Origin of the sequence: Streptomyces sp. NPDC018045 (genome assembly GCF_044327445.1) — a bacterium.
Classification (GTDB): Bacteria; Actinomycetota; Actinomycetes; order Streptomycetales; family Streptomycetaceae; genus Streptomyces.
In genome coordinates this window covers 287,906-345,576 of sequence record NZ_JBIRFL010000008.1, presented here as the reverse complement: position 1 = coordinate 345,576, position 57,671 = coordinate 287,906, and the positions used below count along the sequence as shown (strand labels likewise).

The 57,671-nt window shown below is 73.2% G+C and carries 37 protein-coding genes (1 of these 37 cut by a window edge); 18 read left to right on the top strand and 19 right to left on the bottom strand.

Features of this window, described 5'->3' with window-relative positions; genetic code table 11:
- The 3 genes in view from ACH4EB_RS21425 to ACH4EB_RS21415 are tightly spaced (at most 28 nt apart) and all read right to left on the bottom strand, a layout consistent with a single transcriptional unit that may run on beyond the window.
- Positions 1-38 carry the start of a DUF4350 domain-containing protein gene (locus ACH4EB_RS21425; RefSeq protein ID WP_398349122.1) on the bottom strand. It extends 1,174 nt beyond the left edge of the window, so only the first 38 of its 1,212 coding nucleotides appear in the window; the start codon lies at positions 36-38; its stop codon lies off the left edge, out of view.
- Positions 35-706 carry a DUF4129 domain-containing protein gene (locus tag ACH4EB_RS21420; RefSeq protein WP_398349121.1) on the bottom strand — a complete coding sequence of 224 codons (672 nt, stop codon included), beginning with the start codon at positions 704-706 and terminating at the stop codon, positions 35-37. Before ACH4EB_RS21420 ends, ACH4EB_RS21425 begins: the two co-directional genes overlap by 4 nt.
- Before the next feature lie 28 nt (positions 707-734).
- Complete coding sequence (locus ACH4EB_RS21415; protein ID WP_398349120.1) at positions 735-2,162, bottom strand: hypothetical protein; 1,428 nt, start codon at positions 2,160-2,162, stop codon at positions 735-737.
- A gap of 170 nt (positions 2,163-2,332) precedes the next feature.
- Here ACH4EB_RS21415 and mtnA point away from each other — a divergent pair, with 170 nt between their 5' ends.
- The 7 genes from mtnA to ACH4EB_RS21380 all read left to right on the top strand — a co-directional run bounded on the left by mtnA (position 2,333) and on the right by ACH4EB_RS21380 (position 12,214).
- Entirely contained in the window at positions 2,333-3,505 is a 1,173-nt protein-coding gene (gene mtnA / locus ACH4EB_RS21410) for an S-methyl-5-thioribose-1-phosphate isomerase (protein ID WP_398349119.1), read from the top strand.
- Positions 3,502-4,179, top strand: a complete 678-nt coding sequence (mtrA, locus tag ACH4EB_RS21405; RefSeq protein WP_398349118.1) for a two-component system response regulator MtrA — start codon at positions 3,502-3,504, stop codon at positions 4,177-4,179. Before mtnA ends, mtrA begins: the two co-directional genes overlap by 4 nt.
- Before the next feature lie 331 nt (positions 4,180-4,510).
- The gene (mtrB, locus tag ACH4EB_RS21400) at positions 4,511-6,616 is read left to right on the top strand and encodes an MtrAB system histidine kinase MtrB (RefSeq protein WP_398349117.1); all 2,106 of its coding nucleotides are present in this window, start codon (positions 4,511-4,513) and stop codon (positions 6,614-6,616) included.
- 241 nt (positions 6,617-6,857) lie between these two features.
- Positions 6,858-8,639, top strand: a complete 1,782-nt coding sequence (locus tag ACH4EB_RS21395; protein ID WP_398349116.1) for an LpqB family beta-propeller domain-containing protein — start codon at positions 6,858-6,860, stop codon at positions 8,637-8,639.
- A gap of 1,291 nt (positions 8,640-9,930) precedes the next feature.
- On the top strand, positions 9,931-10,215 hold the full coding sequence (locus ACH4EB_RS21390; protein ID WP_398349115.1) for a ComF family protein: 285 nt from the start codon (positions 9,931-9,933) through the stop codon (positions 10,213-10,215).
- Positions 10,216-10,535: 320 nt separating this feature from the next.
- Positions 10,536-11,228 (top strand): ribosome hibernation-promoting factor, HPF/YfiA family, encoded by a 693-nt coding sequence (gene hpf / locus ACH4EB_RS21385; protein WP_398349114.1) that lies wholly within the window; start codon positions 10,536-10,538, stop codon positions 11,226-11,228.
- A gap of 236 nt (positions 11,229-11,464) precedes the next feature.
- Positions 11,465-12,214: a response regulator gene (locus tag ACH4EB_RS21380; protein ID WP_398349113.1), complete on the top strand. Its 750-nt coding sequence runs from the start codon at positions 11,465-11,467 to the stop codon at positions 12,212-12,214.
- A 130-nt stretch (positions 12,215-12,344) separates the two neighbouring features.
- On the opposite strand, the gene ACH4EB_RS21375 is transcribed toward ACH4EB_RS21380, so the two are convergent.
- Together ACH4EB_RS21375 and ACH4EB_RS21370 are read right to left on the bottom strand one after the other, a co-directional pair.
- Positions 12,345-13,547, bottom strand: a complete 1,203-nt coding sequence (locus ACH4EB_RS21375; protein WP_398349112.1) for a winged helix-turn-helix domain-containing protein — start codon at positions 13,545-13,547, stop codon at positions 12,345-12,347.
- 71 nt (positions 13,548-13,618) lie between these two features.
- Positions 13,619-14,200 (bottom strand): GNAT family N-acetyltransferase, encoded by a 582-nt coding sequence (locus ACH4EB_RS21370; protein WP_398349111.1) that lies wholly within the window; start codon positions 14,198-14,200, stop codon positions 13,619-13,621.
- Positions 14,201-14,582: 382 nt separating this feature from the next.
- On the opposite strand from ACH4EB_RS21370, the gene secA reads away from it, so the two are divergent.
- The gene (gene secA, locus ACH4EB_RS21365) at positions 14,583-17,426 is read left to right on the top strand and encodes a preprotein translocase subunit SecA (RefSeq protein ID WP_398349110.1); all 2,844 of its coding nucleotides are present in this window, start codon (positions 14,583-14,585) and stop codon (positions 17,424-17,426) included.
- 153 nt (positions 17,427-17,579) lie between these two features.
- Here secA and ACH4EB_RS21360 read toward each other — a convergent pair whose 3' ends face one another.
- Positions 17,580-18,095 (bottom strand): Rv3235 family protein, encoded by a 516-nt coding sequence (locus ACH4EB_RS21360; protein WP_398349109.1) that lies wholly within the window; start codon positions 18,093-18,095, stop codon positions 17,580-17,582.
- A 309-nt stretch (positions 18,096-18,404) separates the two neighbouring features.
- On the opposite strand from ACH4EB_RS21360, the gene ACH4EB_RS21355 reads away from it, so the two are divergent.
- Together ACH4EB_RS21355 and ACH4EB_RS21350 are read left to right on the top strand one after the other, a co-directional pair.
- Positions 18,405-18,911 (top strand): DUF6912 family protein, encoded by a 507-nt coding sequence (locus ACH4EB_RS21355; RefSeq protein ID WP_398349108.1) that lies wholly within the window; start codon positions 18,405-18,407, stop codon positions 18,909-18,911.
- A 69-nt stretch (positions 18,912-18,980) separates the two neighbouring features.
- Positions 18,981-19,673: an HAD family hydrolase gene (locus tag ACH4EB_RS21350; RefSeq protein ID WP_398349107.1), complete on the top strand. Its 693-nt coding sequence runs from the start codon at positions 18,981-18,983 to the stop codon at positions 19,671-19,673.
- A gap of 285 nt (positions 19,674-19,958) precedes the next feature.
- Here ACH4EB_RS21350 and ACH4EB_RS21345 read toward each other — a convergent pair whose 3' ends face one another.
- Positions 19,959-20,525 carry a DJ-1/PfpI family protein gene (locus ACH4EB_RS21345; RefSeq protein ID WP_398349106.1) on the bottom strand — a complete coding sequence of 189 codons (567 nt, stop codon included), beginning with the start codon at positions 20,523-20,525 and terminating at the stop codon, positions 19,959-19,961.
- A 543-nt stretch (positions 20,526-21,068) separates the two neighbouring features.
- Here ACH4EB_RS21345 and ACH4EB_RS21340 point away from each other — a divergent pair.
- Positions 21,069-26,042, top strand: coding sequence for an NAD-glutamate dehydrogenase (locus ACH4EB_RS21340; RefSeq protein WP_398349105.1), 4,974 nt, complete (start codon positions 21,069-21,071; stop codon positions 26,040-26,042).
- Positions 26,043-26,151: 109 nt separating this feature from the next.
- On the opposite strand, the gene ACH4EB_RS21335 is transcribed toward ACH4EB_RS21340, so the two are convergent.
- Both ACH4EB_RS21335 and ACH4EB_RS21330 read right to left on the bottom strand, forming a co-directional pair.
- Complete coding sequence (locus tag ACH4EB_RS21335) at positions 26,152-26,976, bottom strand: ABC transporter ATP-binding protein (RefSeq protein WP_398349104.1); 825 nt, start codon at positions 26,974-26,976, stop codon at positions 26,152-26,154.
- On the bottom strand, positions 26,969-27,901 hold the full coding sequence (locus ACH4EB_RS21330) for an ABC transporter permease (protein WP_398349102.1): 933 nt from the start codon (positions 27,899-27,901) through the stop codon (positions 26,969-26,971). Before ACH4EB_RS21330 ends, ACH4EB_RS21335 begins: the two co-directional genes overlap by 8 nt.
- 175 nt (positions 27,902-28,076) lie before the next feature.
- On the opposite strand from ACH4EB_RS21330, the gene ACH4EB_RS21325 reads away from it, so the two are divergent.
- Together ACH4EB_RS21325 and ACH4EB_RS21320 are read left to right on the top strand one after the other, a co-directional pair.
- A complete protein-coding gene (locus ACH4EB_RS21325; protein ID WP_398349101.1) occupies positions 28,077-28,700 on the top strand; it encodes a TetR/AcrR family transcriptional regulator in 624 nt (207 codons plus the stop codon).
- A gap of 481 nt (positions 28,701-29,181) precedes the next feature.
- The gene (locus ACH4EB_RS21320; RefSeq protein ID WP_398349100.1) at positions 29,182-31,416 is read left to right on the top strand and encodes a PIG-L family deacetylase; all 2,235 of its coding nucleotides are present in this window, start codon (positions 29,182-29,184) and stop codon (positions 31,414-31,416) included.
- Here ACH4EB_RS21320 and ACH4EB_RS21315 read toward each other — a convergent pair.
- The 3 genes from ACH4EB_RS21315 to ACH4EB_RS21305 form a co-directional block, all read right to left on the bottom strand.
- Positions 31,386-32,054 carry a GtrA family protein gene (locus tag ACH4EB_RS21315; RefSeq protein WP_398349099.1) on the bottom strand — a complete coding sequence of 223 codons (669 nt, stop codon included), beginning with the start codon at positions 32,052-32,054 and terminating at the stop codon, positions 31,386-31,388. The genes ACH4EB_RS21320 and ACH4EB_RS21315 overlap by 31 nt on opposite strands.
- Positions 32,051-33,022, bottom strand: coding sequence for a glycosyltransferase family 2 protein (locus ACH4EB_RS21310; RefSeq protein WP_398349097.1), 972 nt, complete (start codon positions 33,020-33,022; stop codon positions 32,051-32,053). Before ACH4EB_RS21310 ends, ACH4EB_RS21315 begins: the two co-directional genes overlap by 4 nt.
- Before the next feature lie 67 nt (positions 33,023-33,089).
- On the bottom strand, positions 33,090-35,915 hold the full coding sequence (locus ACH4EB_RS21305; protein WP_398349096.1) for a YfhO family protein: 2,826 nt from the start codon (positions 35,913-35,915) through the stop codon (positions 33,090-33,092).
- Between the two features lie 208 nt (positions 35,916-36,123).
- Between ACH4EB_RS21305 and ACH4EB_RS21300 the strand changes: the two genes are divergently transcribed.
- The 3 genes from ACH4EB_RS21300 to ACH4EB_RS21290 all read left to right on the top strand — a co-directional run bounded on the left by ACH4EB_RS21300 (position 36,124) and on the right by ACH4EB_RS21290 (position 41,535).
- Entirely contained in the window at positions 36,124-39,105 is a 2,982-nt protein-coding gene (locus ACH4EB_RS21300; RefSeq protein ID WP_398349095.1) for a CDP-glycerol glycerophosphotransferase family protein, read from the top strand.
- Positions 39,092-40,246, top strand: coding sequence for a glycosyltransferase (locus ACH4EB_RS21295; protein WP_398349093.1), 1,155 nt, complete (start codon positions 39,092-39,094; stop codon positions 40,244-40,246). Before ACH4EB_RS21300 ends, ACH4EB_RS21295 begins: the two co-directional genes overlap by 14 nt.
- A 65-nt stretch (positions 40,247-40,311) precedes the next feature.
- Complete coding sequence (locus tag ACH4EB_RS21290) at positions 40,312-41,535, top strand: glycosyltransferase family 2 protein (RefSeq protein ID WP_398349092.1); 1,224 nt, start codon at positions 40,312-40,314, stop codon at positions 41,533-41,535.
- Positions 41,536-41,584: 49 nt separating this feature from the next.
- On the opposite strand, the gene galE is transcribed toward ACH4EB_RS21290, so the two are convergent.
- Positions 41,585-42,562, bottom strand: a complete 978-nt coding sequence (gene galE / locus ACH4EB_RS21285; protein WP_398349091.1) for a UDP-glucose 4-epimerase GalE — start codon at positions 42,560-42,562, stop codon at positions 41,585-41,587.
- 165 nt (positions 42,563-42,727) lie between these two features.
- Positions 42,728-44,377, bottom strand: a complete 1,650-nt coding sequence (locus tag ACH4EB_RS21280) for a glycosyltransferase family 2 protein (protein WP_398349139.1) — start codon at positions 44,375-44,377, stop codon at positions 42,728-42,730.
- A gap of 324 nt (positions 44,378-44,701) precedes the next feature.
- Here ACH4EB_RS21280 and ACH4EB_RS21275 point away from each other — a divergent pair, with 324 nt between their 5' ends.
- Positions 44,702-47,014: a CDP-glycerol glycerophosphotransferase family protein gene (locus ACH4EB_RS21275; protein WP_398349090.1), complete on the top strand. Its 2,313-nt coding sequence runs from the start codon at positions 44,702-44,704 to the stop codon at positions 47,012-47,014.
- Between the two features lie 37 nt (positions 47,015-47,051).
- Here the strand turns inward: ACH4EB_RS21275 and ACH4EB_RS21270 are convergent, their stop codons facing one another.
- From ACH4EB_RS21270 to ACH4EB_RS21250, 5 genes are all read right to left on the bottom strand, one after another.
- The gene (locus ACH4EB_RS21270; RefSeq protein ID WP_398349089.1) at positions 47,052-48,029 is read right to left on the bottom strand and encodes a class I SAM-dependent methyltransferase; all 978 of its coding nucleotides are present in this window, start codon (positions 48,027-48,029) and stop codon (positions 47,052-47,054) included.
- 276 nt (positions 48,030-48,305) lie between these two features.
- Entirely contained in the window at positions 48,306-49,187 is an 882-nt protein-coding gene (locus tag ACH4EB_RS21265; RefSeq protein WP_398349087.1) for a carbohydrate ABC transporter permease, read from the bottom strand.
- Entirely contained in the window at positions 49,184-50,536 is a 1,353-nt protein-coding gene (locus ACH4EB_RS21260; protein ID WP_398349086.1) for a carbohydrate ABC transporter permease, read from the bottom strand. Before ACH4EB_RS21260 ends, ACH4EB_RS21265 begins: the two co-directional genes overlap by 4 nt.
- Positions 50,537-50,635: 99 nt before the next feature.
- A complete protein-coding gene (locus tag ACH4EB_RS21255; protein ID WP_398349085.1) occupies positions 50,636-52,078 on the bottom strand; it encodes an ABC transporter substrate-binding protein in 1,443 nt (480 codons plus the stop codon).
- 350 nt (positions 52,079-52,428) lie between these two features.
- Positions 52,429-55,875: an FtsK/SpoIIIE domain-containing protein gene (locus ACH4EB_RS21250; RefSeq protein WP_398349084.1), complete on the bottom strand. Its 3,447-nt coding sequence runs from the start codon at positions 55,873-55,875 to the stop codon at positions 52,429-52,431.
- 477 nt (positions 55,876-56,352) lie between these two features.
- Between ACH4EB_RS21250 and ACH4EB_RS21245 the strand changes: the two genes are divergently transcribed.
- The coding region (locus tag ACH4EB_RS21245) for a serine/threonine-protein kinase (RefSeq protein ID WP_398349083.1) at positions 56,353-57,671 on the top strand (1,319 nt) is incomplete at its 3' end.

The window sequence follows — 57,671 nt, the reverse complement described above, 5'->3', positions numbered from 1 at the left end:
GGTGTGAGCGAAGTGGTGCCGGTCGTGGTGGCGCTCATGTGCCGCTCCTGTGGGGAGCGGTGACCAGGTGGGGTTTGCTGTGCCGCAGGTTGGTGTCGAGGGCGCTCAGAGCGGCGTACTCCTGTGCGGTGCCCGGGCGGCCGCCGTATGTGACGTCGTCGAAGGTGCGGGCGGCGGCATGCAGGCGCTCGGAGTGGGCGGGCAGGACCCGGCCCGCTTCCGAGGCGGCTTCGTCGGCGGTGCGGCCCGGGCCCGGCGTGAGCAGCGCGCGTTCCTCCAGGGCGAGGACGATGGCCCGCATCCGTTCCTGGACGGCTTCGGTCCAGCGGTTTTCGGTCGCGTGCCGTTCGGCGGCGACGCGGTGTTCGGCGGCCGTACAGGGGCGGCCGCCGAAGAGCGCGCCGCCCCCGGAAGCAGGCGTGCGGCGCAGGGCGCCCAGCCGGAGCCGGAGGGCGACGGCGAGGAGGAGGACCACGAGGACGATGGCGAGGAGGCCGGTCCAGCCGCCCGGCGTGGCACCGGCAGCGGCTTCGAAGAGATCACCGATGCGGTCCCAGAACCAGTCCAGGGCACGCTGGAGCAGATTCGGGTCGTTCTGGTGGTACCGCGGATCGGCGAGTTCGCGCTCGGCCGCCTCACGGGCGGGCACCCGCGGAACCCGCACCGGTCCGTCGTCGCCGGAGCCCGACAGCAGATGCGCGAGCACGGCAGTCCTCCCCGCCACCGTCACCGCATCAGCTTCCCGGGGTGCTGCCGGACGGTCCCTGGCCGGTGGTGTCCGGGCCGGGGCCGTGCGGACCGGGAGCCTGCGGCCCGGGGGCGTCCGCGCCGTACCCGGGCAGTCCGGCGGCGCGGGCGAGTTCGAGGTCGAGGGCCTCGCGGCGGATCCGCTGGTCCATGTAGAGGAGCGCCGTGACGCCCGCGCTGATGGGGTACGTGACCGCGGAAGAGATCACGGTGCCGACGGCCAGCACGATCAGGAACGTCCAACTGGTCTCGGTACCACCGTTGGTCCAGGCCGTGAAGCTCTCGCCGCCGAGGAGGACGGCGACGAGGGTGGCCGGCACCTGGACGATCATCTGTACGACGGCGATCAGCAGGTACGTGAGGAGCTGGATGCCCAGGACCCGCCACCACGCACCGCGCACCAGTTTGGCGGAGCGCCGCATGGAGGCGATGACGCCCTGCTTCTCCAGCATCAGCGCCGGGGCGGCGAGGCTGAAGCGGATCCACAGCCAGACGCCCACGACGGCGGCGCCCACACCGCCGAGCAGCACGAGCAGCGCGCCGGGGGCGGCCTGGCCGGTGGCCGCGACGATGATGCCGGGCACCGTGCCCACACAGATGACGGCCGAGACCATGAGGGGCAGCAGGATCAGCAGGCCGAGCAGTCGCGGCAGTCGGCCCCGGGCGTCCCGCCAGGCCTCGCCGGCCGTCACCGAGCGTCCCAGGACGGCCCGGCTGACGACGATGGTGAGCATCGCGGTGATGACGATCGTGCTGAGCAGCCCGACCAGCGAGCTGATGGCACTGCCCGCGAGAGTGGTGCCGACCGCGTCCATCGCTTCGCTCAGGGTGGCGTCGGGATTGTTCTCCAACGCGGACAGGTCACCGGCGTTGCGGAACCACAGCCCGGTGGCGATCGTGTTCGCGGTCTGCGCGACGACCGCCACGATCAGGGAGATGCCGAGGACGGTGCGCCAGTGGGCGCGCATCGTGGACACCGCGCCGTCGAGGATCTCGCCGACGCCGAGCGGGCGGAGCGGGATCACGCCCGGCTTGGCCGCGGGCGGCGGTGCCCAGGGGGCGCTCCAGCCCGGTTGTCCTCCCCACCCCGGCTGTCCGCCCCGGCCAGGCTGCTGACCGCGCCATCCGCCTTGACCGCCGGTGCCGCCGTGCGGACCGGTCCCGCCGCGGCCGGAGCCGCCGGTGGGCGCGGACCACTGTCCGGCGGGGGGCTGTTCCTTGGACCACTGCGGGGGGACCGAGGAGTCACCGGTCGGCGCGGTGCCGGCCGGGCCCGTGGGTTCCGTGGGGCCGGCCGCGTCGGCAGGAGCGTCCGAGTCGGCGGGTCCCGTGGCGTCGGGCTGGTCCTGCGCGGCGCGGTCCGGCTCGTCGGAAGGGGAGGATCCGGGCGAGGCCCAGCCCGGAGAGTTGTTCATCGTCGCTCCTTCATGCTTCCCGCCCGTTCGAACGGCCGGGGTGCGGCGTCCGCAGTGCCTGTCATCGTGTCATGGCGCGGGGTCCTACGTCCCCGGGCCCTTGTCCGGGTGAGCGCCCTTGCACGAGGGAACCCTTCTGCTCGGCCCGCTGTCGACGGCAGACTGGGCGGATGGCCGATCGCTACGAGAAGTCCGAGGCGGGCGCCGACGCTCCCGTGGTTCCGTCACTGCGTTGGGAGGAGCTTCCCGAGGGGCCCGTACTGGTTCTCCTCGATCAGACACGGCTGCCGTCCGAAGAAGTCGAACTGGTGTGCACGGACGTTCCGGCTCTGGTGCAGGCGATTCGAACGCTGGCTGTGCGCGGCGCTCCGCTGCTGGGCATCGCCGGGGCGTACGGAGTCGCCCTGGCCGCCTCGCGGGGGTTCGACGTGGCCGACGCAGCCGACACTCTGGCGCACGCCCGCCCGACGGCGGTCAATCTTGAGTACGGCGTCCGGAGGGCGGCCGGCGCCTACCGTGACGCGGTCGAGCGCGGGGCCGACCCTGAGCGGGCCGCCGCCGCGGCGCTGGCCGAGGCCCGCGCGGTCCACGAGGAGGACGCCGCAGCCAGTTCCCGGATGGCCGCGCACGGGCTGGCGCTGCTGGGCGAGCTGGCGCCCGGCGGAGGGCACCGCATCCTCACCCACTGCAACACCGGCGCGCTGGTCTCCGGGGGCGAGGGCACCGCCCTGGCGGTGGCGCTGGCGGCGCACCGGGCCGGTGAGCTGCGGCGGCTGTGGGTCGACGAGACGCGGCCGCTGCTGCAGGGCGCCCGGCTGACCGCGTACGAGGCAGCGCGTACGGGCATGCCGTACACGGTGCTCGCGGACGGGGCGGCCGGGTCGCTCTTCGCGGCGGGCGAGGTGGACGCCGTACTGATCGGCGCGGACCGGATCACGGCGGACGGCTCGGTCGCCAACAAGGTGGGCAGCTACCCGCTGGCCGTACTGGCCCGGTACCACCACGTGCCGTTCGTAGTGGTGGCGCCGACCAGCACGGTGGACCTGGACACGGCGGACGGCGCGCTCATAGAGGTGGAGCAGCGGCCCGGGCACGAGGTGACGGAAATCGCGTTGCCGTTCGTGCCCGGTGCCGGGGCGGAGGCCGGCACCGGCGTGCCGGTGGCTCCGCTGGGTGCGCTGGCCTACAACCCCGCCTTCGACGTGACGCCGGCGGAGCTGGTGACGGCCGTCGTCACGGAGGCCGGAGTGATCTCGCCGGTCACTCCGGGCGGCCTGGCGGAACTGTGTTCCACATCACGATTGGGTAAGTCACGATCAGGTAATGGGATGATGGCCGAATGAAGGGACGCGTCCTGGTCGTCGACGACGACACCGCACTGGCAGAGATGCTCGGTATCGTGCTGCGCGGCGAAGGCTTTGAACCGTCGTTCGTCTCGGACGGGGACAAGGCGCTCGCCGCCTTCCGGGAGACCAAGCCGGACCTCGTGCTGCTCGACCTCATGCTGCCCGGGAGGGACGGCATAGAGGTGTGCCGGCTCATCCGTGCCGAGTCCGGTGTGCCGATCGTCATGCTGACCGCGAAGAGTGACACGGTCGACGTGGTGGTCGGCCTGGAGTCGGGGGCGGACGACTACATCGTCAAGCCGTTCAAGCCCAAGGAGCTGGTGGCCCGTATCCGGGCACGGCTGCGCCGCTCGGAGGAGCCGACGCCCGAGCAACTGGCCATCGGTGACCTGGTCATCGACGTGGCCGGGCACTCGGTCAAGCGCAGTGGCCAGTCGATAGCGCTGACACCGCTGGAGTTCGACCTGCTGGTGGCGCTGGCCCGCAAGCCGTGGCAGGTGTTCACGCGCGAGGTGCTGCTCGAACAGGTCTGGGGCTACCGGCACGCCGCCGACACCCGGCTGGTCAACGTCCATGTGCAGCGGCTGCGCTCCAAGGTCGAGAAGGACCCGGAGCGCCCGGAGATCGTGGTGACCGTGCGTGGCGTCGGCTATAAGGCCGGGCCCAACTGACATGTCCCGGGACGGTTCGACCCCGGAGAGCGAGCGGGGGCGGGCCGTCCGCCCGGTGGGTGATATGTCCCTTTCTGGTCGATTGTTGGGTCGGCTGACCAGGCGGGCGGCCGACCGGTCGCCCGACCGCCCGGCGACCGGCCGGGACAGCGGCCCCGAAGGCCCCGCCCAGGACGAGCACACCGCGCGCGCCGATAGCACCCAGGCCGGCAGCGGCGATGCCGGCGCCCGTGACCGCGGCGCGAGTGCCGCCGAACGGCCCGTCGGCGAAACAGCACGCCCCCTTACCCGCCCCGTGCGGGCCGACCGGCCGGGAGACCGGCTCCGGGGCATGCCCGCGCGCCTGCTGCCCGACGGGGCCACGGCCGGCCCCGTCCACCCGATGCTGCGGCTCTTCGGCCGCTGGATACGCCGCCCACTGCTGCCCGCGCTGCGCCTGTGGCGCCGCAACATCCAGCTCCGCGTGGTCGCCACGACCCTGCTGATGTCGCTGGGTGTGGTGCTGCTGCTCGGCGTCGTCGTCATCGGGCAGGTCCGCAACGGGCTGCTGGAGGCCAAACGGCAGGCGGCGCAGAGCCAGGCGGCCGGCGGATTCGCGGTGGCCCAGAAACTGGCCGACGGCACCACCGACAGCCGCGGTGACGACCCCGTACGCTCCGGCAGCCGCAGCTCGCAGGACTCCGCGACCTGGCTGACCAGCCTGGTCGAACAGCTCGCCAGCGGCGGGCAGGGCGTCTTCTCCGTGGTGGCGCTCAGCTCGGGATCGGCCGTCGAGGAACCGTTCGGGGACAGCAGCCCGGACACCCGCGGACCGCGCGCCTCCGGGGACATCGATCCCGAGCGGAGCGTGCCCGCCGAGATGCGCGAGATGCTCGACACCAAGACCGGCACCTTCCGCCAGTCCACGCAGATCAAGCGCGTCGGGTCGGAAGAGAGCGAGCCGGCGATCATCATCGGCAAGCGGCTCAACGACGTCAACAGCAACCCGTACCAGCTCTACTACCTCTTCCCGTTCAGCCAGGAGGAGAAGTCGCTGAGCCTGGTGAAGGGCACCCTGGCGACGGCCGGCGTGTTCGTGGTCGTGCTGCTCGGCGCCATCGCCTGGCTCGTGGTGCGGCAGGTCGTCACGCCCGTACGCATGGCGGCGGGCATCTCCGAACGGCTGGCCGCCGGGCTCCTCCAGGAACGCATGAAGGTCACCGGCGAGGACGACATCGCCCGCCTCGGGGAATCCTTCAACAAGATGGCGCAGAACCTCCAGGTCAAGATTCAGCAACTGGAGGAGCTGTCCCGGATGCAGCGGCGGTTCGTCTCCGACGTGTCGCACGAACTGCGCACACCGCTGACGACCGTACGGATGGCCGCCGACGTCATTCACGACGCGCGCGAGGACTTCGATCCGGTGACGGCGCGCTCCGCCGAACTGCTGCGCGGACAGCTCGACCGCTTCGAGTCGCTGCTCGCCGAACTGCTGGAGATCAGCCGTTTCGACGCGGGCGCGGCCGCCCTGGAGGCCGAGCCGATCGACCTGCGGGACGTGGTGCACCGGGTCATCGAGGGCGCCGAGCCGCTGGCGGAGCGCAAGGGCAGCCGGATCGTGGTGCGCGGCGCCGAACAGCCGGTGATCGCCGAGGCGGACACCCGCCGGGTGGAGCGGGTGCTGCGCAACCTCGTCGTCAACGCGGTGGAGCACGGCGAGGGCCGGGACGTCGTGGTGCGGCTGGCCGCGGCCGGCGGCCGCAACGGCGGCGCGGTCGCCGTCGCCGTACGCGACTACGGCGTCGGCCTCAAGCCGGGCGAGGCGGCCCGGGTATTCAACCGCTTCTGGCGCGCGGACCCGGCACGGGCCCGGACGACCGGCGGTACGGGGCTGGGCCTGTCGATCGCGGTCGAGGACGCGCGGCTGCACGGCGGCTGGCTCCAGGCGTGGGGCGAGCCGGGCGGCGGATCGCAGTTCCGGCTGACGCTGCCGCGTACGGCGGGAGAGGCGCTGCGCGGCTCGCCGATCCCGCTCGAACCGGAGGATTCCCGGCGCAACCGGGAGGCGGCCGGCTCGGCGCTGCCGAGCGGCGCGGCGGCGGTGCGGCAGACGGCTGCCATTCCGGCCCGGCAGCGGCTGGCGGAACCGTGGCCCCTGGAGCCGTCCTCCCCGGAACGTACGCCGGCGCGTACTCCTGCGCAGCGGCCGCCGGAGGGGCGTACGGAGGCGCGGACGGATGTCCGTACGGCTGTTCGCGCGGATGGTGTTGGAGCGGTGGAGGACGGCGCGGGCCGGAACGGGGGCGCCGACGGGGGCGCGCGCGGGAACGGCGTACGCGGTGAAGCAGCGCGCGGGCACGATGGCGCGACGTCGGACCACAGGAGCGGGGGCGGCCCGAAGCGGAAGGACGCGGGCAGCGAGGGCGCTGAGCGGGAGGACGAGGTTCGTGGGCGCTGAGACGGGTGCTGAAACGAGCGCTGATACGGGTGCTGGAGCCGGCGTGCGCGCGGGCGCTGAGACGGGCGCGAGCGCGGGTTCTGAGGCGAGTGCCGGGGCCCGGGACGGTGCGCGGCCGGGGGCTGACGTGCATACTGCCGGGCATGGCGGGCGGCGCGCCGGAGCGGTGAGCGCCGGCGTACGCGTCGGTGGTGGGGCGCGGGTGCGGCCGAGGACGCGTGGCGGGGCCGTCCGTACCGGCGTGGTGCTCGGGTGCGGCGCGTTGCTGCTGGCCGGCTGCGCGACGATGCCGGACAGCGGGGACATGCAGGCGGTCGACCAGTCGCCGCGGGCGGAGGCCGACTCGCAGGTACGGGTCTACGGCGTGCCGCCGCAGGACGGCGCGCAGCCGACGGAGATCGTCAGCGGCTTCCTCGACGCGACGACGAGCGACGAGGTGGACTTCAGTACGGCCGTGCAGTATCTGGCGGCTTCGGCGAAGAAGACGTGGCAGCCGTTCTCGGCGACGAAGGTGCTCCAGCAGCGCCCGAAGGCCGAGCCCGTGGGACAGGCCAACCGCGAGGACCCGAACGGCTACACGATCACGCTGTCCGGCAGCCAGGTCGCCACCGTCGACCGCAACCACGCCTATACGCCGGAGGAGAGCGCGTATCAGCAGACCATCCACCTGACCAAGGAGGACGGGCAGTGGCGCATCGACCGGCTGCCCAACGGCCTGGTGCTCGGGCAGTCCGACTTCCAGCGGATCTACCGTTCCGTCAACAAGTACTACTTCGCCGACTACAAGTCGGAGGCACAGTCGGCCAAGGCGGGCCACAACGTGCTGGTCGCCGACCCCGTCTACCTGCGGCAGCGGATAGACCCGGTCACCGCGAGCGTGACCGCGCTGCTGGAGGGGCCCACGAACTGGCTGAACCAGGTCACCGCCTCGGCGTTCCCGACGGGCACCGCGCTCAAGAGCACCGGTCTGTCCCTCGACGACTCCAACGCGCTGCGGGTGAAGCTGAGCAAGCGGGCGGCGGCCGCCGGGCCGGGGCAGTGCCGGCGGATGGCGGCCCAGTTGTTCTTCACCGTCCAGGACATCACCCGGGCGTCGAAGATCAGCGAGGTGGAACTGCTGGACGAGGGCGGCAACCGGCTGTGCGTCCTGTCGCAGGACCGCGCCAACAACGAGTTCGCACCGCGCAAGCACGTCGGGCGGCCCGCCCAGGAGTACTTCATCGACGCTGATCAGAAGGTGGTCAGCATGCCGGACACGACCACGGAGCCGCGTCCGGTGCCGGGGCCGTTCGGCTCCGGCAAGACCCCGCTGAGCTCGATCGCGATCTCGCGTGGGGAGGACACCGCGGCGGGTGTCTCGGCCGACGGCCGGTCGCTGTACGTGGCGCCCCTGGAGTACGGCACCGAACGCGGCCCGGCACTGCTGCACAGCACCGCCAAGGACGGACTCTCGGCACCCAGTTGGGACGGCCTGGGCGACCTGTGGATAGCGGACCGCAGCGACAAGGGCTCGCGGCTGCTGCGCCTGCGTGGGGGCAAGGGCACGCCGGACGTGGTGATGGTGCCCGGCCTCGGCGACCGGCGGATCAGTGCGATCAAGGTGGCGTCCGACGGCATCCGGATCGCGGTGCTCGTCGAGGACAAGGGACGTACGACGCTGCAGCTCGGCCGGGTGGAACGCGGCGGCACGGCGCAGCACCCGGTGCTGTCGGTGGAGGAATTGCGTCCGATCGCGCCTCAGTTGGAGGACGTGGTGGCGGCTTCGTGGGCGGGCGGCAGTCGGCTCGTGGTCGTCGGCCGGCAGTCCGGCGGGGTGCAGCAGATGCAGTACATGGAGACGGACGGCTCGGCGTCGAGCGCGCAGACGCTGCCCGGCGTCAATGGCGTCAAGGCGGTGACGGCTTCGGAGGACGAGACGAGGCCGCTGATCGCGGACGGGGCCGAGGGGATAGTGCGGCTGCCGCAGGACGCGAACTGGAAGACCGTGGCGAAGGATGGGAAGGCGCCGGTTTATCCGGGGTAGGGGCGGGGCGGTGCGGTTGAGGCCGATGGGGGTGCTTGCCGTTGCCGTTGCTGTGGTCCTGGTCGTGGTTGAGGGCTGGTAGCCGCCACCGATGTGACCACGTCCGATTCGGTAGGGACGGGCTGGGCGAGGCCGGGGCTGGACCGGGGATTCAACCCGTCACCCGAGTTATCCACAGGGGGTGGTGCCCCACCTCACCCCGCGGGACAGTAGATCCATGCAGGGCGTATGGCGGGAAATCACCGGTCTGGTACTACCGGTGGACTGCGCGGGGTGCGGCCGACCTCGTACGGAACTGTGCGAGGACTGCCACAAGGCGCTGATCCGGGGGGCGAGGGGGAGTGGGGGCGGGGGTGGGGGAGGCCCCCAGGGCCCCCGGAAGGTGCGCCCGCGCCCCGCCCCGCCCGGTCTTCCGCCGACCTATGCCGCTGCTCCGTACGCCGATGAGGTGCGGGCGGTGCTGCTCGCGCACAAGGAGCGGGGTGCGCTGCGGCTGGCCGGTCCGCTGGGGCAGGCGCTGGCGGGGGCTGTGCGGGGGCTGTGGGCGCGTGGTGGCCCGCTGAGTTCTTACGGCGATGCGCTTCGGCCTGGTGAGGGGCTGGGGCTGGGGCTGGGGGCGAGTGGTGCGCGTCCGCTCGGGGGTGAGGTTCGACCCGGGGAGCCGTCGGGGGCGGGGGCCGGGCGCGAGTGTCCGGGCTCCGGGCAGCCCGGGGCTGAGCCTCTCGGGGGCCGTTCCGCCGGTGGTCCGGCTGCGGTGACGAGGCCTCCTGGGCCCCTTGGGTCCCCTGGGCCCCTTGGGTCCCCTTCGGCCCCTGAGGCCTCAGGGGCCGAAGGAGTGCAGCGCCCTCGCCGGCGGCTGGAAGACCGCACCGGCTCCGGGCTACCCCGGCCGTTCGCTGGGCCGCCCGGGTCCCTCGGGCCGCCCGGCTTCCCTGGACGGCCCGGATCCCCTGAGCCGCCCACCCTTGCCACCCCCGTGACCTCCCGCACCCCCATGGCCTCCCCAGCCCCTGAAACCTCCCCCGCCCCCACGACCTCTGCCTCCACCACCTCTCCCGACCCCACACCCCCCACCTCCCCCATCACTCCCCCTGCTTCCACAGCGCCCCCTGCTCCCACCTCGAACCCCACCACCCCCTCCGACCCCCTCGCCCCCACCTCGACCGCCCCCACCACCCCCACCCTCCTCCTCATCCCCGTCCCCTCAGCTCGGCGGGCGGTGGCGGGGCGGGGGCATGATCCGGTGCGGCGGATTGCCTGGGCGGCGGCTCGGGACCTTCGGCGGGGCGGGGTGCCCGTTCGGGTCCTCACCGCGCTGCGGCAGCGGCGTACGGTGGCTGATCAGGCGGGCCTCAGTGCCCGCCAACGCCTGGCCAACGTCTCCGGGGCCCTGACAGTCGCTCCCGGAGCCGGACGGCTGCTGGCAGCGGCCCCGGTGGTGCTGGTGGACGATCTGATGACCACCGGGGCTTCGCTGGCGGAGGCGGCGCGGGCGGTGCGGGCGGCCGGGGGGAGGGTGGTGGGGGCGGGTGTGGTGGCGGCACCGCGGAGTGCTTTCGAAATCAACTGGAACTGACCGCGGAAATTCATCGTTGCAGGTAACGAGGGCGAAAAAGCACCCAAACGGAGCTAGTGCCAGCCAGGGGGTGCCGTCACCCGTCCGGGAGAGCTATGTTCGGTTGTGAGGACTTGGCTGACGCTTTGCCTCGGATGCCGGGATAGGTGCGTTTGTGGGTCTTTGCGGGGACCCTGAAATGAACGGGAGTGGGGACCCTGCCGACGGGGGAGGAGGAGGTGAAAGTCGCCAAGTCCGAGGCTTCGGCACTCACCGGAGCCTGGTGCAAGAAGGAATCGCTCCGCGCGTAGTAGCGGGGCGATCCGGGAACGGAGTTCTGCGTGGACATCGTCGTCAAGGGCCGCAAGACCGAGGTGCCCGAGCGGTTCCGCAAGCACGTGGCCGAGAAGCTGAAGCTGGACAAGGTCCAGAAGCTCGACGGCAAGGTGATCAGCCTGGACGTCGAGGTGTCCAAGGAGCCCAACCCCCGGCAGGCCGACCGTTCCGACCGAGTGGAGATCACCCTCCGCTCCCGAGGCCCGGTGGTACGGGCCGAGGCGGCCGCCGCCGACCCCTATGCCGCGCTCGACCTGGCCACGGCCAAGCTGGAAGCGCGGCTGCGCAAGCAGCACGACAAGCGCCACTCGCGGCGCGGCAACGGACGCATCCCTGCGAGTGACGTCGCGGTGAGCGTCCCGGACGCGGCGAAGCTCGACGAGACCGGTCACCTCGCTGTGGACGGCGCGCCGCAGGAGCAGGTGCCGACGACGAAGATGGGTTCGCTGGAGGTTCAGGGCGAAGGACCCCTGATCGTCCGCGAGAAGACCCACTCCGCGGCGCCGATGACCCTCAACCAGGCGCTTTACGAGATGGAGTTGGTCGGACACGACTTCTACCTCTTCGTCGACGCCGAGACCAAGCAGCCGAGTGTCGTCTACCGGCGGCACGCCTACGACTACGGCGTCATCCATCTGAACCCTGACTCGTTCGGGGGAGAGGAGCCCGGTGGCGCCGGTGGGGCGCTCGGCGGCTGACGGCCGCTGAAGTGGTGCCCCCGGCGTACGCCCGGGGGCACCATTGCGCCTGCGGGGGGCAGGAGTTGAGGCCGTATAGTGTCTGTGCCAGCCAGGGAGCTTGTGAGCGCGAAATGGCGACATGCCGGGGAGACGGTTGTATGGCGTTGTTCGGGCTGGCCGCAGCGGGCTGTAGTCAACCAGCCTTAAATCCAAACTCTGGCCTTCACCGGCCGAGTAGTTGACGGGGAGGAACGATGGGGGACAGCTTCGGTCCCGTGCGCGGCGGAGCCGACGACGACGGCGTCGGTGACGGTTCGGGCACGGACGTGGGCGTGTCGCGCAAGGAGCCGATCCGGGTCCTGGTCGTCGACGACCACGCGCTCTTCCGCCGGGGCCTGGAGATCGTGCTCGCCCACGAAGAGGACATCGAGGTCGTCGGCGAGGCCGGGGACGGCGCCGAGGCGGTGGACAAGGCCGCCGACCTGCTGCCCGACATCGTGCTGATGGACGTACGGATGCCCCGGCGCGGCGGCATCGAGGCGTGCACCTCCATCAAGGAGGTGGCCCCCAGCGCGAAGATCATCATGCTGACGATCAGCGACGAGGAGGCGGACCTCTACGACGCGATCAAGGCCGGGGCCACCGGCTACCTCCTCAAGGAGATCTCCACGGACGAGGTGGCGACGGCGATCCGCGCGGTGGCGGACGGTCAGTCCCAGATCAGCCCGTCCATGGCGTCCAAGCTGCTGACCGAGTTCAAGTCGATGATCCAGCGGACGGACGAGCGCCGCCTGGTGCCGGCCCCCCGGCTCACCGACCGTGAGCTGGAGGTCCTCAAGCTGGTCGCGACGGGCATGAACAACCGCGACATCGCCAAGGAACTGTTCATCTCCGAGAACACCGTCAAGAACCACGTCCGGAACATCCTGGAGAAGCTGCAACTGCACTCCCGGATGGAGGCGGTGGTGTACGCGATGCGGGAGAAGATCCTGGAGATCCGCTGAGCGGATCGGCGAGTGCCCGGCCGGGGCGGCCGGCGGGCGGCCGGGCGGGCCGACCGCTGGGCGGCAGGGCAGACGGCCCGCACCGGACGGGCGAATGGGCCCGCGGCGGCCCCACCGCTTCCCCTGGCCGTTACGACAGCCCCGCCTCCACCTCCGCGATCAGCGCCGCCCGCAGCGTGGCGTCATCGCAGCGTTCGACACGTACGGAGTCGCAGCCGACCCACTGCGCGGCCTCCGCCAGCGCCTGGGCCATCGGCCGTACGGCCTTGGCGTCGCGCATCGACACCTGGCGGGCGACGAGCGTGCCGCCCTCGCGGGCCGGGTCCACCCGCCCGGCGAGCCGGCCGCCGGTCAGCAGGGGCATCGTGAAATAGCCGTGTATCCGCTTGGGGCGCGGGACGTATGCCTCCAGGCGGTGGGTGAAGTCGAAGATGCGGGCCGTACGCGGGCGGTCCCAGATGAGGGAGTCGAAGGGCGAGAGCAGGGTCGTACGGTGCCGGCCGCGCGGCGCTTCGGCCAGGGCGGCGGGGTCCGCCCAGGCGGGCTTCTCCCAGCCCTCGACCTCGACCGGGACCAGGCCCGACGCCTCGATGACGGAGTCGACCTGGTCGTTCTTGAGGCGGTGGTAGTCGGCGAGGTCCGCGCGGGTGGCCACGCCCATCGCGGCGCCGGCCTGGGCGACCAGGCGCCGTATGCACTCCGCGTCGTCCAGGTCGTCGTGCAGCAGGTGGTCGGGGACGGCGCGCTCGGCGAGGTCGTACACCCGCTTCCAGGCGCGGCGCTCCGTGCACACCACCTCGCCGGTGTCCAGCAGCCACTCCACCGCGATCTTCGTCTCGGACCAGTCCCACCACTCGCCGCCCTTGCGGCCGCCGCCCAGGTCGGAGGTGGTCAGCGGACCGTCGGCCTTCAGCCGGTCCAGTACGGCGGCGCAGGAGCCCTCGCGGTCCTCCATATGGTGCCAACGGCGCCCCCGCGCGCGCATCGCCCGGCGCCGGAAGGCGAAGTGCGGCCACTCCTCGACCGGCAGGATGCAGGCGGCGTGCGACCAGTACTCGAAGCTGTGGCCGCCCGACCAGTAGGCGGACTCGACCGCGGGGCGACCGACGGCACCGAGCCGGGCGTACGGGATCAGCTCGTGGGAGCGGGCCAGCACCGAGATCGTGTCGAGCTGCACCGCGCCCAGCCGCCGCAGGACGCCCCGCACCCCCGCGCGGCGGTCCGGCGCGCCGAGGAAGCCCTGCGCCCGCAGCGCCATGCGCCGGGCGTCGGCGGCGGACAGGGTGGTCACGGGCTTCGGCTTCACGGGCCTCGCGGGCTTCGCAGCTTTCATGGAACACAGCGTAGGAGCGACCACTGACAATGCCGGGGACCGCGCCCGGCGGACCGCTCCGCCCGAACTCGTCAGGCCGGGAACGGGAGATGAGGCGTCTCGGAGGACAGCCCCAGGTCGGCGGGGAGCAGCGCGCCGATCCAGGCGTCCCGCCGGACGCCCCGGTGCGCGATCTTGGCGCGCAGGGTGCCCTCCATCCGGAAGCCGGCTCTGAGCGCGACCCCGCGTGACGCGGCGTTGCCGACTTCCGCGAGCCACTCCAGCCGCTCGGCCCCGAGGTCGGTGAAGGCCCAGCGGGCGACCTCGCGTACGGCCTCGGAGGTGTGGCCCTTGCCGCGGTGCTCCGGCGCCGTCCAGTAGCCGACCCCGGCCTGTCGCTCCTCGGACAGCAGCGTCATGCCGAACAGGCTCACGGCACCGGTCAGCGTGCCGTCGGCCTTGCTGGTCACCGCGAAGTGGTACTGGGTGTCCGTGCGCCACTCCTGCCGGCTGCGGGCGACGAAATCGTGCGCCTGCGCCAGGGAGAAGGGGGCCGGTACGGGGGTCCAGCGCGGTATGGCCGGGTCCTGGCAGGCGGCGTGCACCGCCGGGGCGTCGTCGGGTGCGAAGGGGCGCAGGAGGAGGCGCCCGGTGGTCAGCGTGACGGGTTCCATAGGGGGAGTGTGGGGAGGGCGGGAGGGGCGGGGCGAGCAGTTTTCCCGGGCCCGTTCCCCGTTCCGGTCCCGGCCTTCCCCGGCCCGTCTTCCGTCGGCCCCCGGCCCGTCCTCCTCGCCGGCACCACGTCTCCCGGCCACTTCTCGCCCCCCTCCCGGCACCTTCTCGCGGCGTCGCGCGTTCTCGTGTAGAGAGAGGTGTGCACCGGGGAGCGGTGCGCTTCGCGGCGGTGGACCTCCCGGCCGGATGGGGTCCTCCTTTACGATGGCCGTTGCGGCGGGGCCTGCCCCTTGGAAAAATGCCGCGCCCGCGCACCCTCCCCCTGCCTGCGGCGGGGGGTACCCCCAGCGCCAGGCCCGACCGGCAAGGAGACCAGCCCAAGTGTCCGTCTTCAACAAGCTCATGCGTGCAGGCGAAGGAAAGATCCTGCGCAAACTGCACCGCATCGCGGGCCAGGTCAACTCCATCGAGGAGGACTTCGCGGCCCTCTCCGACGCCGAGCTGCGGGCGCTGACCGATGAGTACAAGGAGCGGTTCGCGGACGGCGAAACGCTCGACGACCTGCTGCCGGAGGCGTTCGCGACCGTCCGCGAGGCCGCCAAGCGCGTGCTCGGCCAGCGCCACTACGACGTTCAGATGATGGGCGGCGCGGCCCTTCACCTGGGGTATGTCGCCGAGATGAAGACCGGTGAGGGCAAGACCCTGGTCGGTACGCTCCCGGCGTATCTGAACGCGCTGTCCGGCAAGGGCGTCCACCTGATCACGGTCAACGACTACCTGGCCGAGCGCGACTCCGAGATGATGGGCCGGGTCCATAAGTTCCTGGGGCTCTCGGTCGGTTGCATTCTCGCCAACATGACGCCCGCCGAACGGCGCGAACAGTACAACTGCGACATCACGTACGGCACGAACAACGAGTTCGGTTTCGATTACCTGCGCGACAACATGGCGTGGTCGAAGGACGAGCTGGTCCAGCGCGGCCACAACTTCGCCATCGTCGACGAGGTCGACTCGATCCTGGTCGACGAGGCCCGTACGCCGCTGATCATCTCGGGTCCGGCGGACTCCGCCACCAAGTGGTACGGCGACTTCGCGAAGTTGGTCAAGCGCCTGAAGAAGGGCGAGCCCGCCAACCCGCAGCGCGGTATCGAGGAGACCGGCGACTACGACGTCGACGAGAAGAAGCGCACGGTCGGCATCCACGAGTCCGGCGTCAGCAAGGTCGAGGACTGGCTCGGCATCGACAATCTGTACGAGTCGGTCAATACGCCGCTGGTCGGGTACCTGAACAACGCGATCAAGGCCAAGGAGCTGTTCAAGCTCGACAAGGACTACGTCGTCATCGACGGCGAGGTCATGATCGTCGACGAGCACACCGGCCGTATCCTCGCCGGCCGCCGCTACAACGAGGGCATGCACCAGGCCATCGAGGCGAAGGAAGGGGTGGAGATCAAGGACGAGAACCAGACCCTCGCCACGATCACCCTCCAGAACTTCTTCCGCCTCTACGACAAGCTCTCCGGTATGACCGGTACGGCCATGACCGAGGCCGCGGAGTTCCACCAGATCTACAAGCTGGGCGTCGTCCCGATCCCGACGAACCGCCCGATGGTCCGCAAGGACCAGGCCGACCTGATCTACCGCACCGAGGTCGCCAAGTTCGCCGCGGTCGTCGAGGACATCGTCGAAAAGCACGAGAAGGGCCAGCCGATCCTGGTCGGCACGACCTCCGTGGAGAAGTCCGAGTACCTCTCCCAGCAGCTCAACAAGCGCGGCGTGCGCCACGAGGTGCTCAACGCCAAGCAGCACGACCGGGAGGCGTCGATCGTCGCCCAGGCCGGCCGCAAGGGCTCCGTCACGGTCGCCACGAACATGGCCGGCCGCGGTACGGACATCAAGCTGGGCGGCAATCCGGACGACCTCGCCGAGGCCGAGCTGCGCAACCAGGGCCTGGACCCGGTCGAGCACGCCGAGGAGTGGGCGGCCGCGCTGCCCGCCGCCCTGGAGAAGGCCGAGGCCGCGGTCGAGGCGGAGTTCGAAGAGGTCAAGAGCCTCGGCGGGCTGTATGTGCTCGGCACCGAGCGGCACGAGTCGCGCCGTATCGACAACCAGCTCCGCGGCCGCTCGGGCCGGCAGGGCGACCCCGGCGAGTCCCGCTTCTACCTCTCCCTCGGTGACGACCTGATGCGCCTGTTCAAGGCCCAGATGGTCGAGCGCGTCATGGCGATGGCCAACGTCCCCGACGACGTGCCGATCGAGAACAAGATGGTGACGCGCGCCATCGCGTCCGCGCAGTCGCAGGTCGAGCAGCAGAACTTCGAGACCCGTAAGAACGTCCTGAAGTACGACGAGGTCCTCAACCGCCAGCGCGAGGTCATCTACGGCGAGCGCCGCCGGGTCCTGGAGGGCGAGGACCTTCAGGAGCAGATCAAGCACTTCATGGACGACACCATCGACGCCTACATCCAGGCGGAGACGGTCGAGGGCTTCGCGGAGGAGTGGGACCTGGACCGCCTGTGGGGCGCGTTCAAGCAGCTCTACCCGGTCAAGGTGACGGTCGAGGAGCTGGAGGAGGAGGCCGGTGACCGTGCCGGCATCACCTCCGACTTCATCGCGGAGGCCGTCAAGGAGGACATCCACCAGCAGTACGCGGCCCGTGAGGAGCAGCTCGGCTCCGACATCATGCGTGAGCTGGAGCGCCGTGTGGTGCTGTCCGTCCTGGACCGCAAGTGGCGCGAGCACCTCTACGAGATGGACTACCTTCAGGAGGGCATCGGCCTGCGCGCGATGGCCCAGAAGGACCCGCTGGTCGAGTACCAGCGCGAGGGCTTCGACATGTTCACCGCGATGATGGACGGCATCAAGGAGGAGTCCGTCGGCTACCTGTTCAACCTGGAGGTCCAGGTCGAGCAGCAGGTCGAGGAGGTCCCGGTGGCGGACGCCGAGGAGAAGACCTTGCCGGCCAAGGACACCCAGGACGCCGTGCCCGCCGGGGCCGGCGCCGGGCGGCCGGAGATCCACGCGAAGGGCCTGGAGGCGCCGCAGCGCCCGGACCGGCTGCACTTCTCCGCGCCGACCGTGGACGGCGAGGGCGGTGTCGTCGAGGGTGACTTCACCAGCGAGGCCGGCCAGGACACGGCCCCGGCCCGTTCGGAGTCGGACGGCCTGACGCGCGCGGAGCGCCGCAAGGCCCAGAAGAGCGGCGGGCGCCGCCGCAAGAAGTGACACCGGGCGGGCGGTGACTGACATCGCTCGCCGGGCCGGGTGAGGCCGGGGCGCCGCAGCGGAAGCTGCGGCGCCCCGGCTCTTTTCGTACGCGCCATGGCGCCCACGGGCTCGGGCCGTGGCGCCCACGGGCTCGTGCGCCGACCGTCCCGGTCACCAGATCCGGGTGGCCGGGCCGATGTCGAGGGCGGCGCAGCGCCACCGGGCGTCCCTGCCCCGCTCCAGCCGGAAGGCGAGGGCGCGCAGCCGCTCGCCGGAGGCGATGCGGGCGAACGCCTCGATGACGTCGGGGCGGGGCCGGCAGAGGCCGCAGTGGGCCACCGAGGGGGCCGGTGCGTAGCGGCCCGCGCCGGCGCTCGTGGGTCGCAGGGGCGCCTGCGGGGCCAGCTCCACGAGGCGGTCGTACGCGGCGGGCAGCGCGTGCCCCAGGAGGGCGTGCACGGGACGCCGCCCGCTGAGGGTGAGCAGGAGCTGTTCGGCGAACCAGTCGTGCGGCAGGGGGCGGGGAGCGCGGCGCGGGACGGCCGGGGCCGTACGGGGCGCTCCTGGACGCCGGGTGTCACGGCGTCCCGGCGGACCGGTGCGGGGGCGGCCCGGCCCCGCACCGGGCGAGATCCTGGGGGAGCGGGTGCGGGCGGGTGGCAGGGCGTCGGTCTGGGTGGTGAGCATGGTGGGCCCCCGTTCGGCCGGTCCGGTGGGTACCGGTGAGTAGCTTCGGTGGGGTTCTTCTACCGGCGGGGAATCGGCGGCGGCAAGGCCCTGCGGCGGGGCCGTGGGGGCGCCCGGAAGTTCACCCATCTGGGTGAGGGTGGGCGGACGTGCGGGTGCACGGTGGCGCGGGCCCGGCAGAGGGCGCCGCCGGGGAGGCGGAACGGAGCACGAAGGGGGACTCCGGCCCGTATCTCACGCCGTACCCCACGCCCGTATGCTGGCCGGACAGATTTTCCAGACCCAGCGATGTGAGCGGAAGCGGCAGCCATGCGCGTGTATGTCCCCCTGACCCTGCCCGGACTCGCGGCGGCGCACGAGGCCGGGGAGTTGGGCCCCGGCCCGCTGGACGCCTACGCCGTCACGCCCGCGCTGCGCGAGTGGTACGTCTCCGACGACATCGAGGAACTTGAGTACGCGGCGCTGAACCGGGCCGCGCAGGGCTCGCTGCGCCGGCTCGCGGCCGACCCGCGGGCGCCGCGGCGCCGGGTCGTGGTGGCGGTGGACGTACCGGACGGCACGGCCGCCGCCGACCCCGACCGGAGCCTGGACCAGGCGGCGCTGGGCGAGGTCCGGATCGCCGGACCGGTGCCGATGGCGAAGGCCGCGGCGGTGCACGTCGACTCCGACGACGCGGCCGAGGACATCGCGGCGGCCGCCGACGCGCTGGGCGCCGCGGACCACGGCGACGACGACGCGCGGTTCACGGTGGACGGCGCGGAGGACCACGAGCTGATGTGGTTCGGCGTGCAGGAGATCCCGAACCTGATCGCCTGACGGCCCGCGGGCCCCGTGGTACCGCCGTCCGTGACTGGGCTGTCAGTGGTCATGGGTACGGTCTTGGGCATGGGGACGCACGCGACGCACATCGTCTGGGACTGGAACGGCACGCTCTTTCACGACACCGACGCGGTGATGGGCGCGACCAACGCCGCCTTCGCCGAGCTGAACCTGCCCCCGATCACCCTCGAACGCTACCGGGAGCTGTACTGCGTACCGGTCCCACGGTTCTACGAGCGGCTGCTGGGGCGGCTGCCGACGGACGCGGAGTGGCTGGTCATGGACGAGGCGTTCCACCGCCACTACGCCGCCCACCGGCCCGCGTGCCGCCTCGCGGAGGGCGCGGAGCGGCTGCTGGAGAGCTGGCAGCAGGCGGGCCGCAGCCAGTCGATCCTGAGTCTGTACGGCCACGACGAGCTGATACCGCTGGTGCGGGGCTTCGGCATCGAGGCGCGCTTCGTGCGCGTGGACGGCCGTACGGGGCCTTCCGGCGGGAGCAAGAGCGAGCACATGGTGCGCCACCTCGCGGCCCTGGCCGCCGGTCCGTCCGGGAACGGCGGGGCGGCACGTGTGGACCCGGGACGTACGGTCGTGATCGGTGACGCGGTGGACGACGCGCTGGCCGCGCGGCACGCGGGCGCTCACGCGGTGCTCTACACGGGCGGGTCGCACAGCCGGGCCAGCCTGGCGGCCGCGGGGGTGCCGGTGGTGGACACGCTGGCGGAGGCCGTGGAGGTGGCGGAGGAGATCGCCGCGTAGGGCGCCTCCTCGCCGCGTGGGGCGTGCTCTACGGGTCGTTGCGGACCGGTCCGGCTGGTCCGGCCGGGCCTGCGGGCCCTCCCGGTCGGGTCTGCCGGTCCGGCCAGTCCCGCCGGTCCTCCCGGTCCGCCCGCCCCGGTCCGCCCGACCCGACCCAGCCCGGCGCCGCCCGCGGCCACCCCCCCCGGCGCGGACGCCCCCGACGGGCCGGGGCGGCCAGCCCCGGACGGGCCGAAGCCATCGCCCCCGACGGGCCGGGCCCGCTCCGCCCGGCCCGCGGGGAGATCACGTCACCGGCGCCTTGGCCCGGAGCACCGCGATGAACTCGCGCATCCATCCGGCGAGGTCCGGCCAGGCGCGGGAGGAGACCAGGGTGCCGTCGACGACGACCTCGGCGTCCCGGAAGGAGGCGCCAGCGGCCTGCATGTCCATTTCAAGCGCGGGGTAGGCGGTGACCCGGCGTCCGTTGAGGCCGCCGATGGCGGCGGTCAGCAGTGGCCCGTGGCAGATCTGGGCGACGGGCTTGTCCGCGTCGAAGAAGGACTTCACGAGCTTGCGGAGCTCGGGGTCGTTGCGCAGGTACTCGGGCGCCCGCCCGCCGGGCACCACGAGCGCGGCGTACTGCCCCGGGTCGACCTCGGAGAAGGCCAGGTCGGCGGGCCAGGTGTAGCCGGGCTGCTCGGTGTAGGTGTCGAATCCAGGTTCGAAGTCGTGCACGACCAGGCGCAGGGTCTTCCGGGCGGGGGCGGCGACGTGCACGTCGTAGCCCTCCTCGCGCAGCCGCTGGTAGGGGTAGAGGACCTCCAGGGACTCCGCCGCGTCGCCGGTCACGATCAGGATCTTGGCGGCCATGCCGTCCACCTCCGCTCGGGGCGCGCACCGCGCGCGGACGTGCCGTTCGTCACATCCGTGCGCCGTGGTCCGTTCCTCGGTGTCCCGCTCAACGTCCTCCGGATCGCCGTCCTTGCCAAGCCCCCGCGGGATACCGTGGGATTCCAGGGGACGCGGCGCGCTGTTCCGTCGCTGTCCGGATCGTCAAATATCGGCTAGTGGTTTTGTACACAGCCGGACCATGACGGCACCCCTGCCGGGAGCGATAGCCTTGCATCGTGATCAGCGCGATAAGCCGCGGGGGCATCGAGGCCCTCGCCGTGCGCCCGGGACAGCACAGTGACCGGGCGGCCGCTGACCGTTGCGACCAGGACCGAACACCGACTCCGACCGGGTCGGTGCCGAGCGGTCCGGTCATCGCTCATCGCGGCACAGCGTCGTCTGCGACCGGATTCCTCCCCGCGGTGCGGCGGGGGAACCCTCATCGGTCGGGCCGGCGCCGTGCGGCTTCCACGGAGTTCATCCACAACGTCACGCAACGGCGCGCGACAGGAGCCAGAGGACATGCAGACCAAGCTGGACGAAGCCAAGACCGAGCTGCTCGCGCGGGCCGCCCGGGTCGCTGAAAGCAGCCCGGCCGGGGGACAGGCACCGGTGCAGGGCCTCGACCCGGACACTCTCCTGGGATACCTCCAGCGCTACTACCTGCACACCGCGCCGGAGGACCTGACCGGCCGCGACCCGGTCGATGTCTTCGGCGCCGCGCTCTCCCACTACCGGCTGGCCGAGAACCGGCCGCAGGGCACCGCGAACGTGCGGGTGCACACCCCGACGGTCGAGGAGAACGGCTGGACCTGCAGCCACTCCGTCGTCGAGGTCGTCACCGACGACATGCCCTTCCTCGTCGACTCGGTCACCAACGAGCTGTCGCGTCAGGGCCGCGGCATCCATGTGGTGATCCACCCGCAGGTGATCGTCCGCCGGGACGTGACCGGCAAGCTGATCGAGGTCCTCGACAACACGTGTGACCTGCACGGGCGGACCGGCAAGGACAAGGCGGGCAACGGCAAGGGCCGGGACCTGCCGCACGACGCGCTGATCGAGTCCTGGATCCACGTCGAGATCGACCGGGAGACCGACCGCGCCGACCTCAAGCAGATCACCAACGATCTGCTGCGGGTGCTGTCCGACGTACGGGAGGCCGTCGAGGACTGGGAGAAGATGCGCGACGCCGCGCTGCGCATCGCCGACGAGCTGCCCGCCGAGCCGACCGCCGACGACCTGCGCGACCAGGAGGTCGACGAGGCCCGCGAGCTGCTGCGCTGGCTGGCCGCCGACCACTTCACGTTCCTCGGCTACCGCGAGTACGAGCTGACGTCGGTGCCCGGCGAGTCCGGCGCCGAGGAGGACGTGCTGACCGCCGTGGCCGGCACCGGCCTCGGCATCCTGCGCTCGGACCCCGCGCACAGCGGCGACGACGGCCACCCCGTCTCCCCGTCGTTCAACCGGCTGCCCAAGGACGCGCGCGCCAAGGCCCGCGAGCACAAGCTGCTGATCCTGACCAAGGCCAACAGCCGCTCCACGGTGCACCGCCCCTCGTACCTCGACTACGTGGGCGTCAAGAAGTTCGACGCGGACGGCAACGTCATCGGCGAGCGCCGCTTCCTCGGTCTGTTCTCGTCGGCCGCGTACACCGAGTCCGTACGCCGGGTGCCGGTCATCCGCCGCAAGGTCGCCGAGGTGCTGGACGCCGCGGGCTTCACCGCGAACAGCCACGACGGCCGCGACCTGCTGCAGATCCTGGAGACCTACCCGCGCGACGAGCTGTTCCAGACGCGTGTCGATCAGCTCCAGTCCATCGTCACCAGCGTCCTGTACCTCCAGGAGCGCCGCCGGCTGCGGCTGTACCTGCGTCAGGACGAGTACGGGCGCTACTTCTCGGCGCTGGTCTACCTGCCGCGCGACCGCTACACCACCGGCGTACGGCTGCGGCTGATCGACATCCTCAAGGAGGAACTGGGCGGCACCAGCGTCGACTTCACCGCCTGGAACACCGAGTCGATCCTCTCCCGGCTGCACTTCGTCGTGCGCGTCGAGCCCGGCGCGACCCTGCCGAACCTCACCGACGCCGACGCCGAGCGCATCGAGGCGCGTCTGGTCGAGGCGGCCCGGTCCTGGGCCGACGGCTTCGCCGAGGCGCTGACCGCCGAGGTCGGGGAGGAGCGCGCCGCCGAGCTGCTGCGCCGCTACAACCACGCCTTCCCCGAGGGCTACAAGGCCGACAACCCGCCGCGCAGCGCGGTCGCCGACCTCCAGCACCTGGAGAAGCTGACGGCGAAGGGCGGCAAGGACTTCGAGGTCAGCCTGTACGAGCCGGTCGGCGCGGGCCCCGACGAGCGCCGCTTCAAGATCTACCGCACGGGTGAGCCGGTCTCCCTGTCCAAGGTCCTGCCGGTGCTCAACCGCCTCGGGGTCGAGGTCGTCGACGAGCGTCCGCACGAGTTGCGCTGCACCGACGGTGCCACCGCCTGGATCTACGACTTCGGGCTGCGCATCCCCGAGCGGATGAACGGCGACGACGCGCGGGAACGGTTCCAGGACGCGTTCACGGCGGTGTGGACCGGCCGCGCGGAGAGCGACAACTTCAACAAGCTGGTCCTGCGGGCCGGGCTGAACTGGCGCCAGGCGATGGTGCTGCGCGCGTACGCCAAGTACCTGCGGCAGGCCGGTTCGACGTTCAGCCAGACGTACATGGAGGACACCCTCTCCAACAACGTCCACACCACCCGGCTGCTGGTCAGCCTCTTCGAGGCGCGGATGTCGCCGGAGCGGCAGCGGGCCGGCACCGAGCTGACCGACGGGCTGCTGGAGGAGCTGGACGGCGCGCTGGACCAGGTCGCGAGCCTGGACGAGGACCGCATCCTGCGGGCCTTCCTCACCGTCATCAAGGCGACGCTGCGCACGAACCACTACCAGAAGAACAGCGCCGGGCAGCCGCACTCCTACTTGTCGGTGAAGCTCGACCCGCAGGCCATGCCGGACCTGCCGGCGCCGCGCCCGGCGTACGAGATCTGGGTGTACTCGCCGCGCGTCGAGGGCGTCCACCTGCGCTTCGGCAAGGTCGCGCGAGGTGGTCTGCGCTGGTCGGACCGGCGCGAGGACTTCCGTACGGAGGTGCTCGGCCTGGTCAAGGCGCAGATGGTCAAGAACACCGTCATCGTGCCGGTCGGCGCCAAGGGCGGCTTCGTCGGCAAGCGGCTGCCGGACCCGTCGGTGGACCGCGACGCGTGGCTGGCGGAGGGCATCGCCTGCTACCGGACCTTCATCTCGGGTCTGCTGGACATCACCGACAACCTCGTCGGCGGTGAGGTCGTGCACCCCGCGGACGTCGTACGGCACGACGAGGACGACACGTACCTCGTCGTCGCGGCCGACAAGGGCACCGCGACGTTCTCCGACATCGCCAACGAGGTCGCCGAGTCGTACGGCTTCTGGCTCGGTGACGCGTTCGCGTCCGGCGGCAGCGCCGGGTACGACCACAAGGGCATGGGCATCACCGCCCGCGGCGCCTGGGAGTCGGTCAAGCGGCACTTCCGTGAGCTGGGCGTCAACACCCAGACCGAGGACTTCACCGTCGTCGGTGTCGGCGACATGTCCGGTGACGTGTTCGGCAACGGCATGCTGCTCAGCGAGCACATCCGGCTGGTCGCCGCGTTCGACCACCGGCACATCTTCCTCGACCCGAACCCGGACGCGGCGACCTCGTACGCCGAGCGCCGTCGGCTGTTCGAGCTGCCGCGCTCCTCGTGGGCGGACTACGACACCCGGCTGCTGTCGCAGGGCGGCGGCATCCACCCCCGTACCGCCAAGTCGATCCCGCTCAACGCGCAGGTGCGGGCCGCCCTCGGCATCGAGGCGGGCGTCAAGAAGATGACGCCGGCCGATCTGATGCGGGCGATCCTGGAAGCGCCGGTGGACCTGCTGTGGAACGGCGGCATCGGTACGTACGTGAAGTCGTCGGCCGAGTCGCACGCGGACGTGGGCGACAAGTCCAACGACGCGATCCGCGTCAACGGCGAGGACCTGCGGGTCAAGGTCGTCGGCGAGGGCGGCAACCTGGGCCTGACCCAGCTCGGCCGGATCGAGTTCGACCGGAACGGCGGCAAGATCAACACCGATGCGATCGACAACAGCGCCGGTGTGGACACCTCCGACCACGAGGTGAACATCAAGATCCTGCTCAACTCGGTCGTCGCCGACGGCGACATGACGGTCAAGCAGCGCAACAAGCTGCTGGCCGAGATGACCGACGAGGTCGGCGCGCTGGTGCTGCGCAACAACTACGCGCAGAACACCGCGCTCGCGCTGGCCCAGGCGCAGTGCGCGAGCATGCTCCCCGCCCAGCAGCGCTTCATCCGCCGCCTGGAGCGCGACGGGCACCTGGACCGGGCGCTGGAGTTCATGCCCAGTGACCGGCAGATCAAGGAGCGGCTGAACGCCGGCCGCGGCCTGACCCAGCCCGAGACCGCCGTGCTCCTCGCGTACACGAAGATCACGGTCGCCGACGCGCTGATCCAGACCGGGCTGCCGGACGACCCGTACCTCCAGCACCTGCTGCACGCGTACTTCCCCAGCGCGCTGCGGGAGAAGTTCGCCGAGCAGATCGACGCGCACGCGCTGCGCCGCGAGATCGTCACGACGGTGATGGTCAACGACACCGTCAACTCCGGCGGTACGAGCTTCCTGCACCGGATGCGGGAGGAGACCGGCGCCGCGCTGGAAGAGGTCGTACGGGCGCACACCGCGGCCCGCGCGATCTTCGGCCTCGGCAGGGTCTGGGACGACGTCGAGGCCCTCGACAATGTCGTCGCCGCCGACGTGCAGACCCGGATCCGGCTGCACTCCCGGCGCCTGGTGGAGCGCGGTACCCGCTGGCTCCTCAACAACCGCCCGCAGCCGCTGGAACTCTCCGAGACCATCGACTTCTTCGCGGACCGGGTCGCCGGGGTCTGGGCCGAGCTGCCCAAGCTGCTGTGCGGCAGCGACCTGGAGTGGCACCAGCGCATCCTGGACGAGCTGGCCGGGGCCGGGGTGCCGACGGCGCTGGCCACGCGGGTGGCCGGGTTCTCCTCGGCCTTCCCCGTGCTGGACATCGTGGCCATCGCGGACCGTACCGGCAAGGAGGCGCTGGACGTCGCCGAGGTCTACTACGACCTGGGCGACCGGCTGCGGATCAACCAGCTCCTGGACCGCATCCTGGAACTGCCGCGCAACGACCGGTGGCAGTCGATGGCCCGCGCCTCCATCCGCGAGGACCTGTTCGCCGCGCACGCGGCGCTGACCAGCGACGTGCTGTCGGTGGGCAGCGACTCCGCGACGCCGGAGGAGCGGTTCAAGGCGTGGGAGGAGAAGAACGCGGCGATCCTCGGGCGCGCGCGGACCACGCTGGAGGAGATCCACGGGTCGGAGGGCTTCGACCTGGCGAACCTGTCGGTCGCGATGCGGACGATGCGGACGCTGCTGCGTACGCATAGCTGACGGCTCACCACGTCGTGACGGCGGCGCGGCCCGGCATCTGCCGGGCCGCGCCGCCGTGGTTCCGGGCCCCGGACCCGGCCGTGCCCGCCCCTGCCCGGCCGCTCCCGCGTTACCTGGCGGATTTCTCGTACGCCGTGACGACCTGCTCCGTCGGGCCGTCCATGACCAGTTCGCCCTTCTCCAGCCACAGCACGCGGTCGCACGTGTCACGGATGGCCTTGTTGTTGTGGCTGACCAGGAAGACCGTGCCCGCTTCTTCGCGGAGTTCGCGGATGCGCGCCTCGGACCGCTTCTGGAAGGCGCGGTCGCCCGTGGCCAGCGCTTCGTCGATCATCAGGACGTCGTGGCTCTTGGCCGCGGCGATGGCGAAGCGCAGCCGGGCGGCCATGCCGGAGGAGTACGTGCGCATCGGCAGCGAGATGAAGTCGCCCTTCTCGCCGATGCCGGAGAAGTCGACGATGCCGGGGTAGCGGGCGCGGATCTCGGCACGGGACATGCCCATGGCCAGACCGCCGAGGACGACATTGCGCTCGCCGGTCAGGTCGTTCATCAGGGCCGCGTTCACGCCGAGCAGGGAGGGCTGGCCGTGGGTGTAGACGCGGCCGGCGGCGGGCGGCAGGAGACCGGCGACGGCACGCAGCAGTGTGGACTTCCCGGAGCCGTTGGAGCCGATCAGACCGATCGCCTCACCCTTGTGGGCGACGAAGGTGACGCCTTTGACGGCGTGCACCTCACGGACGGAACCGCTCGGCCGGCGGCGGACGATCCGGCCGAGGGCGGCGGTGGCGCCGCCCTTGCCCGCGCTGCCGCCGTGCACCTTGTAGACGATGTGGACGTTGTCGCAGATGACGGTGGGGGCCCGGTCGTCGGCGGGAGCGCTGCCCCTGGGAGCGCCCGCGGGCGCGGGCGGGGGGTTCACGGTGGTGTCAGCCACGGCCGTACTCCTCCTCGGCCTTCCAGAAGAAGACGTATCCGGCGACGCCGGCCAGCAGGGCCCAGCCGAGGGCCAGCGGCCACACGTGCGGCGGCAGGTCCTGCGCGCGCACCGTGTCGATCAGGGCGTACCGCATCAGGTCGATGTAGATCAGGGCGGGATTGCAGTTCAGGACCACCGAGACGACGTGCGGCGCGGTGCTGGTGAACGCGGAGAGGTTGTAGAAGACGCCGGAGACGTACATCCAGGTGCGCAGCACGAACGGCATGAGTTGCGCGGTGTCCGTGGTCTTCGCGCCGACGCGGGCCATGACCAGGGCGAGACCGGTGTTGAAGACCGTCTGGAGCAGCAGGGCGGGGACCATCAGCAGCCAGTGCCACGTCACCGGCACGCCGCAGATCAGCACGATGGCCGCCAGCACGCCCATGGAACAGACGAGCTGCTGGAGCTGGATGAGGGTGTGCGCGACGGGCAGCGCGGCGCGCGGGAAGTGCAGGGCGCGGACGAGGCCGAGGCTGCCGGAGACGGCACGGGTGCCGGCCAGGACCGTGGACTGGGTGAACGTGAAGACGAAGATGCCGGTGCACAGGAACGGGATGAAGTTCGCGATGCCGCGGCTGGTGTGCAGCAGCACGCCGAAGATCAAGTAGTAGACGCCCGCGTTGAGCAGCGGGGTCATCACCTGCCAGAGCTGGCCCAGGCGCGCCGTGGTGTACGTCGCGGTCAGCCGGGCGGTGGCGAAGGACGCGATGAAGTGGCGGCGGGCCCACAGGCGGCGGGTGTACTCGCGCAGCGGGGGGCGGGCGCCGCTGACGGTCAGGCCGTGCCGCTCCGCGAGCGCCCGGAGGCCGGGGTCGGGCGGGGCGGCCGGGACCACGGGCGACGCCTCGGCGGGGCGGGCCGGTGGGGCGAGGGTCTGGGGCATGAGGGTGGTCGCCTCCGGGGGTGAGGGAGGGGCGGGGAGGGCCGCGCCTTTGCCGGCCGCACTCCCGGCAGTGGCGTTCGACGTCAGAACGCTCCCGTATCGTCGTAACGGTGCCGAGCGTACGACCGTCCGACGTCGAAACGCAACCGTTGCGTCGCGACGCTACGATCAAGGCATGGCAAAGGACGGCAGTGACGTGACCAGGGCGCCGGGCGGGCGGCGGGCACCCGCCGGGGCCGCCGTACTGCGCGAGGAGAAGACCGAGGCGATCCGCGCCGCGGTCTTCGAGGAACTCGCGGCGGTGGGGTTCGCGCGGATGTCCATCGAGGGCATCGCCCGGCGGGCGGGCGTCGGCAAGACCGCCGTCTACCGGCGGTGGCGCTCCAAGCTGCACCTCGTGCTGGACGTGGTCTCGGCGGTGGCCGCCGACGGCCTGCCGACGCCGGACACCGGGTCGCTGCGCGGCGACGTACGGATGCTGCTGGAGGTCGCGGCCCGCGCGCTGCGGCACCCGGTGGCGTCGCAGATCATCCCGGACCTCCTGGCCGAGGCCGCGCGCAGCCCGGAGATCGCCGAAGCGCTGCGCACCGCCCTGCTCGACAGTCAGCAGGGGGTCGCGGCGGCGATGGTGGCCCGCGCGGTCGAGCGCGGCGAGCTGCGCCCGGACGCCGACGCGCGCCTGGTGCTGGACCTGATGACCGGACCGCTCTACTGGCGTCTGATGGTCGTCCGCGACGAACTCCCGACGACCTACCTGGACGAACTGGCACTCGCGGTGGCATCCGCCCTGGAGGCGTAGGGGGCCGCCGGGGCCCGGCGGCGGCCACGGGGGCCGTTCGGCCGCTTGGCCGCGGTCCGGGGCTCGGCCCGCCGCTTGGCCGCGCCCCGGGGGCCCGCCCGCCGCGTCACTGCGGCCCGAGGACTCGCTCCGCCCGCGTGGCTGCGGCCCTGGGTCCCGCTCCGCCGCCTGGCTGCGGCCCTGGGCCCCGACCCCGCCGTCCAGTCCGGCGCCACCGTGCCCGTCCCCACCGTCCGGCCCGCCCCCACCGCGCCCGGTCTCGGCCCCCGTCCTGAGCCGAGCCGCCCGCCCAAGCCCCCCACCACGGTCGGACCGTCCCGCCCAAGACCGCCCCCCACCCCCCAACCACGGACTAATCAGGCGAGCGAGGCGCGCCCCGCGACCGAATACTGAGGGGGCGGGGTTTGCGGAGTGGCTCATTCCGGCGTGGGCCGTACGGTTGCGAGCGGGGCGTTGCCGGGCGCCGTGGAGGGCCTGACCTGTGCCGACGCACCCCTCCCGGCTGTCCCGACGGCGGCTGCTCCAGATCGCCGGGGGCGGGGCGGCCGCGGTGACGGTCGGCGCCGGGGGGTGGGCCTGGTTCGGGCCGCGCGCCCCGCTGTCGCAGATCGCCGACCCGGCGCTGGAGCGGGAGGCGGCCGCTTCCGGTGCGGAGCAGGCGTTCCTGCACGTCATCGCGCACGCCGACGACTCCCTGTACTTCATGAACCCGGCGCTGGAGCAGTCGGTGCGCAGCGGCGCCCGCTCGGTGACGGTGTGTCTGACCGGCGGCGAGTCGGACGGCCGGAACACCGCCGAGCACGGGCGCGGGGACCGGGTGCCGCCGCGCGACCGCCCGGCGTTCGCGCGCGCCCGTACCAACGGGCTGCGCGCCGCGCACGCGGTGATGGCCATCGGTGATCCGCTCAGCCCCTGGGACGTGGAGGCCATCTCCCTGCTGCCCGGCTTCCAGGTCGAGATCCAGACGCTGCGCGCCGCGCCGCACAATCAGCTCGTCTTCATGGAGCTGGTGGAGGCGCGGAGCGTCTCCGAACCGCGCGCGAAAAGTCTGCGCGGTCTGTGGCTCGGCGCTGTCGACGTGCTGCCCACCCTGCGGTCGGAGGGCACCCCCGTACAGCGCACCTTCGAGTACCGCCGCGAGCAGGTCGTCGAGTCGCTGATCGCGCTGCTGGAACGGGTGCGGCCCACCGTGGTGCGCACGCTCGACCCGAACGCGGTGCACGCCCCGCACCAGCCGCCGCCCGCCGAGGACCGCGAGCTGCGCGGCCTCCTGTACCACGACCATCAGGACCACATCAGCTCGGCCTACTTCGCGCAGGCGGCGCTGGCGGGCTACTGGGGCCGCGGGCGCCGCCGTCCCACCGTCGTGGAGAACTACATCGGGTACGAGGCGGGCGTGCTGCCCAACAACGTCGACCTGCCGACCGCCCGGCGCAAGGCCGAGCTGCTGTCCGTCTACGGGTGGGCCGACGGCCGTGACTGCGGCGACCGGGCGGGCTGCGGCGACCGCAAGGTCGGCGGCTCGGCGCTGGACGGCTGGTCACGCAACTGGACGCGCAGCACCCGGCTGCGCGCCCCCGGCTCGAACAGTTGGCTGCGACCCCTGAAGGACGGCCGGCTCGCCGCCTTCGCCGTCCTGGACGGCGCCGCCGTGTGCTGGGCCGAGACCGCGCCGGGCAACGGCACCTTCAGCGGCCCGCACCGGCTCGGCGGCGGCCTCCTCCAGGGCCAGGTGCACGCCGTGAGCCACCCCGGGGGCGCGCTCCAGCTCTTCGTCTCCCGCACGGTGCTGCCCGCACGCAACCACGCGCACCGCCGTGAGCTGCTGACCGCCCGGCAGAACGGCACCGCGCGGGACGGCGTCCCGACCTTCGGCGCCTGGGAGTCGCTGGGCACTCCGGACGCCGCCCCGCTCGCGTCCCTGGAGACGGGGTTCCCGGCGGCGGCCGTCGGCCAGGACGGCACGGTGCACGTCTTCGCCCGCGACTGGCGCGGTGGCATCGCCTACCGCAGCGGTGCGCAGGGCGGGGACTGGTCGCTGTGGCGGCCCCTGGAGGCACCGGCGGCCCCCGCGGGCGCGGCGGGCCGGGTGCCGCGCCTTGTCGACGGGCTGGACGCGTGCGTGGACTCCGAGGGGCTGGTGCACGTCGTGGCGCCCGGCGACCGGGCCGTGCACCACTGGGTGTCGAGGGAGCCGGGGCAGATACCGGAACCCACCGGCGACACCGGCCTGCCGGAGCCCGCGGGCCCGCTGAGCCTGGCCCCGCTGGACGACGGCGAGGTACGCCTCGCGTACCGGCGGAGCGTCACGGCCCAGGTGCTGCTGGCCGAGCGGCGGCCGCGGCCCGGTTCCTGGCGGCCGGCGGTGCGGTACGAGCCGGTCGGCGGGTACGGGCGGGTCGCCCTGGCGGCCGTCGGCAGGCCCGCGCGGGCCCTGGTGCTCGCGGGGCGGGACAACGCGGGCCTGCTGCGGTACGCGCTCAGTGACCCGGACGGCGGCACGCCGGGCCGCTGGCGGACGGGGAAGGTGCCGCACTCGGGTGCGGCGGCCGTCGGGCAGGACACCGACGGGCGCGCGGTGCTGGCCGTGCTCGGCAACGACGGGCGGCTGCACGTGGTGCGGCAGCGGGACGCGGGGGTGGACGGCGCGTTCCAGGAGTGGACGGTCCAGCCGGCGCCGCGGGGTCAGACCGGCCCGGCGAAGCGCACCGGCTGAGCCTCGTCCCCCGTACGGTCCTCGCCGGGCGCACCGGTACGGCGGCCGCCCTCGCCGGCACACGCGTCGCCGCCCGGCACGTCCCCGCCCCGTGCGTCCCTGTTCCGCACGCCTCCGCCCGGCGCGTCCCCACCCCGTACATCCCCTTCCCGCCCGTCCCCTTCCCGCCCGTCCCCTTCCCGCCCGTCCCCGTCCCGTACCGCTGCCGACCGCCCCCGCTTCGGTACCAGGACGCGGGTGGACACCAGATAGGTGAACGGGATCGCGATCACCGCCGCGAGCAGGGGCGCGAGGCGGGTGTTCAGCCCGCATCCGTTGACCAGCACGACCAGGCCCGCGCTCTGCACCCCGTAGTTGGTGACCTGGGTCAGCGGGAAGAGCAGGAACTTCTTCCAGGTCGGCCGGGTGCGGTAGGTGAAGTAGGTGTTCAGGAAGAACGAGCCCACCATGCTGAACAGGAACGCGATCGTGTAGGCGGCGAAGTACGGCATCCAGGGATGCAGCGCCAGATAGCACCCGTAGAAGGTGAGGGTGTTGACCCCGCCGACCACGGCGAAGCGCAGCAGCCGGCCCAGCGGCAGCCGGCGCGGCAGCGGGCGGGCGCGGCGGCCCCGTGGGGACGGCCGGTGACGGGTCATCGGCGGACCCGGCCGGCGATCCGGGCCGTGGGGGTGTGCGTGGGCGCCGTCCCGTTGGTCTCCTTGACCAGGAAGTGCGGGCGCCGCTTGGTCTCGTAGTAGATGCGGCCGATGTACTCGCCGATCAGGCCGAGCATCACCATCTGCAGGCCGCCCAGGCCCACGATGATCGCCACCAGCGTCACATAGCCGGGCGCGGTGATGCCGCCGGCGACCGCGGCGCCGACGATCCACAGGGCGTACGCGGCGGCCAGCGCGGCCAGGCTCAGGCCCGCGTAGATCGCCACCCGCAGCGGGCGGCAGTTGAAGGAGAGCATGCCGTCGATGCCGTAGTTGACCAGGGAGCCGAAGCGCCACTTGGTCTCGCCGCCCTCCCGCCGGGCGTTGCGGTAGTCGAAGGTGACGGTGTCGAAGCCTATCCAGGAGAACAGGCCCTTGGAGAAGCGGTTGTACTCGGGCAGCGAGACCAGCGCGTCCACGGCGGTGCGCGACAGCAGCCGGAAGTCGCCGACGCCGTCGGTCAGTTCCACGTCGACCCACTTGTTGACGGCGCGGTAGTACAGCCGGCTGCACACGCTGCGCAGCGGTGTGTCGCCGTCCCGGCTGCGCCTGGCGATGACCTGGTCGTGGCCGAGCTGGTAGAGGTCGAGCATCTTCTCGATGAGCCGGGGCGGGTGCTGGAGGTCGGCGTCCATGAGGATCACGGCGTCGCCGGTGGCCTCCTTCAGGCCCGCGAGCATCGCGGACTCCTTGCCGAAGTTGCGGCTGAAGGAGAGGTAGCGGGTGGTGGGGCGGTGCTGCTGGGCGAGGGTGCGTATCCGGTGCAGCGTACCGTCGGTGCTGCCGTCGTCGACGTAGCACAGTTCGTACTCGACGGCGAGTTCGCCGAGCACCTCGCGGATCTCCTCGTCGAAGCGCCCGATGACTTCCTCTTCGTCGTAACAGGGGACAACGACCGAGAGCTTCATGTAGGGGCCCTTTCGCCGGGGCGGAGCGCGGCGGGAGCCACCACGTCCCAGGGAGTAATTCTACTAATCAGGCGAAATGACACGATTCGGGCGAAGGGGGCGGGCGGTGTGCTCCGGCCCGGCGGCGCCGCACACCGCAGATGACGGCCACGGCGGCCAGCACCCCCAGCGCGGCGCCGCTCGCCGCCAGGCCCGGCAGCAGCCCGGGCGGGCGGTACGAGCAGTCCAGCCGCGAGGCGCCCGCGCCGAGCGGTACGGCGAGCAGACCGCCGAACGAGTGCGGGGCGCGGGCGGCGGCGCCGTCCACCCGGCAGCTCCAGCCGGTGACGGCCGGGACCGCGAGGACGGCCGTACCGGTGCTGTGGGCGGGCAGTTCGGCGGAGAGCCCGTGGCCGCTCGACGAGAGCCGTACCGGACCCTGTTTCCGCAGGCGGGCGACGGCGTCGGCGAGCTTCTCGCGGCTCAGGCAGCCGAGCGGGTGCTCGGGGACGCGCTGGGCCTTCGGATTGCTGAACGACACCGTCAGGCGGCCGTCGGCCGGGGCCGAGCCGAGGACCTTGACCGGGTTGGCGGTCGTCTCCCGGATGCCGAACCCCGGGGAGGTATGGCCGTGGAACCGCACGCTGCCGTGGTACCAGGGCGCGTGCCAGTAGACGGCGGAGCCCGGTGCGCACCGGGCCGTGAAGACGGCCGCGCCGCCCCGGCGGGTGGCCGGCAGCCGCCACTCGCCGTCGGCCAGGCGCGGTACCGGACGCACGGCCCCGGCGGACGGGCCGGGAACCGCGGTGCCGGGAAAGGCGGGGCCGGGAAAGGCGGTGCCGGGTGTGGCGGGCCACATCCTGGAACGCCCGGCCACCGAATGGCTGCCCGTTGACGGCCCGCCCCCGCCCGCCGGACGCAGCGACGGCACCTCGTACACCCGCGCGCCCAGCAGCCGCTCCTGGCGGGCGAAGACCGGGCCGCCGCCGACCCGCGGATCGCGGCGCACGTCGATGCCCCGCGCGGCGGCCCCGCGCCGCCGCTGGTCGAGCGCGTCCGCGAGCAGGCCGGGCCGTACGGTCACCAGAGGCGCCGCGGCGGCCCGCCCCACGTCCACCGGTCCGGCCTGCGGCCCGGTCCGGAAGGTGCTCACGCCCATGATCGCGCGGCTGACCGGGTCCTCGACGCTGCGGGTGTGCCGGCCGTGGATGTACCAGCCGGCGCCCATCTCGCGCAGCGTGCGCGCGGTCCGTTCCGGCACGTAGCTGCTGTAGTACGAGCCTCCCTCGCCGCCCAGGAGCAGGGGGTCGTTGTTGGCGAACTCGTGCGGGCCGGGGTCGGTGCGGGAGCGCGGCCAGTCGTCGTGCGCCGAGATCTCCCGGTGGGCCGCGCGTGTCCGGCCGTCGAACGTGGTCTTCGGTTCCCACCAGGCGAGCTGGTCCCGGACGGCCGTCACGGCGAACGCCGCGTAGGCCGAGCCGAGGAAGACCGCGCAGGTCAGCACGGTGGCGACGGCGATACGTACGGTGTGGTGCGCCCGGTTGCGGGCCTGCGCGACCAGCGCCGCGAGCACCACCGGACCGCAGCCCAGCACCAGGATCCAGGTGGCCGGGCCGACCACGCTGCGGCCGTGGCACACCGCGGCGAGCACGGCGACCAGCACGGCGCCGGCCGCCAGCTCGCGCGGGCGCGGCCGGTGGGCCAGCGCCAGCCACGCGATGATCACCAGCAGCGCGCTGAGCACGAACGAGGCGCGGAACGGGCTGCCGTTGGGGACCGCCAGACCGTGCCAGACCAGCAGCGTCGGCCGCCACACGAAGGAGACCGCGACGCAGGCGGCCAGCCCGTACCAGGCGACGCGCGTACGGACCGGAACGGCGCGGACGAACGGGAAGGCCGCCACCAGCAGCAGGCCCAGCATCCCGATGAACAGGTGCGGCGCGGGCACCGCGCCGCGCCCGCCGGGCAGCAGCTCCGCGACGAGGTCCAGGGTCGGCGGCCGGCCCCGGTAGACGGCCTCCGGAGCGGGCCGGGACGCCCTGCTGGCCTTGAGGGTGACAGTGATCGCGGGGGCCGCCAGCAGGATGCCGACCGGTGCCATGGCGGCGGCGCGGGCCACCGCGCGCAGCCGGTGCCGTACGGAGAGGCCGGTGGCGAGCAGCAGACGCACGGCGAACACCAGGGCCATGGCGAGGGTGGCCATCGCCGCCGTGTAGAAGTTCCCCGCCCACGACACACCGACGAGCAGGGTGCCGGCCACCCAGCGGCACCGGTGCAGGCACCAGTCGGCGGCGATGCCGGTCAGCGGCAGCGAGACCAGGCCCCACATCCACATGGGGTCGGCGGTGCCGTCGCTCACGACCCAGGCGCAGGTGCCGTAGCCCACCGCGAGCAGCGCGCGCGGCCAGGGCGAGCCGGGGTGCACCCGTCCGAGGAAGACGGTCATCAGCGCGGTGCCCAGGCCGATGCAGCCGAGCGTGACGAGGAACACCGGCAGGTCGACCAGGTCGCGGGGGAAGAGGCCGACAAGCCAGGAGAACGGATTCATCAGATAGGTGAGGAAGTCGGCGAGAAAGGGCGTGCCGTAGCCGCTGTTCCAGTTGAAGGCCAGGTCGCCGGTGGTGGTGCCGTGCAGCAGGTCCCACAGATGGGCGTGGAACGGTACGAACTGATTTCCGAGGTCGTTGACGGCGCGTGAGCGGGTACCGAACGGATAGCTGCCGAGCATCGTCATACCGAGGCAATAGGCACCCATGGCCAGCAATGCTGCGAAAGACGGCGCGAACCGTGGTGTCGCCAGGCGTTTCGCCGGCGCGGTCAGCATTTTGATCGTCACATTCACGGGGCGCCGCGCTTCCCTGATCACCTGCGTCTTGAGCGAGTAGATGCCGCTTTTGGGTGATGCGCTTTTCATGTACGGCATGTCGGGACCCGGATCTCGATGCGGGTGATCGTCCCCGGGTCGAGAGTCCTACGGTAAGCCAAATGTCCGCAATAATGCGGTTTGACAAGAGCAAGGTGCGGCGGCGAACGTGCGCTCGTACGCCGGTCGACGGCGTGCCGGGCCGGTCGCGGGCCAAGGTAGCTTTGGGGTCCCGCAGCGCTATGAAAAGAGGATTGGGGTGCCCGTGCCTGACGTCTCCGTAGTCGTGATCGTCTATAACGACGCCGACCGGCTACCGACGGCCGTCCGGTCCGTACTGGACCAGACGCTCCACGGAGTCGAAGTTCTGATCGTCGACGATTGCAGCACGGACAGATCCTTCGACGTGGCCCAGCAGCTCGCCGCCGCCCACCCGGACCGGGTGCGGGCGCTGCGGCTGCCGGAGAACAGCGGCGGCTGCGGAGCGCCCCGCAACCACGGTGTCCAGCACGCCACCGGCTCGTACGTGATGTTCCTGGACAGTGACGACGTCCTGGAGCCCAACGCCTGCCGCAACATGCTGGAGGCGGCCGAGCGCACCGGCGCCGATCTGGTCTCCGGCATGTGTGTTCGGGTCGACGTCGATTCCCGGAACAAGAAGCAGACCGAGTGGTATCCGTGGCTGTACTCCCGGACCCGCACCATCGAGTCCGTTTCCGAATTGCCCGACCTCCTGGTCTTTGACACGCTGTCGACCAACAAGTGCTATCGGCGCGATTTCCTCCTGACGGCCGGGCTCGTCTTCCCCGTCGGCATCCACTACGAAGACCTGCTTTTCTCCGCACAGGCGTACGTGGCGGCCCAGCGGATCACGCTGATCCCCAACCACGTCTACTTCTGGAACGTCTTCGAGAAGGCCGCCACGAAGTCGATCAGCAACCGGCGCCACGAGATCGCCAACTTCGCGCACCGCATGGAGATCCACCGCCGGGTGGACGAGCTGTTGGAGCGCGAGGGCCTGGACGACCTCAAATTCCACAAGGACGTCAAGTTCCTCAAGCACGACCTCGTGCTGCATCTGCGTGATCTTCCGCTGCTGGACGAGGACTACCGCCGCGAGTTCGCCCGGATGGCCAACGGCTATCTCGCCGGTATCGCCCCCGAGGCGTACGAACGGGTCCAGCGCATTCAGGCGATCTGCGCCTACCTCCTGGCCAAGGAGGACTGGGAGAATTTGATGCCCGCGGTGGACACCCTCATCAACCGCGACAAACTCTCCTCACCGCTCGCCGAGCGCGACGGCCGCATCTACTGGTGCGCCGAACACCTCGACGACCCCGAGGGCCGCCGCGTCCTGGACGTCACCGACGCCGGCTACCACACCCGCTCGGTCGGCCGGCTGTTCCTGCGCAACCAGCTCACCGCCTACGAGGACGACGGGCGCGGCGCGGTCCGGCTGGCCGGCACGGTCGTCAACCCGCTCGGCAAGGTCGCCCCCGGCACCCCGCTGCGCGGCCGGCTCGAACTGAAGGCCCGCCGCAAGAGCCTCCAGACGTTCTCCTTCCCGCTGACCTCGCTGCGCGTCGCCGGGGACGGCCTGCACTGGGACGCCGAACTGGACCTCGCCCGCCGGCTGCGCCCGCTCGGCGTCATCGACGCCGTCTGGGACGTCCGGCTGATCCTGGACGCGGACGGCGTCACCACCCGCACCCGCCTGACCGTCGGCGGCGTCGACCTGGACAGCGCCCACGCGCTGCGGGTCCGCCCCCGGCTCACCCGGCTGGTCTGCGACCGCGTCGAGCCCGCCACCTCCAAGCGCGGCCACCTCACCTTCGTCCTGGATGCCCAGGGCAAGGCGGCCCGGCGCACCAACGAGGTGCTGCGGCAGGCGCTGCGCAGCCCCGCCGCCGACCTCGCCAAGAGCGGCGTGCGCAAGGCCCGCAAGGCCCAGCGCGACCTGAACTCCGGCGAGACCAAGCTGCGCGTCTACCACGAGGTGTTCAGCAAGCTGCCCGTCCGCAAGGGCCTGGTCGTCTTCGAGAGCCACCTCGGCAAGCAGTACAGCGACAGCCCCCGCGCCATCTACGAGGAGATGCGCCGCCAGGGCGTCGACTTCGAGGCCGTATGGGCCTACGACGGCAAGAAGCCGGAGGGCTTCCCCCAGGACGCCACCCTCGTCAAGCGCTGGAGCTGGCAGTACCTGCGCGCCCTCGCCCAGGCCGAGTTCTGGATCGACAACCAGGGCTTCCCGCTGCGGCTGGTCAAGCGCCCGGAGACCACCTACATCCAGACCTGGCACGGCTCCGCCCTCAAGCGCATGGGCTTCGACGAGCCGCGCATGAAGCTCAAGACGCGGGCCGCCAAGGAGGACTTCCAGAAGGTCCTCGACCGCTTCGACCACTTCCTGGTCCGCTCCGAGCACGACGTACGGACCCTGGCCAACGCCTTCCGGCTGCGCGACGAGGTGCTGCTGCGCAGCGGTTACCCGCGCAACGACGCGCTGGTCGCCACCCGCCGCGCCGAGGAGACGAGCGGCGTGCGCGAGCGCGGCCCGCTCGCCGAGGAGCTGGGCATCCCCGCCGACAAGACGGTGCTGCTGTACGCGCCGACCTTCCGCGCGAACCCCAACGGATCGGTCCGCGGCTTTGAACTCCCCTTCGACGTGGACGAGTTCGCCGCGCGCTTCGGTGACCGCTTCGTGCTGCTGATGCGCTCGCACTACCTGAACAACGTGGTGCTGCCGCCGTCCGTACGCGGCAAGGTCATCGACGTCACCGGGCACCACGACATCACCCCACTGCTCCAGCTCGCCGACGGCATGATCACGGACTACTCCTCCGTGATGTTCGACTACGCCCTGCTCGACCGGCCGATGCTGTTCTTCGCGTACGACTACGAGGAGTACGCCAACGAGGCACGCGGCACCTACTTCGACCTCAAGGAGAAGGCACCGGGACCGGTCCTGGGCACCGCCGGGGAACTCTTCGACGCCATCGAGGGCCTCAAGGCGGCGGACGACGTGCACCGCGAGGCACGGCGCCGCTTCACCGCCGAGTTCGGCGAGTACGACCGGGGCGACGCGGCCCGCCGGATCGTCGACCGGTTCTTCGGCGGCGGCGGTACCGGCCGCGCCGCGGACCGCGGCCCGGCGGCCGGCGGCACGCTGCCCGGCCCCACCGTCATCAGCGGCTCCGCGCACAGCGGTTCTTCCGTGAAGGGGGAAGCCCATGACCGGGCGTGACATCTTCCTCGTCTCCAACAACGTCGACGAGATGGGCGGCGTGACCACCTGGTCCCACCAGATGGCCCGGCTCTTCACCGAACAGGGCCACCGGGTGCACGTCATCGGCGTGGTGCCGGCCCCCGAGGAGCAGCGCGCCGACCTCGGCGCCGACCTGCCGTACCGGACCACGACCCTGTACGACGCGCACCCGCCCCAGGCCGTACCGGCCGCCCGCGGCATCAAGGGACGCCTGAACATCGCCGAGCAGCGGCGGCGCGCCGCCCGACAGGCCGGCATGCAGGAGCAGGCGGACAAGCTCAGCGCGCTGTTCCGCGGCGCCCGGCCGGGCGGCGTGGTCATCGTCACGCAGGTGTGGGCCATGGAGTGGGTGAACCTCGCCGACACCGCGGGGCTGCCGGTCGTCGGCATGACCCACGAGTCCTTCGACGCCTGCCGCAAGTCCTCGCGCTTCGCACGGGTCAAGAAGCACTACAAGGGCGTGGACCGGCTGCTCGCCCTCACCCGCGAGGACGCCGACCTGTGGATCCGCCAGGGCATGGACAACGCGGACTTCATGCCCAACCCGCTGCCGGCGCTGCCCGAGGTGCCCTCCGACCGCACCGCCAAGGTCGTCGTCAGCATCGGCCGGCTCTCCGACGAGAAGGGCGTCGACCTGCTCCTCGACACCTGGGCCATGGTCGCGCCGGACCACCCGGACTGGACCCTGCGCATCTACGGCTCCGGTGACGACGAGGACCTCCTCAAGAAGCAGGCCGAGGCGCTGGGGCTGACGGACTCCGTCGCGTTCATGGGCCGTACCGACGACGTGGCCGGCGCGCTGCGCGGCGCGTCCGTCTTCGCCCAGTCCTCCCGGGCCGAGGGCTTCCCGCTCTCCCTCATGGAGGCGATGGCCTGCGGCGTGCCGTGCGCGGCCTTCGACTCCGCGCCCGGCGTCCACGAGATCGTGCGGGACGGCGAGGACGGGCTGCTGGCCGTGGTCGGCAACACCACCGAACTGGCCCGCCACATCGACGCGCTGATCTGCGACAAGGAACTGCGCGACCGGCTCGGCACGGCGGCGCGGGAGAACGTGCGGCGCTACTCCACCGACCGTATCGTCAAGCGCTGGGAGGAGCTCTTCGCCCTGCTGGAGCGCTGAGTTCCGCCGGGCCGGCCCCGTGCGCCGCGGGGCCGGCCCGTACCGGACGACGGAAGAGGGACACCGTGGCAGCAGAGCATCCGTCCGCCCCCGACGGCCGGGGCCCCCGTGACCCGGCCGTCTCGGTCGTCGTGCCGGTGCACAACACCCGGCGCTATCTCGAACGGTGTCTGGGCTCCGTCTTCGCCCAGAGCCTCGGGCCGGACGCCGTCGAGGTGATCGCCGTGGACGACGGGTCCGACGACGGCAGCGGCGCCTGGCTGGACGAACAGGCCCGTACGCACCCCGGCCTGACGGTGCTGCACCAGCCGCCGTCGGGCGGCCCGGGGCGGCCGCGCAACGTCGGCATGGACCACGCCCGCGGCCGGTACCTCTTCTTCCTCGACTCCGACGACCACCTCGGCACCGAGGCACTGGAACGGCTCACCGCGCTGGCCGACACCCACGGCTCCGACATCGTCTACGGGCGAATAGTCGGCGCCGGTGGGCGCCCCGCCCCCGTCGACCTGCGCACCACCAGCCCCCGCGTCACGCCCTGGGACTCGCCCGTCTACTGGACGCTGGCCGCCTACAAACTCTTCCGCCGCCGCTACGTCCAGGAGCGCGGACTGCGCTTCGTCGAGGGCCGCTTGCTCGCCGAGGACCTGCCCTTCGGCATCCACGCCCTGCTCCGCGCGGACACCGTCTCCGTCCTGGGCGACTACGACTGCTACTACCTTCAGGGCCGCGACGACGACAGCAACGCCAGCCGCCAGGACCGTGACTGGCCCGAGCACCTGGGCTACATCGCCACCGTGCTCGCCGAGGTCGCCGGCCTGGTGCCGCCGGGACCCGAGCGGGACACGCTGATGGTCCGCCACTTCCACGGCGAGATCCTGGCCCAGTTCGCCGCGCCGTACCTCGCCCGCGACGCCGCGGGCCGCCGCGCCATGGCGAAGGCCGCCCGTCCGCTGGTCGAGGCGTACCTCACCGACCGGGTGCTGGCCGCCCTCCCGCCCCGGCTGCGACTGCGCGCGCACTGTCTGCGCGAAGGGCTGGTGGACGAGCTGAGCGAGATCGTCCACGCGGACACCGAGCGGGAGTTGGGGCCGCCGGTGGCCGGTGCGGACGGCCGGGAGTACGCCGCGTACCCGTATTTCCGCGACCCGGAGCGCGGCATCCCGGACGCCTGCTACGAGCTGCCGCCCGCCCGGCCCGCGGAGGACGGGGAGCCGGGGCCGGGCGACGAGCCGGGGCCGGACGGTGAACCGGCGGACGGCGGCGGGCCCGCGGCGGCCGGCCCGGCCTGAAAAGCCGTCCGCCCCCGGCACGGCCGGGGGCGGACGGAACGGCCTCGGATCAGGCGCCGGCGCGGTGGTGCTGCCAGCCCTCCCAGGCGGAGGTGATCATGTCGCGCACGTCGTGGCGGGCCTTCCAGCCCAGCTCACCGGCGATGCGGTCGGCGGCGGCGACCACCCGGGCCGGGTCGCCGGGGCGGCGCGGGGTGACCTCGGCGACGGCGTCGGTGTGGCCGGTGATCTCGGTGATCAGGTCGACCATCTCCTTGACGGATACGCCCTCGCCGCGGCCGATGTTCAGGGTCAGGTCGCGCACCGGGCCCGGCTCGGCCAGCTTGCGCGCGGCGGCCAGGTGGGCGTCCGCGAGGTCCGCGACGTGGATGTAGTCGCGGATGCAGGTGCCGTCCGGGGTCGGGTAGTCGTCGCCGAAGATCCGCGGGGACGCGCCGTCGGTGAGCTTCTCGAAGACCATCGGGACGATGTTGAAGACGCCCATGTCGGCCAGCTCGGGGGTGGCGGTGCCGGCCACGTTGAAGTAGCGCAGGCACGCGGTGTTGATGCCGTGCGCCTTGCCCGCCGCGCGCGCCATCCACTCGCCGACGAGCTTGGTCTCGCCGTACGGGTTGATCGGCGCGCAGGGGGTGTCCTCGGTGACCAGGTCCACGTCCGGCATGCCGTAGACGGCCGCGGAGGACGAGAAGACGAACTGGCCGACGCCGCCCGCCGCCATGGCCTCCAGCAGTGTCTGCAGGCCGTACACGTTCTCGCGGTAGTAGTGCAGCGGCAGCTCGACGGACTCGCCGACCTGCTTCTTCGCGGCGAGGTGCACGACACCGGTGACGCCGTGCTCGGCGATGGTCCGGTCCAGCAGCTCGCGGTCCAGGGTGGAGCCCACCACCATCGGGACGCCCTCGGGAACCCGGGCGGCCACGCCCGTGGAGAGGTCGTCGAGCACCACGACCCGCTCGCCCGCCTGTGTCATGGCTCGTACGACGTGGGCGCCGATGTAGCCGGCGCCGCCCGTGATCAGGTAAGACATCTCGCCATCCTAAGGTGGTCGTTGCTCGTCGGGTGGTGCAGGTCCGGACGCCGGTGGACGGCGCCCCGGGGGCCGTACGGCGGGCTCCGGCGCGCTGACCGGGGTCGTCGCGCGGCCTCCGTCGCGCCCGGCCCGGCCGCGGCCGGCCGGGCCGCTGTGACATGACTAACGAGTGCGCCCGCCGCCACGGCGCAGTTTGCGGGCCGCGATCTGCCACGCGGTACGCATACCGGACGCCATGCGCAGCGCCAGCGCGCCGCCGGTGGTCGCGTATGGCTGCGCCAGCAGCAGGCCGTGCCGGGCGCTGGGCAGCGCGTGCCGCCGCAGCCCGGGGCCGGTGGCCCGCAGCGCGGCGTGCAGGACGGAGCCGTCCGCGCAGCGCACCCGGGCGGTCAGGTCCCACGGGACGGGGGCGCCGGAGCCGTGATCGCCGCGGGTGATCAGGGCGTTGAGGTCGAGCGCCGTCTCGGCCGTCCAGCCGTCCCCCGACGGGTCCGGGGTGAGCGTGGCGGTGTGCACGGGCCCGGGGCGGCCGTCCGCCCGGCGGCGCAGCTCCACGTCGATGCCGGCCGGCCCGGCGGCGGCCACCCGCCCGTACAGCTCGTGCAGGCGCAGCCGCAGCAGGGAGCGGGTGCCGAGGACCGGCTCGGCGTCGACGGTGACGGGCAGGTCGCCCGCGGGCAGCGCGTCCAGGCCGTCGAGTTCGGCCTCGGGCAGCTCGCGCGACCACACGGGCCGCTCGCCGTCGCGCGCGTACGGCGGAAGCAGCCGGCCGGGGCGGGCGGCGAGCTGGGTGAGCCGGCCGGAGTCCACCGGCGCCTCGGAGGCGAGCAGCACCCGGGTGAGCCAGCGGGCCGGGGCGGTGGCGGCGAGCAGCTCGCTCTCCTCGAACCCGGCCAGGTACGCGCGGGTCAGCCGCCACCACTCCTGCCGGTAGTCGGCGCCCCGGGTGTGCAGCTCGCGGACGTACATCCGCAGGTCGTGGTCGAGGAACTTGGTGCGTGCCGCGTGCGCGAGGCCCTTGTGCCCGGCGTCGGCCAGGATCCGCACGCTGGTGCGGTGCGCCTCGATGCGGGACTCCCAGTTGGCGACGTCCTTGCGGTCCAGCGAGATCGACTGCTTGGCGGCGCCGCGCCGTACGTGCCAGACGTAGACCTCGTCGGGGACGACCGCCAGGCGCGGGGCGGCGGCCAGCACCCGGGAGGTGAAGACGAAGTCCTCGTAGGTGAAGCGGCCGTCGGGGAAGAGGATGCCGTGGTCGAGCAGGAAGGCCCGGTCGTAGAGCTTGTTGACGCACAGGGTGTCGCCGACCAGTTCGGGGTGGTCGGTGACGGGCGCGTGCAGGGCGGCTTCGCGGTAGAGGCCGGGCTGCCAGGGCACCTCGCGCGGTCCCGGCAGCTCGCGGCGTACGCACAGGCCGGCCGTCACCGGGGTGTCGTGGCGCAGCGCGGCCGCCAGGAGGGCGTCGACGGCGCCGTCGGGCAGGACGTCATCGCTGTCCAGGAACATCACGAAGCGGCCGGTGGCGGCCCGCAGCCCGTCGTTGCGGGGGGTGCCGCAGCCGCCGCTGTTGTCCTCGCGGTGGATCACCCGCAGCCGCCCGTGCTCGCGCGCGAGGGCGTCCAGCACCTGGGCCGTGCGGTCGGTGGAGGCGTCGTCGACCGCGATCACCTCGGCGATCGCGTCCCCCTGCGCCAGCGCGGAGCGCACCGCCTCGCCGACCAGCGTGGCGTCGTTGTAGGCGATGACGACGATGCTGACCTGCGCGGACGGTGTGACGGCAGGCCCCGGCCGCGGCTCGGGGGCTTCATTCACAGTCACTGCATCTACATTTCGTGTCGGTGTGGTCGGCGCCGGAGGGCCCGGGCTTCCCGCTCTCCGCACGGAGGCCGGAAGCCGGTGCCCGGTTGCGTGCGCGCCCCTGCTCCGGGCCATCTTGCCGTCTCGCGCCCCGCGGCCGGGCGCGGGCCCCCGCCCCCGGCCTCCGTGGTGTGCGGCACAACTCGCCCCGCGACCGCGGGTCACCGGCCGTGGGCCGAACGGGTGACAGGCGCGATCGACAGTACGTAGCGGACTGATTACGCTCTGCGTCCGTTCCCCTCGTGTGATCGGTCCGCGAGCCCCGACCTTGGGATGGCCATGCCCCGGTTCAGCGTCATCGTTCCCGCCCGCGGCGTCCAGGGCTTCCTGCGCGCCTGCCTGGACTCCGTACTGGAGCAGCCCTTCCGGGACGTGGAGCTGATCGCCGTCGACGACTGCTCGGCGGACGCCACCGGCGCGATCATCGACGAGTACGCGCGGCGCGACCCGCGCCTCGTCGCCCTGCACCTGCGCCGCCCGAGCGGCGCGGGCCCGTCCCGCAACGCCGGTGCCGCGCTCGCCGGGGGCGACCACCTGCTCTTCCTCGACGGCGACGACACCCTGGCCCCCGGCGCGCTGGCCGCCGTCGACGCACGACTGCGGGCCTGCGGCGAGCCCGACGTCCTGCTGTGGGACCACGAACGGATGGACGTCTGGGAGCGGCGGCGGCCCAGCGGCGACGGTGCCTTCCTGGAGGCGGCGGGCGACGCGGTCTTCGACGCCGCGCGGCGCCCCGCCGTACTCGGCGTCGAGCCCGCCGCGTGGAACCGTGCGGTGCGGCGCGAGCACTGGACCGGCCGGGGGCTCGCCTTCGCCGACGGCCCGTACGAGGACGTCCCGTACGCGTACGGGAGCCTGCTGACCGCCGGGCGCATCGCGGCGCTGGACCGGGTCTGCGTCACCTGGCGCGAGCGGCGGCGGGGCAGCGCCACCACCACTCCGGGGCGTCACCACTTCGTCGCCGTCGAGCGCTACGAGGAGCTGTTCGCCCGGCTCGACGGCCTGCTGCCGGGCGAGCGGGACGCAGGCGCGGAGCGGGGCGGCCCGGAAGACGACCGGCTGCCGCTGCTGACCGTCCTGCACGCCCGGATGACCGACCGGCTGCTGGCGATCCTCGACGACCCCGACCGCATCGTGCCCGAGGACCGCGCCGCCTTCTTCCGCGCCGCGAGCCGCTGCATCCGCCGGCACCGCCCGGAGGGCGCGCCGCAGCCGGCCGCCCTGCGCTCGTACCGCGCCTACCGGTCGCTGCACGGCGCCCAGGACCTGCGGCGCGAGCTGGCCAGGGAGCTGCGGGACCGCGGCGAGGCCGCCGCCCGCACGGCCTTCCGGCGCTACTACGGCCTGCGGCTGCACGCCCCGCTCGACGCCGACCTGGTGCTCTACGGCGCCCGCGGCAACCGCGCGGTGACCGGCAACCCGTACGCCGTCGACCGCAAGGCCCGCGAGATCGCGCCCCAGCTCCACGGCGTGTGGGCGGTCCACGAGGACGCGGTGGACGCCGTCCCGGCGGGTGCGGACCACGTCACCGTCGGCTCACGCCGCTACTGGGACGTGCTGGCCCGCGCCACCTACCTGATCACCGACGGCGACTTCCCGGGCGCGGCCGGGCGGCCGGGACAGGTCTGCCTCCAGACCCACCAGGGCACCCCGCTGAAGGCCACGGGCCTGGACACGCACCGCTACCCGGGCACCCCGGCCGGGCCGGGCCCCGGCCGGGTCCTGGAACACGCCGACCAGTGGGACTACTGCCTCTCCGCCAACCAGCACTCCAGCGAGATCTGGGAGCGCGCCTACCCCAGCTCGTACCAGACGCTCGCCACCGGCTTCCCCCGCAACGACCGGTACGCCACCGCCACCGCGGCCGATGTGCGCGCGCTGCGGGCCGCGCTCGGCGTCCGGCCCGGCGCGACCGCCGTCCTGTACGCGCCCACCCACCGCGGCCCGGCGGACGCCGCCCCGCCGCTGGACGTGGCCCGCCTCGCCGGGGCGCTCGGCCCTCGCTTCCAGCTCCTGGTGCGCGCCCACCCGTACAGCGGCCCGCACCGGGGCGCACCGGACCCGCGGACGGCCGCCCTCCAGGAGGAGGGCACGGTCCTGGACGTCTCCGGGCACCCGCACATCGAGGACCTGTGCCTGGCCGCCGACGCGCTGCTGTGCGACTTCTCCTCGGTGCTGTTCGACTACGCCGTCCTGGACCGGCCGATCGTCGTGCACACCGCGGACTGGGACGCCTTCCGGCTCACCCGCGGCGTCTACGTCGACCTGCTGTCCGGGCGGCCCGGCGACACCCCGGGCGTCCTCGCGCCGGACGAGGCGGCCGTCGCCGGGGCCTTCCACTCCGGGCGCTGGGACGGCCCGGCGGCGGCGTCGCTGCGGGCCGCGTTCCGGGAGCGCTTCTGCCAGTACGACGACGGGCTGGCCGCGGAGCGGGTGGTGCGCCGGGTCCTCCTCGGCGAGGACGACCTGCTGCCCCTGCTCCCGTCCGGCGAACGCCGGACCGCCCCGTCGCCCCGCGCCGCCGAACGGGCCCTGGAGCGGCAGGCCGGTGGCGCGCGGACCCTCACGGGCCCCGGCGCGGTCGCCGGGTGACGGCGGGCCGACCGGACCGCAATGGGCCGGACGGGCCTCAGCGGGCCGCCGAGCGGCGGCGGGCGGCGACGACGGCCTTGGTGATGAACGGCGGCAGGACGTTCACCGCGAGGCGACGGGCCGGGCCGCGGCGCGGTCGGGCGGCCGGGCGGGGCGCGGCGGTGCGGGCGGCCGCCTGCGGGCCGGAGGCCGCGGCGGAGGGCCGGGCGGTCGCCGGGGCGTCGCTTTGCGCGGTCTCCGTACGGTGGCGGGAGACGGGGTGCGCGGGCTCCTTGGCGTTCTTGGCGCTCAGCCGTATCAGCGGCGCCCCGTTCACCTCCTGCACCTCGTGCCACATCCCCTCGCGGCCGGTCAGCCACGCCAGCAGCGCGGCCTGTACGGGCGCGGGGTCGCCCCACGTGCCGTAGAACTTGGTCGGGGTGATGCAGACCGGGCGCAGCGCCAGGCCGGTGACCGCCTGCCAGGTGGCGGCGGCCACCCCGGGGCAGTGCTCGGCGCGGAAGTCGTCGAGGACGACGATGCCCCGCGGCGTGAGCAGGTCGCGCACCGTGACGATGTCGCCGTGCACGTGCTCGTACAGGTGCGAGGCGTCGATGTGTGCGAAGCGGCAGCTCCCCGGCGCGACGTGGTCCGCCACGCGCGCACTGGGCCCCTGCACGATCTCCGGCAGCTCGTCGTGGAAGGACAGGTAGTTCGCCTCGAAGGCGCGGCGCGTCAGCGTGGCGTAGGACTTCGCCATCTCCTTGGAGTTGGACGCGTCCCCGGCGGGGGAGTCGAACAGGTCGCAGACCGTGAAGCGGTCCCCCGGGCGCAGCCGGGCGCCCAGGAAGATGGCGCTCTTGCCCAGGTAGGCGCCGAGTTCGAGCAGGTCGCCCGGCTCGGCCCGCTCCTGCTGGCGGGCCAGGAACCAGTCGAAGAGGAGCTGGTCGGCGGTGAAGAACCAGCCTTTGACGTCGGACAGTTGCCCGGGGCGCGGGAGGTGTCCGTCACGGAGGTCTGCGGTGCGGGCAGTCATGTGCGGTCCGTCTCCAGACGGTCGAGGGGATCGGGGCCCGGCCGCGGGCAGGGCGGGGCCCGTGCGGCGCGCGCGGCGGCTTGCGCGGTGGCGGCCGTACCGCCGTCGGCGTGCCCGACATCGTGGGGGAGCAACGTGAACGGCAGATGGCGTACGGCACCGCGTTCCCTTACGCCGTCGCGCCCGTTCCCGTACCTCCGGGCGGACGCTCCCGGCGCCCGCCCGGACGCTCCCGGTGCCCGCCCGGGCCCCGTCTCCCCGTGGGCCCGGCGGCGCTCACTTCACCGCGCCCGCCATCACCCCGGAGACGAACTGCCGCTGGAAGGCGAAGAAGACGACCAGCGGGACCACCATCGACAGGAACGCGCCGGGCGCCAGCACGTCGATGTTGTTGCCGAACTGCCGTACCTCCTGCTGGAGCGCGACCGTGATCGGCGGGTTGCCGCTGTCCGCGAAGATCAGCGCCACCAGCAGGTCGTTCCACACCCACAGGAACTGGAAGATGCCCAGCGAGGCGATGGCGGGCCCGCCCAGCGGCAGCACCACCCGGGTGAACAGCCGCAGTTCGTTCGCGCCGTCCAGCCGGGCCGCCTCCAGCAGCTCGCGCGGGATCTCGGCGAAGAAGTTGCGCAGCAGGAACACCGCGAAGGGCAGCCCGAAGGCGGTGTGGAAGAGGATCACACCGGGTGTCGTCTCGAACAGCCCGACCGCGCCGAACAGCTTGGCGACGGGGATGAGCGCGACCTGCACCGGGACCACCAGCAGCCCGACGACGACCATGAACCACCCGTCCCGGCCGGGGAAGTCCATCCAGGCGAACGCGTACCCGGCCAGCGCTCCGATGACGACCACCAGCACCGTCGCCGGCACCGTGATCAGCGCGGTGGTCAGCAGCGAGTCCATCACCTTGTCGTTCTCCAGCAGATGGCCGTAGCTGGACCAGGTGAGTTCGGCGGGCTTGGCGAAGACCTGCCACCAGCCGGACTCCCCGATGTCCTGCGGTGAGCGCAGCGAGGACACCAGCAGGCCGACCGTCGGCATCAGCCAGAACAGCCCGATCAGGATCAGCCCGGCCCGCAGGGCGCCGCCGCCCGTGCGGGCCGCGATCCGGGCGGGCAGCGACTGCTTGGCCCGTACGACACCGTCGGCGGTCGTCATCGCCCGCGCTCCTTCCGTAGGCGCCGGAGATTGACGTACATCACCGGCAGTACGAGCAGCAGCAGGAACACCGCGATGGCGCTGCCGATGCCCTGGTCCACATCCGTGCCGAAGGACGACTGGAAGAGCTGGAGCGCGAGCACGTTGGCGTCCTTGAGGCTGGATCCCGGCGCGATGATGTAGACCAGGTCGAAGATCTTCAGCACGTTGATCATGAGGGTGACCAGCACGACGATCAGAACGGGCGCCAGCAGCGGCACCGTCACCCGGCGGAAGACCTGCCACTCGTTGGCGCCGTCCACCCGCGCCGCCTCCAGCAGCTCCCGCGGCATCCCGGCCAGGCCCGCCGCGATCAGCACCATCGCGAACCCGGCCCACATCCACACGTACGCGCCGATGATGGCCGGGGTCACCAGGGCCGGGCCGAGCCAGTTCGCGCCGTTGTACGCGGCGGCGAAGTTCGCGGCCGGCAGCCGCAGCAGGGCGCCGTCCGCCGCGGCGGGCAGCGAGAACCGCCCGTCCGGGCCCGTGGTCGCGCTCGCCACGGTCCTGCCGTCCTTGACCGCCTCGACCGTCAGACCGGGCAGCCCCCTCTCGGAGCGGTCGATGATGCCCGGGGTGCCGCCGCCCCCGCGGGTGAAGTCCAGCCAGACGGTGCCGGTGACCCGGCCGGGCTCCGGGCGCGCGGCGGTCGCCGGGCGCGCGCCCTTCAGGTCACCGGGCTGCACGGCGACCAGCGGCAGATGCGCCGGATCGCCCGCGCGCACCGGCTTGCCGGTGGTGTACGAGCCGCCGGACGCCGTCAGTCCGGCGCTGGGCCGCGGCTTGGCGCCCGGGTACGGCGCGGGCTCAGCGAAGGTGTCGTGGACGCCGACCCACACGGCGTTGGCGACGCCGCGCTCCGGGTCCTGGTCGTAGACCAGCCGGAAGATGATGCCCGCGGCCAGCATCGAGATCGCCATCGGCATGAAGACGACCAGCTTGAAGGCGGTGCCCCAGCGGACCCGCTCGGTGAGCACCGCGAAGATCAGTCCGAGCGCGGTGGCGACGGTGGGGGCCACCACGACCCAGATGACGTTGTTCTTCAGGGCGATGCGGATCCGCTCGTCCGAGAACAGCTCGCCGTAGTTGCCCAGGCCCACGAAGCCGTCGCCGGACGCGTCGAACAGGCTCCGGTAGACGGAGAAGCCGATGGGATAGACGACCAGCGCCCCGAGCAGGACGAAGGCGGGCAGCAGGAAGACGGCGGCGACCCAGGGGCGGGTGCCCGCCACACTCTTGACCCGGCGCAGCGTGCCGGTGCGCGGACGGACCGGGCCGGCCGGCCCGCCCGCGGTCGCAGCGTTCATGGTGGTGTCCCCCGGTCGATGCGGTCAGCGGCGGTGCGCACCGTGGTGCGCTGCGCGGCGGCGGACCGGCGTGGCCCGCCGCCGTACGGACGCTCCGGGTCAGTTCCCGAACGCCTTGGCGGCGTCCTGCTCCAGTTTCTGCTGAACGCCCGCCACGTTCTTCGGGTTCTTCAGGAAGTCCTGGAGGTCCTTCCACTCGCCCTGGCCGGGCTTGCCGCCGAAGCTCGCGGGGGCCTGGTCCGACATGTCGAAGCGGAAGTCGTCGCCCGCCTTGATCAGGGCATCGGCGATCTCGCGCATCGTGTCGTTGACGTACGCGGCCCGGTCCAGCTCCTTGTTGGGGGAGATGAACCCGCCGGCCTGCGCCCAGATCTTCGCGGCGTCCGTGGAGGCGAGGAAGGTGAGCAGGGCCTGTGCGCCCTTGGTGTCCTTCAGGGCCACCGCCGCGTCGCCGCCGGTCACCACGGGCGACTTGGCGCCCACCGCGGGGAACGGGAAGACCTTGGCGTCCTTGCCGACCTCGGACTTGGTCTGCGCGATGTTGGTGGCGGCGTAGTCGGCGGAGGAGACCATGGCGGCCTTCGGCTGGTCGCCGCTGAAGGTCTGGGTGACCGAGGTGGGGAACTGGGTCTGCAGCGCGCCGCTGTTGCCGCCCGACAGCAGGCCCGGCTTGCCGAAGAGCTGGCCGAGCGCGGTCAGCGCGTCCTTGACGGACGGGTCGGTCCACTTGATCTTGTGCTGGGCCAGTTGGTCGTACTTCTGCGGACCGGCCTGGGAGAGGTAGACGTTCTCGAACCAGTCGGTCAGTGTCCAGCCGTCCGCACCGCCCACCGACACCGGCTCCACCCCGGAGTCGGAGACCGTCTGCGCGGTCTTGAGGAAGTCCGCCCAGGTCTTCGGCTCGCCCACCCCGGCGTTCTCGAACGCCTTGGTGTTGTACCAGATCAGCGACTTGTTGCTGGCCTTGTAGTACACGCCGTACTCGGTGCCCCGGTAGGCCCCCAGCTCCCGCCAGCCCGCGGAGAAGTTCTTGGCGAGCTGCTCCTTGGCGGCGGCCCCCAGCGGTTTGAGCCAGCCCTTGCGCGCGAACTCCCGCAACACGCCCACCTGCGGCGGGAACGCCACGTCCGGCTGCCCGCCGCCGGCCACCTTCGAGCCGATGAACCCGGCCATGTCGTCGCCGCTGGGGATGTAGTCGACCGTCGCGCCGGTGCGCTTCTCGAACTCCTCCAGCACCTTCAGGAAGCTGGCCCGCTCCGGGCCGGTCCACACCGCCGCCACCTGGAGCTTGTGGCCGCTCAGCTTGGGGAGCTGGACGGTGACACCGCCACTGCCCTTGCCGCCGCCCTCGCTCTTGTCGCCGTCGTCGTCGTTGCCGCCGCAGGCGCTGAGCGTCAGGGCGCCCACGGCGGCAAGGGCCAGCGCGGCGCGGGTGGTTGCGGCGCGGGGGCGGGCGGCCGCCGTGCCACCCGCCGTGCCACCCGCCGTACGGCCGGTCGTCGCGGTGCGCGCGGCGGCGCGCCGTGTGCGTGAAGTGCCCATCCCCGTAAGCCCCTCCCGTGCGGTGCACTGAGCGCCGTGTGGCGGTCCGCGCCGTGCGACGGTCCGCCGCGCACAGTCCTACGCCCGGATCACCGGCCCCGCAATACCGCCTCCCGCCTCAACTGGCCTTTCGTGACCGGCCCGTTACCCCTCGCGTACACCTCGCGGCCGCGTCGCGTACGGCGCGCCGCAGCCGCCCGTACGGCGGCCGGGTACCGGAGCCGGGTGCCGGGACCGGCCGTCGGCGCCGGGTCAGGGTGGGGCCGGGCGCCGGGCGCCGGGCGCCGGTTGCCGCGGGCCGGACGCCGATGCGTCCGGGCCGGAGCGGCGGCGGGCCGTCGGATGCCGGATCAGAGCAGCGGCGGGGCGACGGGCGCGCCGCAGGACTGGGCGGCCCGCTGCAAGGCGCTCGCCAGCAGGGCCAGGTCGGTCGGTCCGTTGCCCAGCTCGCGCAGCGGACGGCGGGCCGGCGGGTCGCCCATCCGCTCCCACTCCAGTGGTACGACGGTGGGGCGGAGCGTGGACGTACGGGGTATCCGCCCGGTCACCCGGCCGGCCTGGAACGGGGTGACGCAGGCGTCCGCCGCGCGGTGCAGCCGCCCGCGTCCCGGCGGCACCGGCTCGGCCGCGTCCGCCGCCGGGCCCAGCTCCACGCGCAGTCCGGCCGCGCGGTCCGTGGCCGTGTCGGCCGTACGGTCCGGGTGGCCGGTGGCCGCTATCAGATGCACGCCGAGCGCCGCACCGTCCCGCGCCACCGCCTCCAGCGCGCGCACCACCGAACCGGCCGCGGGACGGCCCGTACTGCCGAGGGCCGGGGCGACCAGCGCGTCGAAGTCGTCGACCAGCACGAACAGCCGGGGCATCGGCGCCCGCCCTTCGGGGCGGGCATCGGGAGCGCTGCGCGCCCGCAGCCGCAGGGTCCCCGTCGAGGTGGAGTCCTGCCCGGCGGCCGACGAGCCGGCCGGGCCCTCGGCCGGGCGCCGGGGCGCCGGGGTGCGCGGCGCCGGGAGGTGCCCGGCCCGCCACTCGGCGAAGTCCGTGCCGGCCAGGGTCTCGGCACGCCGCTTCAGCTCGGAGCTGAGCGCCTGCGCGAACTGCCGCATCCGCACCGGGTCGGAGGCCGACAGGTGGGTGGTGACGTGCGGCAGGTCCGTGCACAGCCGCAGGCCCTCGCCGCGCTCCGGGCCCGCGCCGTCCACCAGGACGAGGGAGAGCAGGTCCGGGCGGTCGGCGGCGGCGAGCGAGGCGGCCAGCGAGCGCAGCAGCTCCGTCTTGCCGCTGCCCGGCCCGCCGGTCACCAGCAGATGGCAGGCGTCGGCGGCCAGGTCGGCGCAGAGCGGCCCGTGCGGGCCCGCGCCCAGCACGGCGGCCGCGCCCGCCCGGCCGGGGTCCGAGGCGGCGGCCCAGCGGGCCATCAGCGAGGCCGGGGTGGCCCGCGCCAGGCCCAGTTCGTCCAGCAGACGGGAGGTGTCCGGCAGCGGGACGGCCGCGCTGCGCGCCGGGCGCCCGCCGAGGCCGCCGCCCGTCTCGGATTCGCGCAGCGGCGCGAGGGCGCGCGCGAACCGCTCGGCCCAGGCGCCGGAGACCGCGTCGACGGCGGCGACCGTGCCGTTCGGGTCCGTACCGGGCTGGACGACGCGCAGGGCCGTGGCGACGTCACCGCTCAGCACGGCGACCGCGCCGCACTCGCCGAACGCGGGCGACGCCGCACGGGCGGCCTCGTACGTCGCGGCGAGCGGGAAGGCCGGCGTGGCGGCGGGCGTCTCGGCCAGACAGAGCACATGGATGCCGGCCGCCGGGCCGTTCGCCGCGAGCCGGGCCGTCGTCTCGCGCAGCGCCGGGGAACCGGGGTCACCGTCCACGATCAGGAGGGTGTACGGGCCGTTGTGGCGCGCGGCGGCGGAGGCGACGGCGGAGCGCTCGGCACCGGCCCAGTGGGGGCCCAGCGGGCCGTCGTCGAGGCGGCGCGCCAGCTCGGCCGTACGGGCCGTCGCCTGCTCCCTGTCGTACGCGAGCAGCAGGCGGCAGTCCTGGGCGTGGGCCGGGCGCACCTGGGGAAGCCAGCCGAGCCAGGACCAGTCGGCCAGCCGCTCCTCCGGGGAGCGCGCGCGGTCCGTGCTGATCAGCACGATTTCGAGGGTGGCGGGGGAGTGCAGGGCGGCGAGCTGCGCGACGGTGGCGCGGGCGAGGCCGCCGAGCCGGGCGCGCGGCCCGGCGAGGCCCAGGGCGCCCGCCTTGCGCAGCTCCACGGTCACCGGCGCGGCGGTCCGGCCGCCGTCCTGCGCGACCGTGCCGAGCCGGACGGTGAGCGCGTCCGGGTGGTCGGGGCCGCGCTCCCAGAGCCGGGGGCCGGGGCCGAGCGCGGTCAGCAGCACCGTCGCCGGGTCGGGCCACCGCTCGTCCGCGGCCTCGGGGCTCAGCCGTCGGCCGGCCGGACCGTACGTCCGGTCCGCCGCTCCGGACACCGCCGCCTGCGACTGCCGCTGCTGCTCCTCCCAGACGGTCGGCGCGGGGGCGGGGCCGGAACCGGGGCGCTCGGCGGCGGGCCGGGCGCCGGTCAGCCGACGGGCCCAGGCCCCGATGCCGCCCCGGCGCGCGGCCCTGGGGGCCGCCCCGGAGTCCGCGCGCGAGCCGTCGTGCGAGCCGTCCTGCGGGTCTTCGGCCGGGGCCGGGCCCTGTCCGCCGCCATGGGTCCGCTCCGGCCCGGTGGCATCCGGGCCGTACGGGTCGTAGTGCTCCTGGGGGCTGCCCGGATACGGGGTGCCGCGCAACGGGGTGCCGCGGCGCGCCGGGCTGTCGTACGCGGCGGGCAGCTCCTCGCGCGGCCGCGGGTCGCCGTACGGGGACGGGGTGTACGGACCGGCGACGGGAGCCGTGCCGCCCTGGGCGGCGGGGAAGGGGGCCGGGGACGCGGCGGGGGAGGGCTGGTGCGGCACCTCGGGCCGCCGGGCGTCCTGGTCGTGCGCGGCGGAGCGCGCGCCGGGGACGGTGCCGATGCCGGGGACGGCACCGGCGCCGGTGACGGTGGGAGCGCCGGGACGCGCGGTGCCCTCGGTTCCCGGGGCGGCGTCCTGCCGGGAGACCCGCAGCCGGCCCTCGCCGTCGGGAGCGCACACCAGGGCCGGGTCGGGCTCGGCGGGCGCGGCCTGGAGGCGCAGCGCGGACTCGCCGATGCGCAGCAGCGCGCCGGGCGGCAGCGGCACCGGGCGCTCACCGACCTCGGCGCCGCCGACGGCCGTCCCGTTGGTGGAGTGGAGGTCGGCGACGAGCACCGAGCCGTCCGGCTCGACCGTCACCGCGCAGTGCAGCCGGGAGACGTCCGGGTCGTCGAGGGGCACGTCCGCCTCCGCGGAGCGGCCGACGCGGATCGCGCCGCCCTGGCCGCCGTGCAGGAGGTGCACCCCGCCGGCGTCGGGCCCGGTGACGACCCGCAGCCGGGGCGTGCCGTGCGGCAGGCCGTGCGCCGGGGCGGGGCCCGGGACGCCGAGGGAGAGCACCGCGCCGTCGATCAGCGGGGGCTCGCCGACCGCCGCGCGCTGCGGGTCCAGCCGCTCGCCGCCCGCGTACAGCACGACGGGGCCGCCGGAGCCGTTCGGGGCGGCACCGCTCTTGCCGCTCTTGCCGCTGCTGCCGCTGCTGCCGCTGCCGCCGAGGTCCGCGCCGGACCCGGCCACGGCGGCCGCGAGGCCGCTCGCGACCGTGGCGAGCGCCGTCCCGGCGGGGGCCGTGACGAGGACGTCGCAGACCCGCGTGGGGTGGCCGCTGCGCGGCCCGAGGACGGTCAGCCGGATCTGCATCGCCGTCAACGGTCCCTTCCGCCCGGACCGTTCGACGGGGGCCCCGTGACCTCCCCCGCCGCGCCCGGGCACTCGGCACGTACAAGTCCCAAGGCGCGGGGCTCGTGCTCCCGCGCCGCACGCGCGCGACGGAGGCCCCGCACCCCCACCGCTTCCGTGCTGGGTGCATCCTCGCACCTGCCACTGACAACACGCCCGTCGACCATCACTCAGTGATCTTGATTGATCGTCCCCGGGCGGAAAAGCGTCTGATCGGGTGCGGCGAACGGCCGGTTTTCGATCATCGGCGGTCGCTGTTCGGCCCGACGTGGACACCGGGCACGGCCCGCCCGCAACCATCTGTCCCGAATGCGCGTCTTTCCCCCGAGCCCCTCCCGATCGTCCCGCCGTACGGCCCGTACGGCGGCACTACAGTGGGGCGACGGGCCGCAGCGACCCACCGGCCCGGCAAGGATCGATCACGACCAGGGAGCGCACGTGCGGCCGGTAGGCAGCAAGTACCTGCTTGAGGAGCCGCTGGGACGCGGCGCCACGGGCACCGTCTGGCGTGCCCGTCAGAGGGAGACGGCGGGAGCCGAGGCCGCCGTGGCCGGGGAGCCCGGCGAGACGGTCGCGATCAAGGTCCTCAAGGAGGAGCTGGCGCACGACCCGGACGTCGTCATGCGCTTCCTGCGGGAGCGCTCGGTCCTGCTGCGGCTCACCCACCCGAACATCGTGCGCACCCGCGACCTGGTCGTCGAGGGCGATCTGCTCGCCCTGGTCATGGACCTCGTCGACGGCCCCGACCTGCACCGCCACCTGCGCGACAACGGCCCCTTCAGCCCCGTCGCCGCGGCCCTGCTGACCGCCCAGATCGCCGACGCGCTGGCCGCCAGCCACGCCGACGGCGTCGTGCACCGCGACCTGAAGCCCGCCAACGTCCTGCTCGCCGGCTCCGGCGAGGGCGACACCGCCGAGCTGCACCCGATGCTCACCGACTTCGGCATCGCGCGCCTGGCGGACTCACCCGGCCTGACCCGCACCCATGAATTCGTCGGCACCCCCGCCTATGTGGCGCCGGAGTCCGCCGAGGGCCGCCCGCAGACCTCCGCCGTGGACGTCTACGGCGCCGGCATCCTGCTGTACGAGCTGGTCACCGGCCGTCCGCCGTTCGGCGGCGCCAGCGCCCTCGAAGTGCTGCACCGCCACCTCAGCGAGGAGCCGCGCCGCCCGTCCACCGTCCCCGAGCCGCTGTGGACGGTCATCGAGCGCTGCCTGCGCAAGGAGCCGGGCGAGCGGCCCGGCGCCGAGAACCTGGCCCGCGCGCTGCGCACGGTCGCCGCGGGCGTCGGCGTGCACGCGACCGCGGCGCAGGCCGAGGCCGCGCTCGGCGTCGCCGCGCTGCTCGCGCCGGACCCGTCCCCCGCCACGGTGCCCGGCACCGGTACCGGCGGTTCGGGCGACGCCGACCCCACCCAGGTGCTGCCGTCCACCGGTGGCGGGTACGACCCGGCGGCGGCGACCAGCGTGCTGCCGTCCACCAACGGCCAGGGCGGCCGGAGCGGGCCCGGCGGCCCGGACGCCGACCCCACCCAGGTGCTCTCCTCCGGCCCGGGCGGCCAGGACCCGGACGCCGGCCAGGGGTACGGCCCGGGCGCCCCCGACCCGACGCGCGCGATGCCTCCCGTACCGCCGGGCCCGCCCGGTGGCCGGCCGGACGAGCCGCATCCGTGGGAGTCCCAGATGCGGGCCGCCCGGGACCGCAACGAGCAGACGCAGTACCTGGACCCCGGCCAGGACCCGCTGCGCCGGCGGCC

Coding starts and splice junctions, on each gene's coding strand:
- ACH4EB_RS21260 (WP_398349086.1), bottom strand. CDS start 50,536: ATGAACGCTGCGACCGCGGGCGGGCCGGCCGGCCCGGTCCGTCCGCGC.
- ACH4EB_RS21345 (WP_398349106.1), bottom strand. CDS start 20,525: ATGGCCGCCAAGATCCTGATCGTGACCGGCGACGCGGCGGAGTCCCTG.
- galE (WP_398349091.1), bottom strand. CDS start 42,562: ATGTCTTACCTGATCACGGGCGGCGCCGGCTACATCGGCGCCCACGTC.
- ACH4EB_RS21295 (WP_398349093.1), top strand. CDS start 39,092: ATGACCGGGCGTGACATCTTCCTCGTCTCCAACAACGTCGACGAGATG.
- ACH4EB_RS21305 (WP_398349096.1), bottom strand. CDS start 35,915: ATGAAAAGCGCATCACCCAAAAGCGGCATCTACTCGCTCAAGACGCAG.
- ACH4EB_RS21340 (WP_398349105.1), top strand. CDS start 21,069: ATGCAGACCAAGCTGGACGAAGCCAAGACCGAGCTGCTCGCGCGGGCC.
- ACH4EB_RS21315 (WP_398349099.1), bottom strand. CDS start 32,054: ATGACCCGTCACCGGCCGTCCCCACGGGGCCGCCGCGCCCGCCCGCTG.
- ACH4EB_RS21380 (WP_398349113.1), top strand. CDS start 11,465: ATGGGGGACAGCTTCGGTCCCGTGCGCGGCGGAGCCGACGACGACGGC.
- mtnA (WP_398349119.1), top strand. CDS start 2,333: ATGGCCGATCGCTACGAGAAGTCCGAGGCGGGCGCCGACGCTCCCGTG.
- ACH4EB_RS21330 (WP_398349102.1), bottom strand. CDS start 27,901: ATGCCCCAGACCCTCGCCCCACCGGCCCGCCCCGCCGAGGCGTCGCCC.
- ACH4EB_RS21310 (WP_398349097.1), bottom strand. CDS start 33,022: ATGAAGCTCTCGGTCGTTGTCCCCTGTTACGACGAAGAGGAAGTCATC.
- mtrB (WP_398349117.1), top strand. CDS start 4,511: ATGCCCGCGCGCCTGCTGCCCGACGGGGCCACGGCCGGCCCCGTCCAC.
- ACH4EB_RS21415 (WP_398349120.1), bottom strand. CDS start 2,162: ATGAACAACTCTCCGGGCTGGGCCTCGCCCGGATCCTCCCCTTCCGAC.
- ACH4EB_RS21250 (WP_398349084.1), bottom strand. CDS start 55,875: ATGCAGATCCGGCTGACCGTCCTCGGGCCGCGCAGCGGCCACCCCACG.
- mtrA (WP_398349118.1), top strand. CDS start 3,502: ATGAAGGGACGCGTCCTGGTCGTCGACGACGACACCGCACTGGCAGAG.
- ACH4EB_RS21255 (WP_398349085.1), bottom strand. CDS start 52,078: ATGGGCACTTCACGCACACGGCGCGCCGCCGCGCGCACCGCGACGACC.
- ACH4EB_RS21270 (WP_398349089.1), bottom strand. CDS start 48,029: ATGACTGCCCGCACCGCAGACCTCCGTGACGGACACCTCCCGCGCCCC.
- ACH4EB_RS21275 (WP_398349090.1), top strand. CDS start 44,702: ATGCCCCGGTTCAGCGTCATCGTTCCCGCCCGCGGCGTCCAGGGCTTC.
- ACH4EB_RS21350 (WP_398349107.1), top strand. CDS start 18,981: ATGGGGACGCACGCGACGCACATCGTCTGGGACTGGAACGGCACGCTC.
- ACH4EB_RS21370 (WP_398349111.1), bottom strand. CDS start 14,200: ATGGAACCCGTCACGCTGACCACCGGGCGCCTCCTCCTGCGCCCCTTC.
- ACH4EB_RS21265 (WP_398349087.1), bottom strand. CDS start 49,187: ATGACGACCGCCGACGGTGTCGTACGGGCCAAGCAGTCGCTGCCCGCC.
- ACH4EB_RS21360 (WP_398349109.1), bottom strand. CDS start 18,095: ATGCTCACCACCCAGACCGACGCCCTGCCACCCGCCCGCACCCGCTCC.
- ACH4EB_RS21375 (WP_398349112.1), bottom strand. CDS start 13,547: ATGAAAGCTGCGAAGCCCGCGAGGCCCGTGAAGCCGAAGCCCGTGACC.
- ACH4EB_RS21325 (WP_398349101.1), top strand. CDS start 28,077: ATGGCAAAGGACGGCAGTGACGTGACCAGGGCGCCGGGCGGGCGGCGG.
- ACH4EB_RS21355 (WP_398349108.1), top strand. CDS start 18,405: ATGCGCGTGTATGTCCCCCTGACCCTGCCCGGACTCGCGGCGGCGCAC.